Below are 49,018 nucleotides of genomic sequence, written 5' to 3'. Positions count from 1 at the left end.
GAGCTTGCTCGCGAACCTCGCCGGGCCCCATGGCATCAAGCGGTTCGCGAGCGAGCTCGCTCCTACAGGTACAGTTCACGGCTTGGCAGTGAACAACGCCCCCTCTTCGCCAGGCCGTAGCATGAGCGGCTCTTCGTAGGAGCGAGCTTGCTCGCGAACCTCGCCGGGTACCCGCGGCATCAGGCCGTTCGCGAGCGAGCTCGCTCCTAAAGGCACAGTTCAAGGCTTGGCAGTGAACAACGGCCGTTCTTCGCCAGGCCGCAGCATGAGCGGCTCTTCGTAGGAGCGAGCTTGCTCGCGAACCTCGCCGGGCCCCCATGGCATCAGGCGGTTCGCGAGCGAGCTCGCTCCTACAGGTACAGTTCAAGGCTTGGCAGTGAACAACGGCCGCTCTTCGCCGGGCCGCAGCATGAGCGGCTCTTCGTAGGAGCGAGCTTGCTCGCGAACCTCGCCGGGTACCCACGGCATCAAGCGGTTCGCGAGCGAGCTCGCTCCTACAGTTCAGGTCAGGGTTTGGCGTCGAATAGCAACTGTCCCGTCGCTGGATCGAAGGGAAGGGAGAAGTGCTCGTGGGCGATCTTCCACTGGCCCGCTTCGCGTCGCAGGCCGACCGTTACGCGCACCCAGGAGGCATTGTACTGGCCCTTTTCGTCGGTGCCGCCACAGTAGGCGAGGTAGTGCCCGAAGGCGCTCTCGCCGCCCCCCTCGAAGCTCAGCTGGTGCATCTCGAAGGTGGGCTCCTTGCACATCTGCGTACAGTCGCGCCAATGGCTGGCGTAGGCCTCGACGCCCTGGAATTGCAGTTGCTTCACCGCATCGAAGGCGAGGATGTCGCGGGTGTAGTGGCGGATGACGCCCTCCACATCCGAGGCACGGACGGATTTCAGCCAGCTCTCCAGCAGCGCGTGAAGCTCGGCGTGGGCGGCGTTCTTTTCAGCGGCAGTCATGGGGTTCTCCTCGTTCTGATGACGGATCAGGAACCGCAGCAGCTGTGCGGCGGCGCGGCTTGGTCGTAGTCGTCGTGGAAGCGCGTCCAGTTCATCCCCTTGCCCTGGTAGTCGGGCATGCCACCCCAGCCTTCGCCGCGCCCCAGCGGGGTGAGGTCGAGCAGGTGGTAGGTGAACAACGGCGCCTCCAGCCCGCGACCGTAGGTCGAGTAGCTGTGGAAGACCTGGTCGCCGTCGCGCAGGAACACGCTCATGCCCGGCTGCTCGCCGCGTACGTGGTAGTCCTGGCCGAGGCGCTCCAGCTCCGCCTTGTCACGATAGTTGTATTCCACCGGGGCGACCGATTCGTCGACGCTGACGTGGAAGTCATAGTTGAAGTCGCTGCCCAGCGACGAGTACCAGGGGAACTGCCAGCCCATGCGGGCGCGGAACGGCGCGATCTCCTCCAGCGGCGCGCGGGAGACCATGGCGAAGGTGGTGCCACGGGCATGCAGGTGTTCCAGCCGACCGATGTTGTCGATAAGGAAGGAGCAGCCTTCGCAGCCCAGCCCGGTGTCGCGGTGGAACATGAAGTGGTAGACGATCAGCTGCGGCCGCCCTTCGAACAGGTCGAGCAGACGCAGCGGACCGTGCGGGCCTTCGAAGCGATAGTCCTTGTCGATGCGCACCACCGGCAGTTCGCGGCGTTGGGCGCTGAGCGCGTCGCGGGCGTGGGTGGCGGCCTTTTCCTGCTCCAGCAGGCGAATGCGCGCCTGCCGCCAGGCGGCCGGGGAGACCACGCGAGGCATCTCTGGAAAAGCAGAACGCTGGTTAGCCAGTTTCATATCGCACGCTCCTGGGGACGCTCCGGGGAAAGCTCCCGCTGCTTGTGGGACCGGACGCGGCGCTTGCCGCGCAGGCGGGTGACGGCAAAGGCGCTGATGCCGCCGGCGGAAAGAACGCTGGTCACGGCCAGCGTCAGGGTCGATACACACAGAGGGCACATGGCTCGCCTCCTTCAGGTTGCGGCTTGCATCAGCCCTTCTCGGCCAGCACCTTGAGGTTGGCCAGGCCCGCCTCGAAGTCCTTGCCGACCATGCGGTCCACGTCGATGAACAGGTGCATGATCTTCGCCACGAAGGGCACCGGGCCGAACATCGCCCAGGTCACTTCGGTGCCGCCGTCACGCGGCACCAGGGTGAATTCGGCGGTGTTGCTGGCCTTGAACGGCTTGAGGAAATCCAGGGCGATGGTGGTGCGGCTGCCGGGGTCGTTCTCGACGATTTCCATCCGCCCGGCGCCCGCCTTGCCATTGCCTGACCAGGCATACACCGCACCGCGACCTTTCTCGGTACCCGAGAAGGTGCGCTGCATGCCCGGATCGAGTGCCTCGAAGGGCGACCACTGCTGCCACTGATGGAAGTCCTCGATGTAGCCCTGGACCTTCTCCGGCGGCGCCTGGATGCGCAGGGAGCGCTCCACGCGGAAGGTGCCCGGACGATTCGCCGCCAGCACCAGGATCACCACCACGGCCACGACTACAACCAACGCAATCCACTTGAGCATTCCGTCCTCCTGATGTCGCTTTCCCATGAATCGCCGCGGCTCAACGCCCGGCGAAGTAACGGTCCCAGTCGCGCACCGGGCGGACTTCCACCGCGCCCAGGCGGCCGCTGGGAATACGCTCGGCGATCTGCAGCGCCTCGTTGAGGTCGCGGGCGTCGATCAGCACGAAGCCGCCCAGGTATTCGCGGGTCTCGGCAAACGGCCCGTCGGTGATCGACAGCCCCGCCGCGCCATGGCGCAGCGTCGTCGCGGTCTCCACCGTTTCCAGCGCCTCCGAGGCGAGCACCCGGCCGGCGCGGCGCTGGTGTTCGTCGTTGGCGAAGCACTCGTCCATCAGACGGCGATACTCCCCATCCGACAGGCTGGAGAGCCGCTGGTCATCCACGTAGATCAGGCAGAGGTACTTCATGGTCGTCTCCGGCGCGCGCTGTGCTTGCAGTTACCTCATAGTCGAAGCGCGCGGGCAGGAATCGACAGCCGGGTGAAGATTTTTTCCCCGCAGGCTCCGGCAGTCCCTCGGACAGACGCGGCGAATCGCTCTGTAACAGTCATTTTCGCCGTTCGTCAGCGGCGCACCTGCGCTTTCAGATTCGTCTCAGAGAGTTCCGCGCATTCAGAAGAGAAGATGGCCGTGGGAAAAAACCCTGACCATGGAGCTCAAGAGAATGAAACTTCACGCAACCGCCCTGGCTGTCGCAGCGACCTTCGCTGTGCCGGGACTTGCCTTCGCCGCCAACACCATCAACTTCAGTGGTGAAGTGACCGACCAGACCTGCTCGGCCGTGGTCGATGGCAACACCGACCCGACCGTGATCCTCGACAGCGTCCCGGTCAGCGCCCTGAACGGCAGCGTCGGCCAGACCACCGGCGAGACCAGCTTCACCCTGCAGCTGACCGGTTGCGCCGCGCCCAGCGGTGCCGACGAGCATTTCACCACCCTGTTCCAGGCCACCAACGCCACTGCCTCGGGCAACCTGACCAACACCGCCACCAGCGGCGCCACCGGTGTGGCCCTGCAGCTGCTCGACGGCCCGGCCGGCAACCCGGTGAACCTGGCGGGCGGCGCGGCCGTGGCCGCCGGTGACATCGTTCTCGCCGACGGTGAAACCAGCGCCAGCTACGACTACGCGGTGCAGTACATCTCCGAAGCCACCACCGTGACCCCCGGTCCGGTTCTTGGCTCGGTGACCTACACCCTGCGCTACGAGTGATACCCCGCGGCACCTCCCCCCGGTGCCGCCTCCCCGCATTGCGCCGCGTCGTTCAGGGGTGATCGCACGCCGAACGACCCGGCAAGACAGGTGAACCGGATGAACGCCCTCCCACTGCGCCCGCTTCGCGCGGCGACGCTCGCGCTCGCCCTGCTGGCATCCTTCACCGCCACGCTCGCCCAGGCCAGCGTGGTGATCACCGGCACCCGTGTCATCTACCCCGGCGACGCCCGGGAAAAGACCGTGCAGCTGACCAACAAGGATGGCTTCCCCAACGTCATCCAGGCATGGATCGACGTCAACGATCCCGCCTCCGCGCCGGATACCGCCAAGGCCCCCTTCGTGGTGAACCCTTCGGTGTCGCGCATGGCGCCCGGCAGCGGCCAGACCCTGCGCATCCTCTACACCGGCTCCGGGCTGCCCCAGGACCGCGAGTCGCTGTTCCACCTCAACGTGCTGCAGATTCCACCGCGCAATGCCGCCAAGGCCGACCAGAACCAGATGCTGCTGATGCTGCGCAACCGCCTGAAGCTGTTCTACCGCCCGGCTGCCATTGCCGGCAGCCCGGAGCAGCTGCCCGAGAAGCTGCGCTTCTCTCTCGTACAGAGCGGCAGCGGCTGGAGCGTGAAGGTGGAGAACCCGACCGGCTACCACGCCTCCTTCGGCGGCGCGACGCTCAGCGTTGGCGAGCGTCAATGGAAGCTGCAGCCAGGCATGGTCGCGCCCATGGGCCAGGCCCAATGGCAGGCTGAAAAGCCTTCGGCACTGCCCGCCGGACCTGTGCGACTGTCCGCCCTGCTGATCAACGACTACGGCGCAAGAGTGGAACTTCGCCATGACCTGCCGCGTTGATTCCAGCCATGGACCGCTGCTGCCCTTCGCCCTCGGAACCCTCGCCATGGTGGTTGCGGGCCTGGCCCAGGGCGATGCGGACTACCGCTTCGACGACAGCCTGCTGATGGGATCGGGACTGGCCGGCGGCAGCCTGGAGCGCTTCAACCGCGCCGACCAGGTGGACCCTGGCAGTTACCACGTCGATCTCTACCTCAACGGCCAGTACGCCACCCGCGCCGAAGTGGAAATGCGCCAGCACGGCGAACGCGCCGAGCCCTGCTTCAGCGAGCGCTTCCTGCGCCAGAGCCTGGGCGCGCGCCCCGACCCGAAGGCCGGCAAGGACGACCAGGGCATCTGTCACTGGCTCAGCGAGCGCCTGCCCGAATCGACCTGGAATCTCGACACGGCGCGCCTGCGCCTGGACCTCTCGGTGCCTCAGGCGCTGCTCGACATCAAACCACGCGGCTATGTCAGCCCGGATGAGTGGGACGCTGGCAGCACCATGGGCTTCGTCAACTACGACGCCAACCTCTACCGTTCGAGCTTCGAAGGCTCCGGCAGCGGCGGTGACTCGGACTACGGCTACCTCGGCCTGAACGGCGGCGTGAACCTCGGCCTGTGGCGCCTGCGTCACCAGTCCAACTACACCTATTCCAGCTACGCGGGGAACACCCGCAGCGACTGGAACAGCATCCGCACCTACGCCCAGCGCGCACTGCCGGGAATACGCAGCGAACTGACCCTGGGCGACAGCTACACCGAGGGCAACCTGTTCGGCAGCATGGGCTACCGCGGCGTGCGCGTGGCCACCGACGACCGCATGCTGCCGGACTCGCAACGCCAGTACGCGCCGCAGGTGCGCGGTACCGCGAACACCAATGCGCGGGTGGTGATCAGCCAGAACGGCCGGAAGATCCATGAAACCACCGTGGCGCCCGGCCCCTTCGTCATCGACGACCTCTACGGCACCGCCTACGACGGCGACCTGGACGTGCAGGTAATCGAGGCCGACGGCAGCGTCTCGCGCTTCTCCGTGCCCTTCTCCGCCGTGCCCGAGTCCATGCGCCCCGGCCTGTCGCGCTACAGCGCCACGGTCGGCCAGGCGCGCCAGTACAGCGACGGCAACGACCTGTTCGGCGACCTGACCTACCAGCGCGGCCTGACCAACGCCCTCACCGCCAACCTCGGCGCGCGCGTCGCCGAGGACTACCTGGCCGTGCTCGGCGGCGGCGTGCTGGCCACGCCCTACGGCGCGTTCGGCATGAACACCACCTTCTCCAGCGCCACCGTGGAAAACAATCAGCGCAAACAAGGCTGGCGCGTCGGACTGAACTACAGCCGGACCTTCCAGCCGACCCAGACCACCCTGACCCTGGCCGGCTACCGCTACTCCACCGAAGGTTATCGCGACCTCGGCGATGCACTCTCCGCCCGCGATGCCAGCGACCACGGCGACACCTGGGATTCGAGCAGCTACAAGCAGCGCAACCAGTTCACCCTGCTGGTCAACCAGGGCCTGGGTCAGTACGGCAACCTCTACCTGTCCGGATCCACCGCCGACTACTACGACGGCAAGAGCCGCGACACCCAGTTGCAGCTCGGCTACTCCAATACCTGGCGCCAACTGAGCTACAACCTTTCCTACTCGCGCCAGCAGACCACCTGGTACCGCGACGTGAACGACGACTACGACCCGTCGCAGCCGCCGCAGTACAACTTGCAACACGGCAGCAACCGCAACAACACCCTGACATTGAGCCTTTCCATGCCGCTGGGCTCCACCAGTCGCGCGCCGAACCTCAGTGCCATGGCCTCGCGACGCTCCGGTGACAGCAGCGGCAGCACCTACCAGACCGGCCTCAACGGCACCCTGGGCGAGGACCGTACCCTGAGCTACGCCCTCTCCGCCGGGCGCGATAGCGAAGGCCAGGGCACCGACTTCAACGGCAGCGTGCAGCAGCAGACCTCGGTGGCCACGCTCAACGCCGGCTACGCCGAAAGCTCCAGCTACCGCCAGGTCAACGGCGGCCTGCGCGGCGCGGCGGTGCTGCACAGCGGCGGCCTGACCCTCGGGCCCTACGTCGGCGACACCTTCGCCCTGGTGGAAGCCAAGGGCGCCAGCGGCGCGGGTGTGCGCGGCGGCCAGGGTGCACGGGTGGACAGCAACGGCTATGCCGTGGTGCCGTCGCTCTCGCCCTACCGCTACAACCCCATCAGCCTCGACCCGCAAGGTATCGACGAAAACGCCGAGCTGGTGGAAACCGAACGCAAGATCGCGCCCTACGCCGGCGCCGCCGTGCGCGTCGAGTTCAAGACCCTCACCGGCCACCCCCTGCTGATCCAGGCCAAGCTGCCCGATGGCCAGCCGCTGCCGCTGGGCGCCGACGTGCTCGACGGCAATGGCGTGAACATCGGCATGGTCGGCCAGGGCGGGCAGGTCTATGCCCGCGCCGAAGGAGAGAAGGGGCGACTGCGCGTGCAGTGGGGCGAGCGCAAGGAAGACGCCTGCCAGCTTCCCTATGACCTCAAGGGCACCGACCTGGATCAGGTACTGGTGCGCCTGCAGGCCACCTGCCTTCCGGAGGCACCATGACCACTATCCTGCGCAGCCTGCCGCTGCTCGCCCTGCTGCTCGCACCGACGGCCTGGGCCACTTGCTACAAGGTGATCGCCATCGGCAGCGCTACCACCACCTCCAACACCTCGATCCGCCCTGGCGAGGGTGTGGCCGGGGCCTGGCCCGGCGATGGCGCTTGCGACACCTGCAATGGCTCACTCGGCCTGCCCAGCGTGATCAACGTCAGCGATGCCAGTTTCCAGCCCGACGGCAGCCTGATCGCCAGCGCCGTGTCACCCATCACCCAGTACGGCAACTCCGCCGGCTACGACGCCGAGCGCGTGTTTTTCCGCTGCGCACCGGGAGACGCGGTCTACGAGATGTTCTCCACCAACGCCGACGACCTCTACAGCGGCTGGTACCAGGGCGGCGACAGCGTGGGCAACTCCATCGGCCTGCAGTCCGCCTACCGCACCGCCTGGCCCAATGTGCTGCTGCGCCTGACCCACGTGGAAACCGGCCAGTACTTCACCGACGTCTGGCGCGAGCGTCAGCTCAGCGGGCTGGACATCGACTCGCGCGGTTTCCAGCTGGTCAAGGCGAAGAACCTCAGCGCAGTGCGCGCCGAACTCTTCAGGGCGCCGCTGGAGACCACCCAGGGTTATTCGCCCAATACGAAGTCGCAGCTGTATGGCCGCACCCAGCCCGCCGGCTACATCGCCATCAAGGGGCCGGGTCTGAACTACCCCACCGTCGGCCAGAGCCACTACGCCAACTACAGCGGCTGGCATTACAACTGGCCGGGCGCCATCGGCCTGTACGGCGACGTGACACTCAAGCGCTACCCGACCTGCGCGGTCACCAATGTCACGCCGCACGTGGTGTTCCCGTCGATCTCCATCGGCGAGATCAACGCCGGGGCCAACCGCGAGATGCCCTTCCAGGTCGACTTCAAATGCCAGAGCGGCGTGCTCAGCAGCACCACCCCCAGCACCAGCCAATCCGGCACCAGTGGCACCGCACTGGGCATCAAGGTCTCCGCCGGCGCGCTGGCCGCCTCCTCCGGGCTCGGGTTGGTCAATGCCAGCGGCGGACTGTCCTACCTGGTCTCCGACCGCTACGGCGAACCGGGTATGGCCCAGGGCGTCGGCATCCGCCTGCTGCGCAACGGCAGCACGATGAACCTGCTGGCCAACGAGGACTCCGCCAACGGCAGCAACGCCGAAGCGCGTGGCTGGTACCCGGTCATCGGTAACGCCTCGAACAAGACCGGTGAAGTGGGCGGGATCTCCCAGTACAGCGAGACGTTCCGCGCCCGCCTGGAAAAGCTCAGCCTCGGCAGCATGCCCACCGTCACTCCTGGCCGCGTGGAAGCCACCGCGCAGGTGGTGATCCGTGTGCAGTAAACGGCTGCTGGGACTCCTGCTCGGCCTGGGACTATTCGCCAGCGCACAGGTGCAGGCCGGCGTCACCGCCGAACGTACACGGGTGATCTTCGACGCAGGCCAGCACGAGGCTTCGCTGGCACTGGTGAACCAGAACAGCTACCCGGTCATCGTGCAGACCTGGATCGACAACGGCGACCTCGACGCCGCTCCACAGACCGCGCAGGCGCCGATCATGCCTCTGCCCCCGGTATTCCGCCTGAACCCCGGCCAGCAGCGCAGCCTGCGCCTGCTGCATACCGGGGAAAAACTCCCCACGGACCGTGAGTCGCTGTACTGGCTCAACCTCTACGAGATTCCGCCGCAATCCAACGAGCCCTTGGCCGAAGGGCAGTCGCGCCTGACCGTCACCCTGCGCACCCAGATGAAGGTCATCTATCGGCCGCGCGCCCTGATGAAAGAGGCCGAGGAAGCTCCAGGCAAACTGGTCTTCCGCAGGGCCGGCCAGGCTGTGCAGGTGGAAAACCCCACCGCCTACTTCATTACCCTGGCCGGCGCCGAAGTACGCCAGGGCAACAGCGGTTCGCCGCTGCCGGCCGACCTGTTGCCGCCATTTTCGCAGCGCGTGCTGGAGCCCAAACAGGCCTTGCCGGCAGGTGCTGGGGAGGTGCGCTACCTGTGGATCGACGATGGCGGGAACAGCCAGCAGGGCGAGGCCGAGCTGCGCTGAGAGAGAGGCACCCGTCCGTGCCGGCTGGCGCCATCGTTTGTTCTTCTGCACCGAACAGTCCCCTCTCCCGCTTGCGGGAGAGGGTTAGGGTGAGGGGCTCTTGATCTGGCAGGAGCGGAGCCTCAGGAAGAGGACAGTTGGCCTACCATGGACTTCAGCATCGGGGCAGTTCGCGAGCAAGCTCGCTCCTACAGGCGCATCCTGGGCCCGGCTTACTGGAACAGATTGGCCATCACACAGAACGTAAGCAGCGCCTGGTCGGTGTCCACGTCCAGCTTGCGCATGGCGGAGATTTTCTGCGCACTCACCGTCTTCACGCTGCGGTTCAGCAGCAGCGCGATGTCACGCACGCTCATCCCCGAAACGAAGTGTCGCAGCACTTCGTATTCCTTTACCGACAGACTGGCGATGCGCCCTTCCACATCGTCCCCGCTGGCCAGCACACTGCTCGAGGACTGCATGCCCGGTCCGCGGTAGATGCGATCTTGCGACAGCGCCTTGAGCGCCACCAGGATCTCGTTGAGATCACCATTCTTCAGGATCACCCCCGACACGCCCAGGTCGTACAGGCTGGATAGGATCAGCGGGTTGGACAGCATGGTGAGGATCAGGATGCGCGTGTCAGGGAAGTTGCGCAGGAGGAACTCGATCAGCTTGATGCCGTCGCCATAGGTCTGGTCGCCCGGCATGTTGTAGTCGGTGATAACGATGGCCGGGCGCTGTTCGCGGTACAGGGCCACCAGTTCGCTGGAGTTGTGCGCCTCGCCGATCACCTCGAAGCGATCATCCCGTTCGATCACCTCACGAACGCCCATCAGGACGATGGGATGGTCGTCCGCTAGTGCCACTCTGACTTTTTCCATGAGTTTTCTTGTGTCCCAACGTTTGCGATCGTCGGCCGGCCACAGGGCACGACCACTATTCCAGAGTAGCCCCGGTTACCGGACAGGCTCTCAGAGGCTGGCCAGGGCCGCCTCGATTCGTCCCATCAGCGCGTTCACCGCCGCGGACAGTTCCGGCCCGGCGGGCTGCGCGATCAGCGCTTGCTCCACCGCACCGCAGGCATCACTCAGACCATGGGCCTGGACCACCGCAAGCGCGCCCCGCAGGCGGTGCACCTGCTGACGGACGGTCGGCAGGTCGCTGACCTGCAGGGCATCAGTCACGCCCTGCATATCCTGACGCATGGTACGCAGGAACAGCTCGCGCATCTTCTCCGAGACCTGAATGCGGTCCTGTACTGGCGCCTGGGATTGCTCTTCGCTCTCCGCTGGCTCGGCCGCCGCATGACCACAGACCTTGAGCAGCCCGTCATGCAGCGTGCGCAGGCTCATCGGCTTGACCAGCCAGGCGTTCATGCCCACCGCCATGCAACGCTCGCCCTCCTCGCGCAACGCATTGGCGGTGACGCCGATGATCGGCAGCCAGCTGTCGTGGCGGCGCAACTCGCCGACCAGCTCGTAGCCATTCATCACCGGCATGTTCACATCGGTCAGCAGTGCGTCAAAAGCGCCGGGCGCCCAACGCTGCATGGCTTCGCGACCATTGCTGGTGAGCGTGACGCGACAGCCCAGCTCCTCCAGTTGCTCCTTGAGCAGGGCCTGGTTGATCGGGTTGTCCTCGGCCACCAGCACCCGCAGGCCAAGCTTGCCCAGGCGAGTGACACGGGGCGCGTGCCGCGCCTCGGCACTGCCTCCCTGCTGCGCCAGGCGCAAGGCCTGGGCGATGGCGGAAAGGTGGTAGAGGCTGACTTCCCAGCCCTGGCTGGACGCCTGCGGCTGCACGCTGGCCTCGGCCAGCGCGCGCACGCGCGGCCCGCTCCACAGTGGCTCGTGGCCGGTATCGAGCAGGTCCAGCAGCACCGCGCCAGACGGTGTATCGCTCGGCAGCTCCTCCTGGACCAGCGCCGAGCCCCCCCAGCAGTCGACCCAGGCGGCCAGGTTCTGCGCCAGCTCCTTCACCGGCGCCCGCACGTAAACCGGCTGCGGCAACAGCGGCCCGCCATCGGCCAGCGGCTGGGCGCGCTCCAGCACCGGCAGCGCCAGGGTGAAGGTGAAGCTGCTGCCCAGCCCGGTTTCGCTCACCACGCGCAGCTGTCCGCCCATCAATTGGCTCAGCCGCGCGCAGATCGACAAGCCCAGGCCGGTGCCGCTGACCGTGTGTTCATGGCCGTGGGCCTGGTAGAAGGGCTCGAACAGGCGTTGCTGCTGCGCGTCGGACATGCCGATGCCGGTATCGGTCACCTGCCACTGCAGGGCCGTCTCGCCCGACTCGCCGGCGACGATGCGCAAGCGCAGCACCACCCGACCGATGTCGGTGAACTTCAGCGCGTTGCTCAGCAGGTTGGCGAGAATCTGTCGGATGCGCGCGGCATCGCCGCGCACCAGCCCGGGAACGTTCGCATCGATGCAGGCGTAGAGCTGCAGCTCCTTGCCCTCGGCCACGCCGGCGTACCCGGCAACCACCTCCTCGGCCAATTCCAGCGGGTTGAACTCCATCTCCTCCAGGGCCATCTGCCCGGCCTCGATCTTGGACACGTCGAGGATGTCGCTGATCAACTGCAACAGAGTCGAGGAGGAGCGCTGGATAGTGGCGAGATAATCGCGTTGCTGGCCGGTCAGCTCGGTCAGCCCGAGCAGTTCCAGAGTACCCAGCACGCCATAGAGCGGTGTGCGGATTTCGTGACTCATGGTGGCGAGGAACACCGATTTCGCCTCGCTGGCGGCGTCCGCCGAGAGCTTGGCGTCGGCCAGCATCTGCTGCGCCTGCTTGTGCGCGCTGATGTCATTGAAGGCGCAGAGCACCACGTTCTCCCCTTGGTAGCGGGTCGGGGCGAAACTGGCGTGCAGGGCGCGTCCTTCCACTTCGAAGACCAGCTCGCCACTGCCCTCGCCGACTCTTCCGCTGAGGTCCCAGTCGCGGCTGATACGGCTGATGGCCTCGCCGTCGCCCAGCCACTGCGCGGCCAGGCGGTTCTGCATCACCACCTGGTGGCTGCCGTGGCGCAGTACGCAGAGCGCCACGGGCGCAGTCTGGATCACCGCGCGGCTGAACGCGTCGCTCTCGACTATCTCCAGGTGTGCGCGGCGCGCCGGCCTGATCACCCTGCGCGAGTACCAGCGGATGGCGAACCAACCCCCGGCCAGGCTGCCGAGGATCAACGCCAGCCCGCCGATGAACTGCCACTTGGCATAGCGGAAGAAGCTGGCGTAGCCCAGCCGATAGAGCGCAGTCCAGCCCCCGTTGAATTCGCTGCGGACCTTGAACACCAGGCCGTCGGCGCTGAAGTTCAGGCCATCCTGGAAATCCTTCTCGCCGCCGGGAAAATCGATCAGCACCTGGCCGCCCGGCGAGATCAGCTCCAGTTCGTCGAACACCGGTCGGTCGAGAATCTGCTCCATGTCGTTGATACGCCCCAGGTCCAGCAGCGACACGGCAACGACACGGCGATCGAGGTCCGATTCCCACCACAGCGCATCGGGCAGGTCGAGGCTGACGTAGGCCAGCAGCTCGCGGGTAACGCCGCCGGTATAAGGCTGTGCCTGCGCCCAGTGCACCTGGATGTCGCTGCGCTTGGGCGAACGCTCTTCCAGCGCCTCGCGCACGCGATCGATCACCGTCAGGTAGTTGCCCCGGGTCAGCGGCCGCTGACCACGGAAGTTGCCGATCGAGGGCACCGCGAGGCTGGTGGGGCCGTGCAGATCGAGCACCAGCACCTGCGGTGAAGGGAAGGACGAGGCACTCCAGTAGCTGCTGTAGAAATTTGCCAGCATCACCCCGAAGGAAAATGTGCCGGGCCGCTCCCCCGGGCCGATCTGACGCACCTGCTGCGCGAGGGTGAAGGACATGGCGAAGGAGAACTCGCGTCCCTCGTGGATCTCCATGCCGTTTTCGCGGATCAGCATGCGCCGCTGCAACGGGATCACGTCCAGGTCCTGGCGCTGCGTGGATTCGTCACTCTGCTGGGCGATACGGTTGAGGAAGGCCTCGTGCTCGTGGATGTCCCCCACCAGCCGGGTGAAGTGGAAGTGCACCTTGTCCCGCTCTTCCTGCACCACCCGGCCCAAGGCCCAGTAGCAGGCGCCCACCAGCATCAGGGCGAGGGAAACGGCGCACAGCAGCACGACGTTCAGGCGCAGCGACGTGCTGGCCAGTTTACGAATCGAGCCGTGGTCATGTTCCTTCATGCATAGCATCCGGTGTCGCGGAAAGTGGCGGCGGAGGGCCCGCCGGATACCAGCAGACTGTAGATGTGAGTACGGGATAAGGCGACCCGACGACCGTTGGCAGGCCGACGATCGCCCTGGCATCGGCGATATGTCTGCCGTGGATCAATGAGCCATGGCAGAGCGTTCCTGGAGCAACTGGCGGGTGAATACCGCCGGCGGCACCGCCTCGGAAAACAGGAAACCCTGGGCGCAATCGCAGCGCAGGCGGCGCAGCAGCGCCAGCTCTTCCGGGTGTTCGACGCCCTCGGCGATCACCTCCAGCCCCAACTGCCGGCCGAGCTTGACGATGCTCTCCAGCGCCGCCGCCAGCCCATCGTCATCCACGCAGCCATGCACCAGCGCGCGATCGATCTTCAGCTCGGTGAATGGCGTCGAGACCAGGTTGTACAGGGAACTGTAGCCCTGGCCGAAATCGTCCTGCGCAAGGCCGAAGCCCTTCATGCGCAGGCGGCAAGTGCCGGCATAGTAGTTGGCCGGGGTCGCCGTGCTGCTGCATTCGAGCAGTTCGAAGACGATGTGCGCCGGCACCCCGCCACGGGCGGCGACGAAGGTGGCGAGGCGGTCGGGCAGTTCGGGATTGTCCAGCAGGTGGGTCGGAAGGTTCACCGCCACCGACAGGTGAAAACCCAGTTGGCCCCAGTCGGCCTGGGCCTGCAACGCCTGATCGAGCACCGTCCAGAGCAGCGCCTCGTCGAGCCCGGCGGCGGTCAGGGCATCCATGAAACTGCCCGGCTGCAACACGCCGTGGCTAGGGTGTTCCCAGCGCACCAGCGCCTCCGCGGCGACGATGCGACCATCGATCAGCGAAGCCTTGGGCTGGAACCAGGCGCAGAACTGTCGCTGCGCCAGGGCCTGCTCCAACTCTTCCCGGGTCGGCGGAGTGATGGCCGGCGCAAGGTACTGCTCAGCACGCTCCAGGCGTGAGACGAGCTTCTCCAGCAGACGCCGAACGACCGGTGCGCGGGCCGGCTTGGCGATCTGTTCGAGCACAGTGATGCCATGGGCGCGGGCCACCATGCAGGCACTGCCCATCAGCGAGCGCGACGCCGAGCTCATGATCGCCAGCAGTGGCGGATGGCTCAGCGCAGCCAGTCGCTGGATCAGCTGCACGCCGTCCAGGCCGGGCATCATCAGGTCGCTGACCACCAGGTCGAAGCGCTCCTGCTCCAGCCAGCGCAACGCTTCGGCGCCGTCCTCGGCGGCACGCAGGTGTCGCACGCCCTGTTCACGGAACAGATTGAGCAGGTACTCCCGCTGGAAAGGCTGATCTTCGACGATCAGGATTCGCTGATGTCGCACGGCTGCACCTCCGCGGGCAGGCTGGTCAGGCATTGGCGCAGAGTGCGCAGGTCCACCGGCTTGAGCAGGCAGAGGTTCATGCCAGCGGCGAGGCAACGTTCGTTTTCCTCGTGCATGGCGTTGGCGGTGGCGCCGATGATCGGCCCGCGATAGCCACGCAGGCGCAGCGCGCGGGCCAGTTCGTAGCCATTGAGATGGGGCATATTGACGTCCGTGAGCACCACGTCGAAGGCATCCGGCTGCCAGCGCGTGAGGGCCTGCCGGCCATCGACAGCGAGCTCGACCGTGCAGCCGAGGGTTTCCAGCTGGTCGCGCAGGATCAGCTGGTTGATCGGGTTGTCCTCCACCAGCAGTACATGCAGGCCGAGGCCGATATCCGGCAGCGTCTCGGCCAGGCGCGACGCCTCGCCGCTGGTGCAGCCCTGCGCGGCCGCCAGGGCACGGCGCAAGCCCTCGAAGTTATAGCGGCCCACATGCCAGTCGCAGCCTTCCTGGCGCGGCTGCTCGCCGCCCAGGTCGGTCACCAGCACCCGGCAGCCGCGCCAGGAAGGCTGCGGCTTGCGGTCGTGGGGATTGAAGCGAAGGTCCACCAGCACGCTGGAGGCGTCGTCCTCGATTGGCTGGTCCGCCGTCGCCACCTGCGCCCGTGCACCCCAGCGGGTAATCCAGCCGCAGAGGCTCTCGGCGAGCTCGCGGATGGGCGCATGCACCCACACCATCGAGTTGGCCAACCGAAGGTCGCCGCTGCTCTGGCGGTCCACGCACTGCAGGGGCAGGCTGAGAGAGAAGCTGCTGCCCAGGCCAACGTCGCTGACCACGCGCAACTGCCCGCCCATCAGCTCCGTGAGCCGCTTGCAGATCGACAGGCCGAGCCCCGTGCCGCCGGCCATGCGCGTGTTGCCGGAGACCTGGTAGAAGGCATCGAAGAGATGTGCCTGCTGATCCTCGGGGATGCCGATGCCGGTGTCGGCCACCTGCCAGTGCAGGATATCCAGCCAGTCTTCACCAGGCTCGGCACGTACGCGCAGGACGATGCGCCCACTGTCGGTGAACTTCACCGCATTGCTCAGCAGGTTGTTGAGGATCTGGCGTATGCGCGTAGCGTCGCCCAGCACCCGCTCGGGCATCTGCGAGTCACAGCAGGCATAGATCTGCAGGCCCTTGGCGCGGGCGGCGGCGGCGTATGCCTGGACGCTGTCGAGGGTCAGCTCCAGCGGCGAGAACTCCACCGGGTCCAGACCCAGTTGGCCGACCTCGATCTTCGACACGTCAAGCACGTCGCTGATCAGTTGCAGGAGGGTCGACGACGAGCGCTGGATGGCGCGCAGGTAGCCGGACTGCTGGTGGTCCAGCGCCGTGCGGCCGAGCAGCTCCAGGGTACCGAGCACGCCGTAGAGCGGTGTGCGGATTTCATGGCTCATGGTCGCCAGGAACAGCGTCTTGGCTTCGTTGGCGGTGTCAGACAGGCGCTTGGCTTCGGCCAGCGCAGCCTCGGTCTGCTTGCGCGCACTGATGTCGCTGAAGGCGCAGCACAGCACTTCCTCACCCTTGTAGCGGGTCGGTGTGTAGCTCAGGTAGAGGTGCCGCCCAGTGTGGGTTTCCACCTCCTCCGAACCACCCTCCTCGCCACTGTTGAAGCCCCGCTCCAGCCAGCCGTGGCTCCAGTAGCGGCGCTCGTCGCCACTGCCCAGCCATTGCTGGGCGAGACGGTTTTCCAGCACCACCTCGGCGTCGTTGCGGCGCAGCACGCAGAGCGCCACCGGCGCGGTCTGGATCATCGCGCGGTGGAAGCCTTCGTTCTCTACCAATGCATTCAGGCGATGCTGCGCCGGGCCGATCAGGCGCCGGTTGATGCGCCGGCACATGGCCCACACCAGCAGCGAGCAACCCAGCAGGAATGCCAGCGAGGCGAGCACCCGCGGCCACATCGGCACCAGCAGTTCGGAGAGGTTGAAGTAATAGATCAGCGACCAATCGGAACTGCCCAGGTGCTTGAGCAGCGCCAGGTGACTGGGCAGCACGCCGGGGCCGCTGAAGGCGAAGTTGTCGCCCTCCCACAGGTCGCTGAACTGCAGGCCGAGCTGCGGCGTGACCGCGCTGCCGAGGATGGTCCGGTGATCACGGTCCAGCAGCAGGAAGCGCCCGGCCTCGGGCACGCCGAAGGCCGCAGCGAGATCGGCGCCGAACAGTTCGAGCCCCAGCCAGCCGTTGTCGCGCTCGCTGGTGACGCGGGTGAACAGGTATTGCCGCGTCTGCGGGTCGGTCGGGTCCGCGAGCCAGCGGACCTGCCGCTCCTCCTTCGGCGTACCGGGCTGTCCCAGTGCTTCGAGCACCGATGGCGGCACCACGGCATTGAGCGCTGGCGCCCCGTAGAGCCGGGTCACCGTGCGATTCGGGGCGGGCGAGACATAGATCAGGTTCAGCCGCTTGGCTTCCATCTCCGACAGGTCGCGCCCGGACAGCGCCAGGCTCCAGCTGGAACCGGGCTCGCCCAGGGTGACGAAAACCTGCTCGTGGGGCGGCACCGGCACGCTCAGCTGACGCCACTGCACCAGCGGCTCGCGGGCCTTCCAGGTCACGCCACGGCTGATGTGCTCCAGCAACGACTCGCGCTGGCCAAGGTAATCCTGGGCCTCATACATGGCCGCATTCATCTGCCGGCGCAACTGCGACACTTCACTGTTGAAGCTTGCGGCGAGGAACAGGCTCAAGGTGAAGAACAGGCAGGCGATCACCACCCAGGCCAACAGACGAAGGAGCTTTCGGGCTGCCTTCGGGGTGGAAAAGGACGAATCCTGGCGACGAAGGAACTGCTTGAGTTTCATGCCCGCCAGCCTGGCGAAAAGCAGGCCAGGCTGACATCAGACAAATCTAAAAAGTGTGGAAGTGCGGGTTACCGCCCGTCTCCACCGGAAGCAAAAACAAATGCATATGCCAGGCATATGCTAGAGTGTAAAAACAGGTTTCCCAATCCGCACCCCCGGAGGTACCCATGCCCACAACGACCGTCTCGCTGTTCCGCAATGGCAAGAATCAGGCAGTCCGTATCCCCAGGGACATGGAATTCAGAGGCGTCACCGAGCTGGTGATGACTCGTGAGGGCGATACCCTCACGCTGCGTCCGTCGCGACCGACCTGGAGCAGCCTGGCAGCCCTGAAGCCTATCGACGCCGACATACTGGGTGATCGGCCCGCCGTGATCGAACCCGGCCGGATCGACTTCAGCGAAAACGAGGAGTGACCCTTGGCCTCTCCCGTTACTTACATGCTGGATACCAATATCTGCTCGTTCATTATGCGCAAGAACCCGCCGCAGGTGCTGCAGCGCCTGCAAGAGGCCGCAGAGGCCGGCAATCGGCTGGTAATTTCGGCTATCACCTATGCGGAGCTTCGCTATGGCGCGGCATCCCCGAAAGCGCCGAAGGCAGTGACGGCATGGATCGATGCGCTGTTACAGCGCCTGGATGCGGTGCTGCCCTGGGATATCGACGCCGTTGATGCTTCGGCGAAACTCATGCGGCAATTGCTCGATGCGGGAACGCCCATCGGTGCGAACGATACGGGCATTGCAGGCCAAGCCCTGGCAGCCGAATGCATCATCGTGACCAACAACACCCGCGAGTTTCGACGAGTGCCGGGGCTGATCGTCGAGGATTGGTGCAACGACACACTGGCCTGACAGGCCATCGAAAGGCGCGCCAGCAATCCCCTGGCGCGTCTCGTCACATCAGGAAAGATCCAGCAACCCGCTCGCCCGTTGCACCCGTCGCTCCGTCGCCGCTTCCAGCACTTGCCAGCCACGCCCGGCGCTGGCCAGGGTGAACCACTTCCGCGCGCGAGTGATGCCGGTGTAGACCAGCTCGCGGGTGAGGATGGGGTTGAGGCTGTCGGGTAGCAGCAGCGCGGCGTGGGTGAATTCCGAGCCCTGGGATTTGTGCACGGTCATGGCGAACACCGTTTCCACCGCCTGCAGGCGGCTCGGCAGGATCCAGCGGATGGCGTCGGTACCGTCGCCCGCCGGGAAGGCCACGCGCGCCACCCAGCGTACCGAGCCGTCGTCGGCCGTCTGCGGCAGCGCCAGGGTGATACCGATGTCACCGTTCATCAGACCCAGGCCGTAGTCGTTACGGGTGACCAGTACCGGGCGGCCGGCGAACCAGCCGTTCGACGAGGGAATCAGCCCCTCGCGTTGCAGCAGATCGCCGATCAGGGTGTTCAACCCTTCCACGCCCCAGGGCCCGCGACGCAAGGCACAGAGCAACTGGAACTGGCCGTGGGCTTGCAGCACCTGCCTTGCCCATCCATCCAGCGCCGGCTGGTCGGCGTTGTCCGCCGGGCGCGCGCCGCTGACCACGCGCAGGTAGTGGGCGTAACCGACCGGGCCGAACAGGTCGCCACCACGCCCGCCGTCGATTACCAGATCGCGCAGGCTACGGGTTTCCTGGGCATCCACGGCAATGCGCGCGAGGTCCTCGTGCTGCGCCTTCCACACCTGGCGCAGGGCCGGGATATCGCCGGCGTTGACCGCTTCGGCCAGTTGGCCGATACCACTGTCGGCGCTGAAGCGGTGGCTGTGACGGAGCATGGCCACGGCCTGATCGAGGTCGCTGCCCGACGTGTCCAGCAATTCAGGGTTGATCTGTTCGCCGGTCACCGCCTCCAGCCAGTCGCGGGTGGCCGGGCGGTAGTGGCCTTCGCGGGCACGGCTGCAAAGCTCGCCGAGCACAGCGCCAGCTTCCACCGAAGCCAGCTGGTCCTTGTCGCCCAGCAGGATCAGCCGCGCGCGCGGCGGCAACGCGGCGAGCAGCGAGGCCATCATTTCCAGGTCGACCATCGAGGCTTCGTCCACCACCAGCAGCTCCAGCGCCAGCGGGTTGCCGGCGTGGTGGCGGAACTGACGGCTGTCCGGCCGGCTGCCGAGCAGGCGGTGCAGCGTGGTCACCTCGGTGGGGATCGCCTCGCGCGCGGCCTCGCCGTTGGCCAGCCCTGCGAGATCAAGGCGCTGCACAGCACCAGCGATGGACTCGTTCAGGCGCGCGGCGGCCTTGCCGGTGGGCGCGGCAAGACGGATGCGCAGCGCGCGACCGCCCTCCCCCAGCGCCAGGCTTTGCAGCAGGGCGAGCAGCTTGACCACGGTGGTGGTCTTGCCGGTGCCGGGGCCGCCGGTGACGATGCCAAAGGCGTTGCCGGCGACCAGCGCGCAGGCAAGCTTCTGCCAGTCAGCCGGCGCACCGGCTTTCTTCGGGAACAGTGCATCCAGCGCCTGGCGCAACTGGGCAGGTGGCAACGCGGCGCGCAGCGCATCGCCCTGTTGCAGACGCTGGTCGATACCGGCGCGCACTTCGCGTTCGTACTGCCAGTAGCGACGCAGGTACAGGCGGCGGCCGGAGAGCACCAGCGGCGTATCGCCGGGGCCGTCGCCGACCAGGCGCGGATCGTTCAGCACGGCGCGCCAGGCATCGAGATCGAAGCCGTCCAGCAGCACGCCGGGCAGTTCCGGGGCGTCCTTGGCGGAGTCGCCTTCGGGGGGCAGTGACAAGGCGAAACGGCTGTCGGCCAGGGTCGCTTCCAGGTCGAGGCAGACATGCCCGCGGCCGAGCTGATGGCTGGCCAGGGCGGCGGCGAGGATCAGCAGCGGGTTGGCGTCCGGCGCGCGCTCGACGAGGAAGATCGCGAAGGCCCGGTCCAGCTCGCGCAGCCAGCCGCGCTCGGCCCAGCGGCCGATCAGTTCGAGCATCTGGGTGGTGCTCTTCATGCCGGCACCTCCGCGCGGAACAGGCGGTCCAGCTCGTCCATCAGCACCTTCGGCGGGCGCTCCAGGTACATGCCCTGGGTTGCCGAGGAACTGCCGCGCAGGAACAGGTACATCGCGCCTCCGATGTGGCGGTCGTAGTCGTAGTCGGGCAGGCGCGCCTGCAGCAGCCGGTGCAGGGCGAACAGGTAGAGCGCGTACTGCAGGTCGTAGCGGTGTTCCAGCAAGGCCTCGCGCAGAGCTTGAGGGGTGTAGGCCTCGTCGTCGGCGCCCAGCCAGTTGGATTTGTAGTCCGCCACGTAGTAACGGCCTTCGTGCTCGAACACCAGGTCGATGAAGCCCTTGAGCATGCCGTTGAGCAGGTTCGCCTGCAGCGTCGGCCGCGCAGCGCCGCCCAGGGTGTGACGGATCACGGCGGCGTCGAGGCGTTGGGTGTCGACATGGCGGGTGGAAAACCAGAACTCCATTTCCTTCTGGAAAGTGGCCAGCCCGGCGAGGCTGACCGGCGCCGCATCCGGCACGCGGAAAGCCGTGCGCAGGTACTGCCCGAGCCAGCCGGTGAGGGGCTCGATCCACTCCTCCCAACCGCGCAGAGCACAGCGCCGGGCGATCTGGTCACGCAGCTGTTCTTCATCGACGTGGAAGTTTTCGTCAGCGGCCCACTCCAGCAAGCCATGGAGGAAACTGCCGGGGTTCGCGCCGCGCGGGAAAGCATGCAGGCTGAAGGGTGCCGGCACGGCCTCCAGCTCGCGGTGTTCTTCCAGGCTGCTCTCGCGCAGCAAGTCTTCGCCGGCGCTGATGGGCTCATCGGCGGCCGGCGCGGGAGCGATTTCGCTATCGTCCTCGGTGGCGCTCTGGGCAGTCAGGTTCGCCAGCGCGGAATAGCTGGCGATCCACCATTTTTCCGCCACCCGGCGACGCGGTTCGCGGGCGGCGCCCAGTTCACCGGCCGGTATGCCGACGAACAACTCGCTGCCAACTTCCGGCGCCGGCTCCAGGGCGATTTCCACCGTGCCTGCCTGCAATTCGCCCAGGCGCGCGGACACGTCCTCGACGCTCAGCGCGTTACCGCCGCCGAGCAGGTAGCCCATGGCGCCCTTGTGCAGCTCGGGGTTCTTGCTGTTGCTCATCACCAGCGGTGCCATGCCCAGCCAGACGGCGTGGCGCGCGCGAGTCAGCGCCACGTAGAGCAGACGCATGTCCTCGCTCAGGCGCTCGTCGTTGGCGAGCTGGAAGGCCGCCTTGGCCAGCTCCTTGTCGCGGGACAGCTCCACCACCCGCGACTCGCCGGACTGGAAGCTCGGCGGCGTGCCGCTCTTGCCGTCCAGCTCGCGCCAGGTGCAGATGAACGGCAGCAGCACCAGCGGGTATTCCAGGCCCTTGGACTTGTGGATGGTCACCACCTTGATCAGGTCGGCGTCGCTTTCCAGGCGGAGGATTTCCTCGCTGGAGGGGCTCTCCAGTTGTTCGGCCAGCACCCGCAGCAACGCGTGCTCGCCATCCACTTCCACCGCCTCGCGCTGCAGCCATTCGGCCAGGTGCAGCAGGTTGGTCAGGCTGCGTTCGCCGTCGGTCTCACGCAACAGGCGCGCCGGCAGGGCAAAGTCGGCGAGCAGGCGGCGCAGCATCGGCAGCACGCCCTGCTGCTGCCAGAGCACGCGGTAATCGCGGAAGCGCAGCACCATGTCTTCCCAGAAGCGTTCGTCCTGGTTCAGCCGCTCCAGCGTCGCCCAGTCCAGCGCCAGGCTGCGGGTGGCCAGGGCGATGCGCAGCGCGCCGTCGTCGCCGGGGTCGGCACAGGCGCGCAGCCAATGCAGCAGGTCGACGGCCTCGGGGCTGTCGAATACCGAGTCGCGGTCGGACAGGTAGACGCTGGCGAGCCGGCGCCTGGCCAGTTCGCCGCGGATGGCCTCGGCCTCGCTGCGGCCGCGCACAAGGATGGCGATGTCCGCCGGGCGTAGCGCGCGCCATTGCCCCTGGGCATCACGGAAGCCGCTCTGCGCTGAACTCAGCCAGCGCTGGATGGCGCTGGCGCTGCGTGCGGCCATCTCCTGGCGGTACAGGGTTGAGCCACAGACCTGACCTTCGCTATCCAGTTGCCAGAAGGTCATGGCCGGCGCTTCGCCACCTTCGAGCAGCAGCGTTTCGCCACGCCCACGCGCGCCGACTTCGAGGAAGGGCACGGGGTTTTCCTGCCCTTCCACGGCGAAGCGGAAGGCCGCGCGCGGATGGTTTTCGGCAAACCGGAAGCAACGGTTGGCCGCGTTGACCATCGCCAGCGTGGAGCGGTAGTTGGTGCCCAGCGTGTAGTGCCGCCCGGCGGTCGCCGCACGGGCGCGCAGGTAGGTATGGATATCGGCGCCACGGAAGGCGTAGATCGCCTGCTTGGGGTCGCCGATCATGAACAGACCGAGGTTCCGCGGGTTCTCGGCGATGCGGTAGACGCGCTCGAAGATGCGGTACTGCAGCGGGTCGGTGTCCTGGAATTCGTCGATCAGCGCGATCGGGAACTGCTCGCGGATGCGCTCGGCCAGGCGTTCGCCGCCGCTGCCAGCCAGCGCACGGTCGAGGCGCACCAGCAGGTCGTCGAAGCCCAGCTCGGCGCGCTTCTGCTTCTCCACTTCCAGGTTATGTCGGACTTCGCCCAGGGCATGCAGCAGCAGTTGCGGGGCGATCTCCGGGCGCTGTTCGGCGCGCTCGACCCAGGCGTCGATGGCCTGCAGTGCGGGGTGCTGAGGCACTACGGCCTTGGCCTTCACCTTGATCCGCGTCTGACCGAATTTGGCCAGGTTGTCCGGCGCATCGGCGCCTTCGCTCCAGGCATCCAGCGCCTCGATCCAGCCGGCGAACACGGCGTCGTCATCCTTGCCGCGATAGCTGTTGCCGTTGAGGTCACCGCGCAGGTTGCGCAGCAGCTCGGCGACACCCTCACGATCCGCCGCCCAGGCTTCACGAGCGCGGCTCTCGGCGGCCGCGAGTTCGTCGTAGAACTGACCGGTGGCTTCCAGCAGTTCGCTGAGCGAAGCCGGGGCAGCCAGCGGTTGATCGGCATAGCGGAAACCGGCTTCCTGCGCCGCCAGTAGCGGCTGCAGGGCGCGGGCCAGCGCTTCGGGGCCGGCGTAGCAATGGCGCACGGCGTTGGCCGCAGCCACGCCCAACGGGTAGAAATTGCGCCGCCAGTAGTCGCGCACGGCTTCGGCGAGCAGCTCGCTCTGGTCGGCGGCCAGGTCCTGGGTGAACAGGCTGCCGCTGTCGAAGGCGTGCTCGCGCAGCATGCGATAGCACCAGCTGTGGATGGTGGACACGGCGGCTTCGTCCATCCATTCGGCGGCCAGCCGCAGCAGGCGCGCGCAGCCGGGCCAGCGCTCGGCGGCGTAGCTGTCGCGCAGCGCCACCAGCAGACCGTCGTGCTGCTGCTCGGGTTCGGCGAAGCAGCGCGCAGCCTCGCCCAGGCGCGCGCGGATACGCTCGCGCAGTTCCTGGGTCGCGGCTTCGGTGAAGGTCACCACGAGGATTTCCGGTGGGCTCAGCGGCCGTCCGAACGCAGCCTGCTCACCGCCGTGGTCGAGCACCAGACGCACGTAGAGCAAGGCGATGGTGAAGGTCTTGCCGGTACCGGCGCTGGCCTCGATCAGCCGGCTGCCGTGCAGCGGGAATTCGAGAGGTTTGAGCTCGACTGCGCTCATTCTTCCACCTCCTTGCGCTGCAGGATCGCGAACAGCGGCCCGTACAAGGCTTCGGCCCAGGCGCCGAATTCGTCGCTGGCGTTGAGCGCAGCGAAGTCCGGGTAGACCCGCGCCAGCGCTGCCGACGCGGCCACCTCGCCGCTCAGGTTGAAGCCGCCGTCATAGCGCTTGGCGGCTTCGCGGGCGGCACGCGCTTCGTCATCTCCTGCGGCCAGCCAGGCGAATGCGGCCTTGCACGCCACCGGCAGTGGACGGCTCATGCCCAGGAACCAGGCGTCCATCAACGCATCCAGTTCGGCGCGCGCCTGCTCGGCGGGCAGCGGCGGGAGCTCCAGGGTACCGGTCAGGCCCACCAATATGCTGGTCACTGGCTCGCCGCACAGCTGCAGCGCCAGGTGGCGCACCCACGGGCGCACCAGCCCGTGCCATTTGTAGCCCTTGCCTTCATGAAGCTTGCCGCTGACCAGTTGCAGGCTGGCGAGCTGACCATCGGCGTTGCGACGCAGGCCGCCGAGCCAGTCCGCCAGTTCGATGCCGGCGTGTTCGTGGTTGAGCTCGCGCTGTTCGTCTTCCACCTGCAACCAGTGCTCCAGCTGTTCGCGGTAGCGCGCCAGCAGGTCGTGCAGCGGCGCCACCAGCGCCTGGGCGGAGAAGTCACCGAAAGCCGCCAGCGGCAGCCGACCTTCGCGGCGCAGGCGTTCGACCTGACCGGTCAGCTGCGCCGCCAGTTGATCGGCCTGCCAGTGCTGCTCGACCCAGGGTCGCAGACGCTCGCAGAGTTCGAACTGCAATTGCCAGACGTCCAGACCATTCAACTCGAAGGGCTCTTCGTCCTGGCCGGTCAGTTGCTCCTCGGCAAAGCGCACCTTCAGGCGCTGGAGGAAGAACGCGCCCACCGGATTGGCCAGGAAGTCCGAGAGCACGCGCAGGCCAATAGGCGCGTCGAGTACGGGCGGCGACAACGGCGCGTCGTTCGGCTCGTCGTCATGCTCGCGGTGCACGTCACGCCACTCGCGCGCGTAGGTGTAAAGGCCGTCGATACCCTGCACCGAGGGTGCATCGAAATAGGCGCGGCTGAACGGCTGCAACGGATGCTCCAGAGTCAGCCCGTGCAACAGGTCGCCGCCGTCGGCGCGGTGCCAACCGGCAACGAGGTGGTCGCGCAACTGGCCGACCAGCACCGATGGCGGGCGCTCGCTGTTGTCGCGGATGCTCCGGCCGACCCAGCTGACGTAGAGCTGGCGGCGCGCCGAGAGCAGCGCCTCGAGCAGCAGGTAGCGGTCATCCTCGCGGCGCGAACGGTCGCCGGGGCGGTAGTCGTTGCGCATCAGGTCGAAGTCCAGCGGCGATTGCGGGCGCGGGTAGTCGCCGTCGTTCATCCCCAGTAGGCAGACCAGCTGGAAGGGAATCGCGCGCATTGGCATCAAGGTGCAGAAGCTCACCGCACCGGCAAGGAAGCGCTGGTTCAGGCCGCCGGCATCCAGCCCGCTGAGCCACGCCTCACGCACCACCGAGAGCGGCAGCAGGTCGCTGAAGCCGGCGTGACCACAGGTTTCCAGCCAGCCTTCGAGCAGGCTCAGCAGTTGCTGGCGCAGTAGTTCGTCGTGGTCATCGGTGACCTGGAAGAAGTCTTCCAGCAGGCGGCGCAGGCGCTGCGCCCAGGTCTCCGGATCGGCTTCCTCGGCGAGCAGCTCGCAGGCATTTTCCAGCGCGCCAAGCAGACCGGCCAACGGCCCCAGCGCGGCGGCGTCCAGCCCGCCGATTTCCGCATAGGGCTGAATGCCCTGGAAGGCTTCGCCCTCGCCCACGGCAAAGCCCAGCAGCATGCGCCGCAGGCCGAAGCGCCAGCTGTTGGCCTCGGCGGCAGCGGGCAGGCCCAGGCGTTCGCGCTGCTGGCCGTCGAGGCCCCAGCGCACGCCGGCGCCATCGATCCAGCGGCGCAGCAGCGGCAGGTCGGCGTCGGCCAGGCCAAAGCGTGCGCGCACGGCGGCGACGTCCAGCAGGTCAAGGATTTCACTGACCGCAAAGCGACTGTCGGGCAGTCGCAGCAGGTGCTCCAGCGCCACCAGCAGAGGCTCGCGGCCGCGCTGGCCCTGGTCGGCCAGGGTGTAGGGGATGAAGCGTTTGTCGTCGCGCGACAGCTGGCCGAACACGGCTTCGATGTGCGGCGCGTAGGGGTTGATGTCCGGGACCATGACGATCACGTCGCGCGGGCGCAGCGTGGGGTCGGCATCGAAGCGCGCAAGCAGTTGGTCGTGGAGGACTTCCACTTCACGCTGGGCGCTGTGGGCGACATGGAAGCGCACCGAGTCATCGGCCTGCGGGTCGACCGCCGGCCAGTGTTCGCGGGTCTCATTGATCGGTCGCAGCTCGAGGATGTCGTCCTGCAACTGGCCGAGCAGGCTGCCCGGCTCCACGTCGCTGAACAGGTCGATGCGCCCGTTGCTCACCGCGCCCAGGCGTGCGCGGTAGCTGTCCGGGTCGTCGTACTGGTCGAGCAGGTTGATGTAGTCGCGCCCCTGCTTGCCCCAGGCGGCCAGCAACGGCTGGGCGTACTGGTGCTGCTGGTCGTCGCTGAGCAGCTCCGGTGTGCCGGCGCGGCGGCGCTGGCGGCGGTATTCGTGGCGCAGCAAGTCCTTGTCGGCAACGATGTCGGCCCAGTGGTGGCGGCAGGGGTTGTGCACGCAGAGCAGCACCTGGGCGTGGCGCGCCAGCACGGCGAGGGCTTCCACCGTCTGCGCGGGCATGGCGGAGATGCCGAACACCACCACGCGGCGCGGCAGATTCGGCAACGGATTGTCGGCAGTCTTCAGCTTCTCGATGAAGCGTCCGTGCACGCCGGCACGGCTGGTGGCCAGCCCCTCGGGACCGACATCATCGAGCAGCGCGCGCCACAGCGCGGCCTGCCAGCGGTTGTCGGCATCCAGCTGCTTCACGGTGCCGTTGGCCAGGCGCAGCTGATCAACACTGCGGCTCCAGTCCTCCAGCCAGTCGGCGCGGTAGACCTGGTACTGGTCGAACAGGTCGGCGAGGCGCTCGGCCAGTTGGTGGCGCTTGCGCAGGTCGGCGTCGTCGGCGAGGAAGCGCTGCAGGGTGGCGAACTCGTCGCGCGCCAGCAGGGTCGGCAGCAGGCGCATCAGGCGCCAGGTCAGCGGGCCCTTGTCGAGCACCGAGACTTCGGGGATTTCATCGCGGCCCAGCGCACCACGGTAGGCGCGCCAGAGAAATTGTGCAGGCAATTGCACGTCCAGCGCGGCCGTGACGCCGCAGCCGCCGTCCTCGACGTCGCGCCCCAGCGCCAGCTTCAGCCACTGGGCGATGCCATTGCTCTGCACCAGGATGACTTCGTTTTCCAGCGGCGCCAGCGGATGCAGGCTCATCCACTGCACCAGCAGGTCGCGCAGCGCTTCCGGATGGTTGCCGTGGATCACCATCAGGCCGGGGGTCAGTCGCTGCTCGCTCATTGGGTCTCCTGGGTCGGGCGGGCAGCCATTGCCCGCGTCGTACGACAGGCATTTCACCAAAAGCGAACACAACGGGATAGTTTTTTACAGGTACGCCGGACGCCTCAGTGGGATTCTTCGGATGCCATGGCGAGCGTCCAGGCTTGGCGAATGTCCTTGATCATGACTTCGCGCAGCGCTTCGCGACGACGGAACTCACTGCGCCGCTGGCTTTTCACTTCGGCGATATCGCGCTCGGGCTCCCGCTCGGGCAGGCGATACCAATGGCGCTCGTGACGGACCCCGCTGAGTTCCAGCCAGAACGCGTCGTAACTGGACTTCAGCTTGTGCGAGCAGGTATGTGCGGCATCGCTGACTCCCTGAATGTGCAGCCCGCTCATGCACTCAGCGAACGCGTACAGGGCGCTGATCAACAGGTTCTTCGGGCGCAACCCGTGCATTTCCTTGCCCAGCCACTTGACCAGCCCTTCTTCCAGGTCGGAACGCGGGCCTTGCAGGCCGCCAATCATGATTGTCTGGCGGCCCAGACAAAAACTCAGGGAGTACAACCGCTCGCCAGCGGCATCGCGCAGGAACAGGCCGACCTCACCTTCCTTGGCAAATACCGAGGGTTCCAGAGATAGATAAAGCTGTTCACCGCCCTTGAGCGCTATCTCGCACAGGGCAACGCGCTGATAGCCGAGCAGGCGCCGCTTCCAGGGACCGGGCAACTGGCCCAGGCACGCGTAGTGTTCGATCAATGCGCGCAGACGACGAGGGATACTCCAGTATCGGCAGAGGTATTTCCTGCGGTAACGCTGGGCGACCACCAACTGGTCGTTGTAAGGCACGTCCAGCATCGGGCACTGCCGACGCTGGCGAGTCCAGCGCCAGTGCAGATGGGGGGCGACGATCATGGCCAGCAGGTTCTGGCCGGACTTACGAAGCGAGCGCAATGGCATGAGGGAGCATCAGGCAGGAGGTAGGCCAACGGTATGCGCACCTGCTTTGGGTACGCTTAAGAACTCGGGACCGAGCACTGTGCCGATACCCCCTGGCCACGGCTGTAGGACCAAGCGACAAGTACTCAGCGAATAATCCGAATATGTCGCCCACTCAATCGCACCGATTCGAGCCCCGCCAACCGCTATGCTCATCTGCACACTGTGTGTTTCACCCAAGGAGGATGTGATGGGCAAGACGAAGAAAAAAGCGAAGAACCCGGCCCCCGAACAGACCGGGAAGATGAAGAACAAGGACTACGAGGAACACCTGCGCAAGCTTTCTGTGGAGCTGGTCAAGCTGCAGGAGTGGGTGGTGCACAAGGGCCTGAAGGTCTGCATCGTCTTCGAGGGCCGCGATGGCGCCGGCAAGGGTGGCACCATCAAGGCGCTCACCGAGCGCGTCAGCCCGCGGGTATTCCGCGTGGTGGCGCTGCCCGCTCCCACCGAGCGGGAGAAATCCCAGCTCTACGCCCAGCGCTACATCAAGCACCTGCCCTCGGCCGGTGAGGTGGTGATCTTCGACCGCAGCTGGTACAACCGCGCCGGCGTCGAGCGGGTGATGGGCTTCTGCACCGAGGAACAGGCCGACAAGTTCCTCGCGGTGACCCCGTTGTTCGAGCGCATGCTCACCGAGTCGGGAATCATCCTGCTGAAATTCTGGCTGGAGGTCAGCCCGGAGGAACAGGCGCGACGGCTGGAAGACCGCATTACCGACGGCCGCAAGATCTGGAAGCTCTCGCCGATGGACGTGAAGTCCTACACCCGCTGGGACGAATACACCCGCGCCCGCGACCTGATGTTCGCCGCCACCGACTCGCCCTGGGCGCCCTGGTTCGTCGCGCGCTCCGAAGACAAGAAGCGCGTACGCCTGAACGTCATCAGCCACATTCTCAAGCACGTACCCTACAAGTCGGTGCCGCGCGAGGAAGTGAAGCTGCCCAAGCGCGGCAAGATCGGTAAGTACCAGAGCCCCGACTACCCCTTCCACTACATCGACGAAGCCTTCTGAGGCCTGCCGGGGCCGGCGCGTGCCGGCCCTGGATCGTTCGGACCTGATGGCTTGCCTGAGAACGCTCTAGCGAAGTTGTTTCCGTAGGAGCGGACTCCGTCCGCGATAGATCCGAATCGCGCCGGACACCGTCGCGGACAGAGTCCGCTCCTACATGAGATATCCTGCCGGCCCGCCCTCTCCCCCAGGGGAGGGCTGGGGTCAGGGGGGATGAATGGGTACGGACTCCCCAGAAAAAGACAGTTGCTCCTACCTTATGTCCGCCTCAGGCAATGGCTCTCAGGTAACTCTCGACCTCACCGCAGAGCCACCCGGCAAATGCCGCGACCTTGCCCTGGGTCGCCTCGCGCTCGGGCCACACCAGCCAGTAGGGAAAGCCGTAGGGCACGCGCAGATCGCTCAGCGCCACCAGCTCGCCGCTTTGCAGCGCTCCGGCCACCAGGCTGCGGCGCTCCAGGCCAATGCCCTGGCCCATGCGGATCGCCTCGATGCTCAGGTTGGAGTCGTTCACCACGAATGCTGCCGGCTCGTGCGGCACGGCCACGCCAGCCGCCTGGCACCAACCGAGCCAGGATTCGAAGCCGGTGACGCGCGGGCAACGGAGGATTTCCTCGGGGCTGCGCGGTAACTGGCCGCCGTTGAAGCCCGGCGCAGCGACCACCACCACTTCATCGTCGAACAGACGCTGCTGCGCCAATCCCTCCCAATGCCCCTGGCCGATGCGCACGGCCACGTCGGCCAGGCCCTGGCGCAGGTCCATCACTTCCAGGCTGGCCAACAGGCGCAGGCGGTACTGTGGATAAGCCGCGCGGAACGCCGGCAGGCGCGGCAGCAGCCACTTCTGGCCAAAGGACGGGGTGAGCGCCACCACCAGTTCGTCCTCGCCGGGGCGCGCCTTGGCCAGGCGGGTTGCCTCCGCGATATCGCGCAACGCGCCGCGAATCTGCAGGGCATAGAGGCGGCCCTCCTCGCTCAGGCGTAATCCCCTGCCTTCGCGCTGCAGCAGGGTGATTCCCAGCAGGCTCTCCAATTGACGTACCTGCTGGCTGATGGCCGAGTGCGTGACGTGCAGTTCGCTGGCGGCCAGGGTCACGCTGCCGAGCCGGGCAACGGCCTCGAAACTGCGCAGGGCGGAGAGCGGCGGCAATGCGCTCATGTAAGTTTTCCTAACCGAATCGGTCACTAATAGTCGCTATTTCCTGGCGAGCAAAGCCGCTAGATTCATGGCCATCGCGCGGACAACCGCGCCAGCCACCATGCAATTTCCACTAACAGGATGTGCCCATGCAACAGAAGCTTCCGCACCTGATCGGCATGCTCGATTCGCCCTACGTGCGCCGCGTCGCCATCACCCTGCGCCTGCTCGGCATCGAGTTCAGCCACCAGTCGCTATCGGTGTTCCGCACCTACGAGGAGTTCCGCGGGATCAACCCGGTGGTCAAGGCGCCCACCCTGGTAATGGGCGACGGCGAGGTGCTGATGGATTCCACCCTGATCATCGACTGCCTCGAACACCTGGCCGGACGCAGCCTGATGCCCACCGAGCCGGCCGCGCGGGTACGTGCCACGCGCCTGCTGGGCCTGGCCCTGGCGGTCATGGAAAAAGCGGTGCAGCGCTACTACGAGCAACAGCGGCCGGAGGACAAGCAACTGGCCAGTTGGCAGGAGCGGGTTGACCAGCAGTTGCACGCCGCCCTGGCACAACTGGAAAGCGAGCTGCGCGAAATGTCGTTGGACGCCGACGCGCCGCTGGACCAGGCCGGCCTGAGCATCGCCGTGGCCTGGACCTTCGTGCAGTTGCTGCACTCCGAGGACATTCCGGCGGACAGCTACCCAGCGGTGTGCGATTGGGCGCAGCAGGCCGAGGCGCTGGCAGTGTTCAAGGCCTTCCCGCCGGTTTGATCTCTCACCGGGTGTAGGAGCGGACTCCGTCCGCGATCGGCTGAAGCACATGCCGGTTCCATCAACGGAGCGACCGGCAAGACATCGCGGACGGAGTCCGCTCCTGGGTACCTTGACGCTCAATCCTTCGGCAATTCCTCGTGCTGCTGCCGGGTGAAGCGCAGCAGGCCGAAGCAAATGCAGAAGCCGCAGAGCGCCAATCCAGCGGCGGCCAGGAAGATCGATGCGTAACCATGGCGGGCGGCGACCAGGCCCATCAGTGGGCCGGCGATGCCCATCGCCAGGTCGAAGAACAGCGCGTAAGCGCCCAGCCCCGCGCTTCGACTGCTGGCCGGGATGCGCAACACCGCCTCGACGCCCAGCGACGGATAGACCAGCGACAGGCCGCAACCGGTGAGCGCGGCGCCCAGCAGCGCAAACCCCGGCCCCGGCGCCTGCCACAGCAGCAGTAGGCCGAAGACCTCCACACCGAGGCAGACCACCGCGACGGCAAAGCCGCCGAAACGATTGACCATGCCGGAAAAAATCAGCCGCGCGCCGACGAAGCAGACGCCGAACGCGGTCAGGCACCACGCCGGGTTCGCCCAGCCCTGGCTGCCGTAATAGAGGGTGATGAAGGTCGCCAGGGTGCCGAAGCCGATGGAACCGAGCATCACGCACATCCCGTAGGGCAGTACGCGACCAAGCACCGCGTAGAAGGCCATGCGCGTACCCGCAATGGTCGGCACCTCCGCGCGGCCGCGGGCCGCCAGCCAGCCCAGCGCGGTGAGCGCCAGGATGCTCACGCCCAGGCTCCACAGGCCCAGCGAGGCCGACATGATCACTCCCAGTGGCGCACCGATGGCGATGCCGCCGTAGCTGACGATGCCGTTCCAGGAAATCACCTTGGCGGTGTTCTGCGTGCCCACCAATGCAATGCCCCAACTCGCCGTGCCGATCCCCAGCAGCCCCTGCGCCAGGCCGAACAAAACGCGGCTGCCGAGCAGCAGAGCCAGGCTCAGCCAGGTCACGGACTCGAAGCTGGTGGAAGCCAGCACCAGCACACCGCCGATGCCCAGCACGCCGAGGCCATGGAGCACGGCGCGCTTCGCTCCGTAGGTATCGGCCACATGAGCGGCCAGCGGCCGGGACACCAGGGTGGCGATGTACTGCAGGCCGATCACCACGCCGGCAATCACCGTGGAATAGCCCAGGCCTTCATGGACGAAACCGGGCAGCACCGGCAGCAGCAGGCCGATGCTCAGGAACAGGACGAAGGTAAAGAAGACGGTCGCGAGGATGCGCAGGGTGACGGAGGCGGTTCGCTGCTCGGACGAGCTCATGGACGGGCCTGATGGTGGGTGGCGGAGCGTGCACGGGGACGATTGAAAGCAGGCTATCTATTTCCGCCCCGATTGCCAATCCGAACCTTGCTCGCCGGCCGATGCTCCTATAGTTGTTCCATTGCCGCGCGCCGTGGCGGCGCGCTCCACGTCAACCCAGGAGATCGTCATGGATACCAGCCAGCACAGCCTGAGCGCCCTGTTCAAGCAACTGGGCCTGCCCGACGGGCGCAAGGACATCGATGCCTTCCTCGGCAGCCACCGCCTCGCCGAGGGCCAGAAACTGCCAGATGCGCCGTTCTGGAACGCCGCCCAGTCGCAGTTCCTGCGCGAGGCGCTGCAGCAGGATTCGGACTGGACCGAGGAAGCCGACGAACTGGCGGTGCGGCTGTCCGACTGACCCACAACACCCCAGCTGCAACCTGCGGCAGCTCTACTTCAGATAAGAGCGCAGCACGCCCATGACCTGCTCCAGGTCTTCGTGGCGCTGCTCCGCCGTGCGGTCCTCGGCGCCCAGGTGATCGCGCAGATGGCCTTCGAGCACCTCGGCCATCAGGCCGTTCACCGCGCCACGGATGGCGGCGATCTGCTGGAGGATCGCCGCGCATTCGCTGCCCGCCTCCAGCGCCCGCTCAAGCGCCTCGCTCTGGCCTTTGATGCGCCGCACCCGGGTCAGCAGCTTCTTCTGGTCCTTGATGGTATGTCCCACGTCAAAACTCCAAAGGTATACTGGGGTATAGTATCCAGACTGATTCTACGGACCATCATCATGCAGCACGCCGCCCACCCGCAAGACGGTCGCCACGACCACCAGTTCCACGAAGGCAACCCCCTGGCCGAACGCAACACCTTGCGCGCCGCGCTGCTGACGGTGGTGATGATGGTGGTGGAGATCGCCGGCGGCTGGATCTTCAACTCCATGGCGCTGCTCGCGGATGGCTGGCACATGAGCTCCCACGCCCTGGCGCTGGGCCTGGCGTTCTTCGCCTACGTGGCGGCGCGGCGCTTCAAGGGCGATGCGCGCTTCGCCTTCGGCACCTTCAAGATCGAGGTTCTCGCCAGCTACACCAGCGCCATCCTGCTGCTGGGCGTGGCGGCGCTGATGATGTTCGAGTCCGTCGCACGGCTGCTCTCCCCTTCGCCGATCCATTACCAGCAGGCCATCGCCATTGCGGTCATCGGCCTGCTGGTGAACCTCGCCTGCGCCTGGCTGCTGCGCGGCGAGCACCACCACCACGACCACGGACATGATCACGGTCATGACCATCATCACGGCCACGACCATGGCCACGACCTGAACCTGCGCGCCGCCTACCTGCACGTATTGGCCGACGCGGCCACCTCGGTGGCCGCGATCATCGCTCTGATCGGCGGCCTGATCTGGGGCGCTGCCTGGCTCGACCCGCTGATGGGCATGGTCGGCGCGGTACTGGTGGCCGCCTGGTCGGTCGGCCTGCTCAAGCAGAGCGGCCGGGTACTGCTGGACGCGGAGATGAACGACCCGGTGGTGGAGGAAATTCGCGAGGTGGTCGCCGAGCTGCCGTACCCGGCGCGCATCACCGACCTGCACCTGTGGCGCGTGGGCAAGTCGCGCTACGCCTGCATCCTCAGCCTCGCCAGCAGCGGCGAGCTGACGCCCGAACTGGTGCGCCAGCGCCTGCAGGTCCACGAGGAACTGGCGCATATCACGGTAGAGATCAACCCGCTCCCCACCTGAGAGCGATCCATGAAAGACCGGAAGTCGTGGCGGCTTTGACGGCCGCCACGCCGCTGCGGCCTAATGCGCAGCCTGTCGAACCCGGTCGCCTGCCCGCATGTCCAGCTCCCGCTTCTCCACCGCCCAGCAACGCGCCAGCATCCTGCACCTGCCCGCCGGCCCCTGGACGACGGTGCTCGACTGCCTGTGCGCGCGCTTCCCGGCGATCAGCCGCGACACCTGGCTGGACCGAATGGCGCGCGGCAAGGTGCTGGACAATGACGGTCAACCCATCGGCCCCGAGCACCCGTATCGCGAAGCACTGCGCATCCATTACTTCCGCGAGGTGGCGCAGGAAGCGCCAATTCCCTTCCAGGAAAGCATCCTGTATGCCGACGAACACCTGGTAGTGGCGGACAAACCGCACTTCCTGCCGGTGACGCCGGCAGGCCAGTACGTCGAGGAAACCCTCCTCGCCCGCCTCTCCAAGCGCCTGGGCAACCCGCAGTTGGTGCCGCTGCACCGCATCGACCGGCTCACCGCCGGCCTGGTGCTGTTCTCCGCCAACCCGGACAACCGCGACGCCTACCAGGCGCTCTTCCGCGAGCGACGTATCGACAAGATGTACGAGGCCATCGCGCCAGCGCTGCCGCAACGGGAGTTCCCACTGGTGCATCGCTCGCGGATGGTCGAGGGTGATCCCTACATCCGCATGCAGGAAGTGGACGGTGAGCCCAACAGCGAAACACACATCGAGGTCCTGGAGAAACGCGGCGACCTGTGGCGCTATGGCCTGCACCCGGTATCCGGTAAACGTCACCAGTTGCGCGTGCACATGTCGGGCCTGGGCGCGGCGCTGTGCTTCGATCCGCTCTATCCGACGCTGCCGCCGCGCGGCGAGCGTCCGCCGGAAGACTTCGCCAAGCCGCTGAAGCTGCTGGCCCGGCAACTGGAGTTCATCGATCCGATCACTGGCGAGGCACGGCATTTCAGGAGCCAACTGGAGCTCTCCTGGCCTTCCATCAATTTCATCGATGGTCACCCTTAAGGCGATCCATTTCCGTCGATAGTGGCCCCGATGTTTTCATAGCTCCACCCCAAGGAGAGAAAGCATCGGGAGCCCGATCATGAGCTACAGCGCCAAGTCCTTTTCCGCCCTCGTCAACGCCCTGCGCGCCGATGGCATCACCCGCCCCGAACAGATGGCCCGCCAGCCCTTCCGCAATGCCCAGGGCTTCTGGTCCGCGGTGGCAAAGAAATGAACCTCGTGCGGCGACTCCCGCCTGCGCTGCGCATGGATGCGGTGATCGTTCTCTACGCACTGGCGGCGGCCTGGCTGGTGTTTTCCGGCCTGTAAGATCAGGCTCGTCTTCGCCGGCAGCCAGACCGGCGGGATGTTCGCGAGCAAGCTCGCTCCTACAGAGAGCTTGCCGAGGTAACATCCCACTGCAGGAGCGAGCTTGCTCGCGAACCCTGCGCCAACGAAAAAGGACAGCCGCGGCTGTCCTTTTTCGTGTCCCACGCGGCCCTGCCGCGCTCCATCCTCACTTCTTCAGGCAAGTGCTCATGAACGCCTTGCGTTCATCACCCTTGAGCGCCTTCTTGGTCGCATCGGCATTGCAGGACTTCATCTTCTCCTGCTGCGGCGTCATTGCCTTGCTGTCGCTGCCGGCTTTCAGGCAGGTGCTCATGAACGCCTTGCGTTCATCGCCCTTGAGCGCCTTGGTGGTAGCGTCGGCATTGCAGGTTTTCATCTTTTCCTGCTGCGCGGTCTGCGCGGCGGTGGCGGCAAAGCCTTGCGCCGAAAACAGCAGAGCCAGGACGAGCAGCGGAATCCGAACGGTGGTCATGGAGTGGTCTCCCAGGATGGAATTGCCACCCTCAGCGTAGCTTGCAGCCCAGCATTCGCGAGGGCTGCGACGCGATGCAGCGGCTCATCTCAGCAAGTCCGTGATGGCTTCCACGGCGTACACGGCAAATCTGGTTATATATAAATTCGAATTGATAATTTTTTGAAATATGAAAAATGCCGCAGTATGGCGTCGCCACCCATTCGGTACGCCAGGAACCTGCCATGTCGCTGTTGACCCTTCCCAATGCCCGCGAGCAAACCAAGTCGGTCCGCGCCACGGTGCTGGTGTTCAAGGACCCGCGCTCGCAGGAGCTGCTCAACCGCATCGAGCGCCTGGCGCCCAGTGAGGCCAACGCGCTGATCATCGGCGAGACCGGCACCGGCAAGGAGCTGGTGGCGCGACATATCCACAAGCTCAGCCGCCGCAGCGGCGCGCCCTTCGTCGCGGTGAACTGCGGAGCCTTCTCCGAGACCCTGGTCGAGAGCGAGTTGTTCGGCCACGAAAAAGGCGCCTACACCGGCGCCACCAGCAGCAAGGCCGGCTGGTTCGAGTCGGCCAACGGCGGCACCCTGTTCCTCGACGAGATCGGCGACCTCCCGCTGAACATGCAGGTCAAGCTGCTGCGCGTGCTGCAGGAGCGCGAAGTCGTGCGCCTGGGCTCGCGCACGCCGGTGCCGATCAACGTGCGGGTAGTCGCCGCGACCAACGTCAACCTGGCTGACGCCGTGGTAGCCGGGCATTTCCGTGAGGACCTGTTCTACCGCCTGCACGTCGCCACCATCCGCCTGCCGCCACTGCGCGAGCGTCCCGGCGACATCCTGCCGCTGGCCGAATTCTTCCTCGAGGAGCACTGCCAGCGCCTAGGCTACAACCGCGCATCCCTGAGCCCCGAGGCCGAGCGCAAGCTGCTGGGCCACACATGGCCGGGCAACATCCGCGAGCTGGAGAACGCCATCCACCACGCCCTGCTGGTGTGCCGCAACCAGCAGGTACAGCCGGGCGACCTGCAACTCGCCGAGCTGCCGTCCGCTCCTCGCCACGACTCGCTGCGCCACGAAGCCTTCCCCCACGCCCTGGCGCCCCGCGTCGAAGCCACGCTCGAGCAGGCGCTGCTGGAACTGTTCGAAAGCAACAAGCCCGACCTCTACGAGCACGTCGAGGAAGTACTGTTCCGCACTGCCTACCACTTCTGCCATGGCAACCAGCTACAGACCGGCCGTCTGCTGGGCATCAGCCGCAATATCGTCCGCGCGCGTCTGGAAAAGATCGGCGAACTGAACCTCAGCCGCACCGGCTGAGGTAAGTTCAGCCCGCGCCAGCAGTGGGCTGAAACCGTCCGTCGGCGATCCCCGCCCGGCCTCCCCCCGCGCAAGGTTATAATCCGCGCCGTTTTTGCAGCCGGCACGCCAGTGCAACCTGAGCGTCTACACTGCCAGGATGACGTCCAGGCAGGACGTCGATTGCCAGCAAACGGCCCATCGTCATCAACTTCTAGTCATCATCTTCAAGCCATCAGCTTTTTGTCATCAGGAATGATCGTGACCAAAGACGAACTGCGCGCGGAACTGGAGCGCCAGGAGCAACGTTTCAAGGATGAGCAGGGCGGCGAAGTAACCCTTTATGCCGCACAGCCCGAACCCGGCAAGAAACCCTGGCGCAAGCGACCCAGCGTGCAGGACAAGGCCTTCGACCGGGAACTGGAAAGAATCGAAGAAGAACGACTGAAAAAGGATCAGGAAGCCGCTTCCCTTTAAATCGCAGGTACGGCCCCAGGCTGAAAGACTCACCCGAAACTGCTGTGGGAAAGTCTCGATGCGATGGGCGAGCAGTGCTCCGTGGGGGAGCCGCCAGTTGGCCTGCAAACACTCATCCGATGGGCCGGCGGCCCGCGTGGAAGCATTGCAAACTTTTTCCACCCTGCCTGAAAGCGCCGTGCGACGAGGCGTCGCGCAAATTGGAGAAACCGTTTCAGGCTAAATACGGTGCTCCAAGCTTCTGGCATAATCGCCGCCCCGTCTCCGACCGGTCATAGAATTTTCATGTTCGATCTCTTCAGCGGACTCGATCTCTGGGTGGGTATCAGCCTGGTGCTGGCACTCACATTCGTCCTGGCGTTCGAGTTCATCAACGGCTTCCACGACACCGCCAACGCGGTGGCCACGGTCATCTACACCAAGGCCATGTCCCCGTACCGCGCGGTGATCCTCTCCGGCATCTTCAACTTCCTCGGCGTGTTGCTCGGTGGCGTTGGCGTTGCCTACGCGATCGTCCACCTGCTGCCAGTGGAGCTGCTGATCAACGTGAACACCGGCCACGGTCTGGCCATGGTGTTCTCGCTGCTCGCCGCGGCCATCACCTGGAACCTGGGCACCTGGTACTTCGGCATTCCCGCCTCCAGCTCGCACACCCTGATCGGCTCGATCCTCGGCGTGGGCCTGGCCAATGCGCTGATCACCGGCGTACCGGTGGCCGACGGGATCAACTGGGGCAAGGCCATCGACATCGGCCTGTCGCTGATCTTCTCGCCGCTGGCCGGCTTCCTCGTCGCCGGCGCCCTGCTGATCGGCCTGAAGTGGCTGTACCCGCTGTCGAAGATGCACAAGACCCCGGAAACCCGCCGCGACGTCGACGAGAAGAAGCACCCGCCGTTCTGGAACCGTCTGGTGCTGGTGATCTCGGCCATGACCGTGAGCTTCGTGCACGGCTCCAACGACGGTCAGAAAGGTATCGGCCTGATCATGCTGGTGCTGATCGGCATCGTCCCGGCGAAGTTCGTCCTCGACCTGAACAGCACCACCTACCAGATCGAGCGTACCCGCGACGCCGCCATCCACCTGCAGCAGTTCTACAACCGCCACTCCGACACCCTCGGCGAGATGCTCGCCCTGGGCAAGGCCAGCGAAGCGGACCTGCCGGACCTGTACCGCTGCGAGCCGAAGCAGACCGAGGCGACCCTCAAGGGCCTGCTGAGCGACCTGCACGGCGTCTCCAGCTACAACGACCTGAACGACGACGAGCGCGTGCAGGTACGCCGCTACCTGCTGTGCCTGGATGACACCGCGAAGAAGGTCGGCAAGCTGTCCGAGCTGCCATCGCGCGAGAAGGCGGACCTTGAGAAGCTGCGCAAGGACCTGACCAGCACCACCGAATACGCGCCCTTCTGGGTGATCATCGCGGTGGCCCTGGCCCTGGGCATCGGCACCATGGTCGGCTGGAAGCGCGTGGTGCTCACCGTCGGCGAGAAGATCGGCAAGCAGGGCATGACCTATGCCCAGGGCATCGCCGCCCAGCTGACCGCGACCGCCGCCATCGGCATGGCCAACATCTACAGCCTGCCGGTCTCCACGACACACGTCCTGTCCTCGGGCGTAGCGGGCACCATGGTGGCGAACCGTAGCGGCCTGCAAGGCAGCACGATCCGCAACATCCTCATGGCCTGGGTGCTGACCCTGCCCGTGTCGATCGCGCTGGCCGCCGGGCTGTTCTGGCTATCCTCGCGCTTCATCGGCTGATCCCGCGCTGCGCACCACGAAAAACGCCTGCATCCGCAGGCGTTTTTCATTTCCGGGCGATCAAAGATTGATCGCCTGCCGCGGCAGACGAATGACGAAACGTGCGCCGCCCTTGAAGTTATCCACAGACAGGCTGCCGCCCATGTTGCGGATCAGGTCATGGCTCACCGACAGCCCAAGGCCGGTGCCCTTGCCGATCGGCTTGGTGGTGAAGAACGCCTCGAAGATGCGCTCCATCACCGCCGGGTCGATGCCGCCGGCATTGTCACGCACGTGCAGTTCCACCCAGCCGGAGTCCGCGCACGGTTCCTGTGACACGCCAACCCAGCGCGCGCCCTCCCCCCCACGCCCGAGCAGCGCATCACGGGCGTTGGCCAGCAGGTTGATCAGCACCTGTTCCAGTTGGTCGGCATAGCCACGTACCACCACCCGATGTGCCGGTGGCCGGCATTCCAGGGTGATGCCCTGCTGCGTCAGGCTTTCGCCCAGCAGTGCGACAGCGCCTTCGCAGGCATCGTAGGGATCGAAGGGCGCGGCCTCCAGTTCCGACTTGCGGCTAAACACGCCCATGTGGCTGATCACCCGCGAGAGCCGGTCAATCTGCGCGTCGGCACGCTCCAGCTTCTCCTTCAGGTACTCCGGCTCGCCCAGCTTCTGCCGGGCGTTGTAGAGGGACATGCGCATGACGTGCAGCGGCTGCTTCATCTCATGGGCCATGCCGCTGACCATCTCGCCCAGGCTGGCCATCTTCGCGCCCTGCGCCAGTTGCTGCTGAGCGTGGCGCACGGCAGTGTTGTCACGGCCCACGGCCTGGACTTCCACCAACTGTCCCTGGGCATCCAGCAACGGACGGTCCGACCAGATCAGCCACAGGTTGCGCTGGCCGGGCAGGCAGAAACGCAGTTCCCAGGAGTCGTCCGCGGTGCTCTTGCCGCCGCCCACCAGGCGTGCGCGCAGGGCACTGCAATCCTGTTCGGAGAGCCACTCGTCCAACCGCCGGCCGAGTAGCGCGTTCACCGGCTCGCCCAGCACCTGGGCAAAGGTATGGTTGATGAAGGTAAGTTGCAGGTCCGGGTCGTAGCGACAGATCAGCGCCGGCGAGTCCTCCACCAGCACGCGGTAACGCTCCTCGCTCTCGGCGATCTGCAGCGCGGCAAGGTGCTGCTCGGTGACGTCCAGCCAGAGGCCGACGGCCTCCTGCGGGATGCCCTGGATGTCGCGCAACAGCTTGGCCTCGTCGTACAGCCAGTGCCATTCACCGGCGCTGTCGCGCAGGCGATATTCGGTACGCACACGGCCTTCGCGCAGCAGTTCGCGCCCACGGTCGAGGAAGGTTTCCAGGTCCTCGGGGTGCACCCGCTCGGCCAGCGCCTGCCAGTTCTGGCCCTGCAGATCGAGGCCGAGCAGGTTGCCGGCGCTTTCGCTGTAGAACTCGGGGATCAGGTGCCCCTCCTCCACGCGCTGCACATAGATCACCACCGGCGCGCTGTCGATCAGGTTGCGCAGCCGCGCGTGGGCCGCCAATGCCTGCTCCTCCTGCGACTTGCCTTCGCTGATGTCCAGCAGCACACCATCCATCAACTGATCGCCCGCGCGGGCCTGTCGTCGGCCCTGCAGACGCAGCCAGCGGCGCGTCTGGGTGGAAGCCGTCCCGCGCAGGCGCAGGTCCTGGACCAGTCGGCCACCCGGTTGCAGGTTGCGCAGGCGCAGGTTGAGCTCGTCGGCGTCAGCCGGATGCAGTTGGCTGAGCAGCTCGGTCAATGCCAGTTGCAGCTGCCCGGCGGGCAACCCCAGGCTGGCGGCAACGGCGGGCGACAGCTCGAACACGCCCTCGTCGACCCGCAGCCGCCACCAGCCACCGCCGACCATGTCCTGCAGCAGGCTCAGGCGCCGGCTGCTGTCGCGCAGGTTGTGCAGCTCGGTGCGCTCGTGCACGAGGTTGGTGAGGATTTCCGCCAGGTATTGCCAATCGCTCGGCGCCAGCCCTGGCCAACTGCCGCCATGCTCCATGGGCTCGGCGAGCAGCCCGGCCAGCCGCCCGCCGCGCACGGGTGCCGGGATCAGGTAGAGCTGGGCGCAGCACAAGGTGCGCAGCAGCTCCGAGGGGCTGTCGTCCGCGCCCAGCAGGCAGGCGCCGCTGGCCGCGCGCAGCTCGTCACCGGGCACCGCCAGGCCTTCGCGCAACAGGCTGTCGAAACCAGGCTGCACGTAGCAGGCAAAGACTCGCAGGCTCTGATCCGGCGCCTCCAGCAACAGGGCCATGCTGCGCATGTGGAAGTTGCTGCAGAAGGCTTCCAGCACTTCGCCGACGGCCTCGCCGAGACGACGTTGCGAGCTGTGGCGCAGGCGCGCCAACAGCAGTTTGCTGAGATTCAGGCATTGCAGCTTGTGCTGCTGGCTGTCGGACTGCCAGTTCAGGTCGGAGATATCCATGCCCAGCAGCAGGCAGTGCTCGTTGGCCTGGAGGGCGGCCTGGAAGCGGCAGACCAGCGGCAGGTCGCCCGTACTGCGCAGCACCAGATCTAGCCGTTCGCCGCCGCGCAGGCTGGAAACCTGCATGCCGCCGGGAACACGACGGTCCAGGTAGTCCCCCAGCCCCGGCAGTTCACCATTGCCCGGCGTCGGCGGCAGCAGCCGGTGAGCCAGGCTGCCGCCGCGGGCGATGACGCGATCGCGGCTGTCCAGTTCCAGCCACAGGTCCCAGTGGCCGGTCACCACGGGCTCAGCCAGCTCTTCCGCGGGCAGCGACGGGCGCCGACGCGCGGCCAGCGGCCGACTCGGCACCGGAACATCGTTCAACTCATGCTGGCCGCGAGGCCTGGAGCGCCAGAAATCGAACATCAGCGCCTCAGAGCAGGACGCTGGCTGTGCCGCTCAGCACGTCAGGCAGGCGCGGCACGGTGCCGATCCCCGGCAGGGTCAGCAACGGGACGATAGGCGTGGTGGCATAGGGGTAGCTGACGCACACCCGCACGCGGGTGTATTGCCGCCCGGAGATGGTTTCCGTCACCGGGGTATCCATGAACTGCCCGCTGTAACAGCCGTTGCGCCAGTTAGTCGGCATCCAGCTCAGGCGCTGGGTAACGGCATTATCCACGGCCGTCTTCAAGGCGGCACTGTAGCCGCCCGCCGCCTGGGGATTCACCGAAACAGCCACCCGGGCCCCTGCCGCTGCCGCGTCGTTGAACGCCTGCAGCATCAGCAGCGGCACGCAATAACCGAGCAGACCATAGAGAACGGCAAAGAACAGGACGAATACCGCGGCGAACTCGATAGCCACCGCACCTCGCTGCGTGCCGCGCCCTCCGACTCCGTTCATGCGCAATACTCCCACAACTTGCAACTTGAATGATCGTTCAACTTATCGGCACGGCAGAACTTTACTGAAGATACTCGCCGTCGGATAAATTCCATTACCGAGCAATACTAGGCGCTCTTCAGGGATTCGCCCTCATGGTTTGCCGCAATAACGTTACGAGCCAAATTCGTTTTCACCTGGCCGCAATTGCAATATGGCGCCGGAATACCAAATACCCTAAAACTCTACTTGCCCGCCTCCAATGCGCCGACCGGGATAAGGATATTCTCGATGCTGTTCAAACTCTGCCTGCTGGGTTGGTGCGCGGTGTGTGCGTATCAGGACCTCATGCGGCTGCGTGTCAGCAACTGGCTGACCCTGGGCGGGGCATTGCTGGCCCTGCTGTTCCTGCTGTTCAAAGGCCACACGCTGACCGGCTACGTGCCGCTGGCAGCCGCGCTGGCCGCGCTACTGGCGGCACTGCTCACCGTGCCGGGCTACTGGTTGGGCAAGCTGGGCGCCGCCGACGTGAAACTGCTGGTCGCCATCGGGCTCGCCAGCGACCCGCTGACGGTGCTGTACACACTCGCGCTGGCTTGCCTGTTCTGCGTGGCCCTGATGTTCGCCAGCAAACTTTTGATTGATTCGGACAAAGTACCGGCTAATTGCAAATCGAAATTAGCACGGCTGCAACCGTCAAAGTTCAAGTCATTTCCCTTCATCTTCACGCTATTCGCCGGTCTTCTGACGACCCTGTCGCTCCTCAATTAAAAATGATTCCGACAATTGGCAGAATCCGAACTTAACGACTATATGCTAAGAGTTAATACCACCTGTCGCCTGATGGGACGATCCGACTACGGTTATTGAACAGTCGGACGATAAAAATAATGGAAGTATTCTTTCAAGGAGCGTGCAGTCATGGAAAAAACGGCCAATCGCCGTTTCAGCGTGCTGGTCATCGATGACGAGCCTCAGGTCACCACCGAGCTGTCCGAGTTGCTGGAGAACAGCGGCTATCGCTGCGCGATCAGCGACAGCAAGGACAGCGCCCTGCAGAAATTCCGCGACGATGCCTCGATCGGCCTGGTGATCTGCGACCTGGGCCTGGGACGCGACAACGGCATCCGCGTGGTCGAGGCGCTCAAGGACGTGGCCGGCTCCACGCGGTTCTTCGAGACCATCATCCTCACCGGCCAGCAGGGCAGCCAGGAGGTGATCGAAGCCATGCGCGTGGGTGTCGCCGATTACTACCAGAAGCCGGTGGCGCCGATGGACCTGCTCAAGGGTCTGGAGCGCCTGGAGGCCCGTCTGCACGAGCGCATCCGCAGCCAGCTCAGCCTGAGCCATGTGAACCAGCGCCTGGAGTACCTCGCCGAGTCGCTCAACTCGATCTCGCGGGATATCCACAAGATCAAGTACGAAGTGCACGGCGGCGGTGGTGGCCAGCCCACCAGCAGCAGCGTGCTCAAGCAGGAGCAGCCTGAGGTCCCGGCCAGCGTCGCAACGAGCAACGCCGAGCAGATGACGCCGGTGGTCAACAACCCGCTGTTCAACAAGCTCTCGCCGCGCCAGCAGGCGGTGGCGCGCCTGGTGAGCAAGGGACTGACCAACTACCAGATCGCCTACGACCTGGGGATCACCGAGAACACCGTGAAGCTCTATGTCTCCCAGGTGCTGCGGCTGATGCATATGCACAACCGCACCCAGCTCGCCCTCGCCATCTCCCCCAGCGCCTCCCAGAGCAGCGCGGTGCACTGAGCCCTGCGCGGTTCCTGGCGACCTTCAGATCAGCAGCTCCGCGCCGCCGGTCTGGAGGTCGATGAGGCGCACGTCGAGGATGCCGGTCTGGATGCCCAGTAGCTTGAGCAGCGGGTCGATCAATGCATTGCCCAACAATCCCACCACGTTACTCAATGCGCCCGTCAGCAAAGTACCGATTCCCAGCGCGGAATTGATCAGCGTGCTCGAAACACTGTTGACCAGTTGCCCCAGCGGGCAGAGCAGCCATCCCACCAACGGAAGGTCGCAAGTCAGGCTGGGAGGCAAGGTGACAGTGACCTTGAGATTCTTCGCCATATCCGCAACACCAGCAGCGAGCGACGCACCCAGCGGGCTTTGCACGCGCTTGGCGACGCTAGGCAGATCAGCGGGACTTGTCACATTGAACACCAACTGCTGCTCACCGCCGGCCGCGAAAGATGTCGCCTGATTTCCATTGCTCAGGGTGACCAGTTTTAACTTGTCATCGGCCCCGGGAAACAGGTCAACACTGGCGCTCAAGGTCAGATTGGCGATTCCGGGCTTGGCCTGGATATCGACCTCCACCGGTTTTCCTACCCCACCACATTTGATGCTCTCCAGCGCTGCAGTGCCCTTGGCGACGTCGACTTGCAGCAATACGTCGGTTGTAACCAGCTTCAGATTCAGCAAGTCGACATGCACGGCAGCCTTGAGACTTATCTGAGTCGACGTGGCCTGCGTCCGCCAAGTGCCATCGCTGTTCTTGCCGGGATAGCCGATGGCAATCTGTGGCGGCGAAATGACCGTGAGGCTGAGCGTCTGAGTTGCCAAACCAGGAATGGAAAGCGTCTGTGCCGGTACCGCGACCGCGTTGCTTTTGTTCGCCACCAGCGCCGTAGCCATCAGCAGGTCCAGCATATTGACCCCGGCACTGAGCGCCGTATCACGCACGCTGTCCGGCGCCACCACAGTGAGAATCTGCCCCAGAGTCAGGTTCGCCGTCGGCACATTGATCGTTGCCAGCGCGGTGCGCAGCAGTGCCGTATTCACACCGGCCAGCTGTGAGGAGTCTGCCGCATTGACCATGGCCTGGAGCAGCTGCGCGGCGGTGACATTGGCGCCCAGCAGGCTGTCGATCTTGCCCAGTTCCAGGTTCACTCCCGCTGCCTTGAGCTGCTGGCTCAGTGCGAGCAGCGAGACATTCGCGCCAGCGATGCCCTGGTAGGTGACCACGTCCAGATTGAGGTTGGTGCCAAGCAAGCCGCCGAGTAGCGCGTTGAGCAGAGGCGAGTTGCTCGAGTCCAGGCTCAGCACGCCGCTGCCGGCGGAAATTCCGGCCATCGCCGAGCGTCGCGCCACCGCCTGGGCGCTGATCACCGTGGTGCTCGAGGCCCCGCTGAACAGGCTGGCGACATTGAGCACCAGGCTCGACGGCACGCTATGGGTAGCCTGCACGCGAATGGAATCGGCCAGGTTGCCGCCGGCGCTGAAGACTCGCCTGGACTCGGCGCCGCCATACCCGGCATCGAGACTGACAGTGCCCAGCGTGCCCACCAAGGTATCGCCGGTGCCGGGCACGAAGCCATTCTTCGCCGCGCTGGCGGTGACGAAGGCCTGGATGTCACCCGCCAGTTGCGAGCCGCACATGCCGCCCTGGGTGGCCGCCTCCAGCGCCGCCATGTCCGCCACGCGCTGCAGTTTTCGCTGTTCGAAGTACAGGCGCCCGGTGTCGATCACCAGGGCCAGGCAAATCAATGCCAGCAGCAGCGTTCCCGCCGCCATGACGCCGATTGCGCCTCGCTGCCGTTCACGTCCCATGGCAGCCTCCGGAAGGGATCAGTTCTTGTCGGTGCTGAAGCTGTTGTCGTCCAGCAGATACTCGGGAATCTCGCGGGTATAGCTCTTCAGGTAGCGCTGGTAGGCACGGTCGCGCTCGGCCGGCGTGGCGCTCTGCCGATGGGGCGAGGCGGCCTTGCCGCTGCTCTGCAGATCCAGCCAGGTCAGCACTTCCTGCTGGTCACGAGCGGTGGTACCGGCTTCGGTGTGAGTGCTCTCCACCGCCTGAGCCAGCATCGGCGTCGCCAGCAGTGCGCCGGCCAGAATCCATGTCTTCATCCTTCCCTCCCCGCCCGCCTCAGCGGGCCTTGACCAGCAGCTTGGCGTCGCGCGCTACCGCCGGAGTCGACTCGACCAGCGCGGGGTGCGCGTCCTCTGCCGGATCGTCCACGTAACTCACGCTTTCGGCCTGCAGCGCCGGCTGGCTGGCCGGACCGGCGGGGCTGACCGGGCGCAGGTCCTTTGCCTGGTCCTGGGCCGCGCGGACCTGGTCGGCGGACAGCCCGACGCTCTGGATCAACCGGCTGGCCTCGCTGTTCTCACCCTGGATGAACATGACGCTGAGCAGGTTGGTGGCCGGCAGCTTGTCGTGCTCGTTCAGCTCCATGGCGGTGATGAACTCGAAACGCGCCTTCTCCATCTCGCCGCGACGCATCAGGACGTAGCCCAGGTCGTTGCGCAGGGCACTGTCGGTGGGTTGCAGGCGCGCCGCTTCACGCAGCTCGCGCTCGGCTTCCACGGTGTTGCCGCCACGCATGGCGATCTGTCCCAGGCCATGGTGGGCCTCGGCGGACTTGCAGGTGCCCAGCAGCCCTTCGTAGACGATGCGCGCCTTGGGATCGCCGATGCGACGCAGGGCCAGCGCCTTGCTTTCGCGTACTTCCAGCGAGTTCGGCGGCAGGGTTTCCAGGTTGGCCAGGGCGGCGTGGGCACGGCCGTTGTCGAGCATCTCGCGAGCCAGGTTGAGCTGCAGCTCCACCGCCTGGCCGAGCTTCTCGTCGCAGGTCTGTCCGACGTTCGGCCCGCCACCCAGGCTGTCGAGGTTGGCGCAGCCACCGAGGGTCAGGCCCAGCAGGCCGATCAAGCAGGCGTTTCTCATCCCATTCTCCCCATGGCCTTGGTGATCGCGAGGAATCCGGGCCCGGCGAGGATGATCAGCAGCGCCGGGAACAGCAGCGTCATCATCACCAGGCTCATCTTCGCCGACATCTTGCTGACCTTTTCCTGCAGGCCAGTCAGGCGGCGGTCCTCGAACAGGTTTTTGAGCGTCAGCAGCGAACCGCGCGCGCTGCCGCCCTGGCGCACCATCTGGCGCAACACGTTGCAGCAGTCGCTGAGCTCCCCCACCGCCAGGCGCTTGCTCAGCAGTTCCAGCTCGTCGGCCAGGTCCAGGCCGCTTTCGGCGTGAGCCAACACGCCATCGAGCTCTTCCACCAGCACCGGGACGATGTTCCGCCCTTCCCGGCAGACCACGCGCAGGCTCTGCTCCACGGTGAGGCCGGAGTCGAAGAGGATGCGGATCAGCTGGATGAACAGGATCACCTCGTCGGCCAGGCGTTGCCGACGCTGGCCGGCGAAATAGGCCAGCACCCGCTTGGGCAGCAGGAAGCCGATGCCGGCGGCGAAGGACAGCGGCAACAACGGCGATGTATGGGCGTGCCCCGGCGTGGCCAGGACCGCCAGTACAATGGTCACGAACAGTATGGGAACGAGGAAGATCGACACCAGGTAAATGCGGCGCGGCGTACTGCCGGACCAGCCGGCCTGGTTGAGCAGCAACCGGACCTCTTCGTCACGTAGTTGCAGGCGTTTGCCCAGGCCGCTGTCGCTCATCCGATCGAACGCTTGCGCCACGCGCTGACCGGCGCCGCGCGGCAGCGAATCGCCGCCCAGTCGCTGCTGGATCAGACGCTGCTCGCGGCCGGCGGCGCGGCTCTGGGAAAGCCACAGGAGGATCGCCGCCAGGGCCAGGATCACCACCATCAATCCGTACATCAGGGGCATGCCGGCCTCCTCAGACGCTCTTGAGCATGCGCCAGAGCGTATAGCACCCCAGCACCTGCAATCCCAGGGAAGTCAGCAGCATCAGGCGGCCGCCATGGTCGTGCCACATGTTCATCAGGTAGCCCGGATTGCTGAACAGGATGTAGGCCCCCAGGCTCACCGGCAGCAGCGCCAGCACCAGGGCACTCATGCGGGTTTCACCGGTCATGGCGCGCAGCTGA

At 66.0% G+C, this 49,018-nt stretch carries 42 protein-coding genes (1 of these 42 only partly in view); 18 read left to right on the top strand and 24 right to left on the bottom strand.

Going from position 1 to position 49,018, the window contains the following annotated elements; translation table 11 throughout:
- Window positions 1-506: 506 nt before the first annotated feature.
- The 5 genes from ACNFH5_RS07190 to ACNFH5_RS07170 are packed head-to-tail and all read right to left on the bottom strand — an operon-like array spanning window position 507 to window position 2,901.
- Window positions 507-947, bottom strand: coding sequence for a YybH family protein (locus ACNFH5_RS07190; protein WP_416744946.1), 441 nt, complete (start codon window positions 945-947; stop codon window positions 507-509).
- Between the two features lie 26 nt (window positions 948-973).
- Window positions 974-1,735 carry a DUF899 domain-containing protein gene (locus tag ACNFH5_RS07185; protein WP_416744972.1) on the bottom strand — a complete coding sequence of 254 codons (762 nt, stop codon included), beginning with the start codon at window positions 1,733-1,735 and terminating at the stop codon, window positions 974-976.
- 32 nt (window positions 1,736-1,767) lie between these two features.
- Entirely contained in the window at window positions 1,768-1,932 is a 165-nt protein-coding gene (locus tag ACNFH5_RS07180) for a hypothetical protein (protein ID WP_416744945.1), read from the bottom strand.
- Window positions 1,933-1,961: 29 nt separating this feature from the next.
- The gene (locus ACNFH5_RS07175; protein ID WP_416744944.1) at window positions 1,962-2,492 is read right to left on the bottom strand and encodes an SRPBCC family protein; all 531 of its coding nucleotides are present in this window, start codon (window positions 2,490-2,492) and stop codon (window positions 1,962-1,964) included.
- A 40-nt stretch (window positions 2,493-2,532) separates the two neighbouring features.
- On the bottom strand, window positions 2,533-2,901 hold the full coding sequence (locus tag ACNFH5_RS07170) for a YciI family protein (RefSeq protein ID WP_416744943.1): 369 nt from the start codon (window positions 2,899-2,901) through the stop codon (window positions 2,533-2,535).
- A 256-nt stretch (window positions 2,902-3,157) separates the two neighbouring features.
- Here ACNFH5_RS07170 and ACNFH5_RS07165 point away from each other — a divergent pair, with 256 nt between their 5' ends.
- The 5 genes from ACNFH5_RS07165 (at window position 3,158) to ACNFH5_RS07145 (ending at window position 9,209) form a co-directional block, all read left to right on the top strand.
- Window positions 3,158-3,703 (top strand): fimbrial protein, encoded by a 546-nt coding sequence (locus ACNFH5_RS07165; RefSeq protein ID WP_416744942.1) that lies wholly within the window; start codon window positions 3,158-3,160, stop codon window positions 3,701-3,703.
- 99 nt (window positions 3,704-3,802) lie between these two features.
- Complete coding sequence (locus ACNFH5_RS07160) at window positions 3,803-4,555, top strand: molecular chaperone (protein WP_416744941.1); 753 nt, start codon at window positions 3,803-3,805, stop codon at window positions 4,553-4,555.
- Window positions 4,539-7,130: a fimbria/pilus outer membrane usher protein gene (locus tag ACNFH5_RS07155; RefSeq protein ID WP_416744940.1), complete on the top strand. Its 2,592-nt coding sequence runs from the start codon at window positions 4,539-4,541 to the stop codon at window positions 7,128-7,130. Before ACNFH5_RS07160 ends, ACNFH5_RS07155 begins: the two co-directional genes overlap by 17 nt.
- Entirely contained in the window at window positions 7,127-8,500 is a 1,374-nt protein-coding gene (locus ACNFH5_RS07150; protein WP_416744939.1) for a fimbrial protein, read from the top strand. Before ACNFH5_RS07155 ends, ACNFH5_RS07150 begins: the two co-directional genes overlap by 4 nt.
- A complete protein-coding gene (locus tag ACNFH5_RS07145; protein ID WP_416744938.1) occupies window positions 8,490-9,209 on the top strand; it encodes a molecular chaperone in 720 nt (239 codons plus the stop codon). Before ACNFH5_RS07150 ends, ACNFH5_RS07145 begins: the two co-directional genes overlap by 11 nt.
- A gap of 212 nt (window positions 9,210-9,421) precedes the next feature.
- On the opposite strand, the gene ACNFH5_RS07140 is transcribed toward ACNFH5_RS07145, so the two are convergent.
- From ACNFH5_RS07140 to ACNFH5_RS07125, 4 genes are all read right to left on the bottom strand, one after another.
- Window positions 9,422-10,072 (bottom strand): response regulator, encoded by a 651-nt coding sequence (locus ACNFH5_RS07140; RefSeq protein WP_416744937.1) that lies wholly within the window; start codon window positions 10,070-10,072, stop codon window positions 9,422-9,424.
- A gap of 90 nt (window positions 10,073-10,162) precedes the next feature.
- Window positions 10,163-13,396, bottom strand: a complete 3,234-nt coding sequence (locus ACNFH5_RS07135; protein ID WP_416744936.1) for an ATP-binding protein — start codon at window positions 13,394-13,396, stop codon at window positions 10,163-10,165.
- 144 nt (window positions 13,397-13,540) lie between these two features.
- Complete coding sequence (locus tag ACNFH5_RS07130) at window positions 13,541-14,737, bottom strand: EAL domain-containing protein (protein WP_416744935.1); 1,197 nt, start codon at window positions 14,735-14,737, stop codon at window positions 13,541-13,543.
- Window positions 14,716-17,562, bottom strand: a complete 2,847-nt coding sequence (locus tag ACNFH5_RS07125; RefSeq protein WP_416744934.1) for an ATP-binding protein — start codon at window positions 17,560-17,562, stop codon at window positions 14,716-14,718. The genes ACNFH5_RS07130 and ACNFH5_RS07125 overlap by 22 nt, the downstream gene beginning before the upstream one ends.
- Before the next feature lie 167 nt (window positions 17,563-17,729).
- Between ACNFH5_RS07125 and vapB the strand changes: the two genes are divergently transcribed.
- Both vapB and ACNFH5_RS07115 read left to right on the top strand, forming a co-directional pair.
- Window positions 17,730-17,978, top strand: a complete 249-nt coding sequence (vapB, locus tag ACNFH5_RS07120) for a type II toxin-antitoxin system VapB family antitoxin (RefSeq protein ID WP_416744933.1) — start codon at window positions 17,730-17,732, stop codon at window positions 17,976-17,978.
- A 24-nt stretch (window positions 17,979-18,002) separates the two neighbouring features.
- Entirely contained in the window at window positions 18,003-18,416 is a 414-nt protein-coding gene (locus ACNFH5_RS07115; protein WP_416744932.1) for a type II toxin-antitoxin system VapC family toxin, read from the top strand.
- Between the two features lie 48 nt (window positions 18,417-18,464).
- Here the strand turns inward: ACNFH5_RS07115 and recD are convergent, their stop codons facing one another.
- The 4 genes from recD to ACNFH5_RS07095 form a co-directional block, all read right to left on the bottom strand.
- Window positions 18,465-20,492 carry an exodeoxyribonuclease V subunit alpha gene (gene recD / locus ACNFH5_RS07110; RefSeq protein WP_416744931.1) on the bottom strand — a complete coding sequence of 676 codons (2,028 nt, stop codon included), beginning with the start codon at window positions 20,490-20,492 and terminating at the stop codon, window positions 18,465-18,467.
- The gene (gene recB / locus ACNFH5_RS07105; protein ID WP_416744930.1) at window positions 20,489-24,175 is read right to left on the bottom strand and encodes an exodeoxyribonuclease V subunit beta; all 3,687 of its coding nucleotides are present in this window, start codon (window positions 24,173-24,175) and stop codon (window positions 20,489-20,491) included. Before recB ends, recD begins: the two co-directional genes overlap by 4 nt.
- Entirely contained in the window at window positions 24,172-27,639 is a 3,468-nt protein-coding gene (gene recC / locus ACNFH5_RS07100; RefSeq protein ID WP_416744929.1) for an exodeoxyribonuclease V subunit gamma, read from the bottom strand. Before recC ends, recB begins: the two co-directional genes overlap by 4 nt.
- A gap of 104 nt (window positions 27,640-27,743) precedes the next feature.
- On the bottom strand, window positions 27,744-28,580 hold the full coding sequence (locus ACNFH5_RS07095) for a DUF535 family protein (RefSeq protein WP_416744928.1): 837 nt from the start codon (window positions 28,578-28,580) through the stop codon (window positions 27,744-27,746).
- Between the two features lie 229 nt (window positions 28,581-28,809).
- On the opposite strand from ACNFH5_RS07095, the gene ppk2 reads away from it, so the two are divergent.
- Window positions 28,810-29,631 carry a polyphosphate kinase 2 gene (gene ppk2 / locus ACNFH5_RS07090; protein WP_416744927.1) on the top strand — a complete coding sequence of 274 codons (822 nt, stop codon included), beginning with the start codon at window positions 28,810-28,812 and terminating at the stop codon, window positions 29,629-29,631.
- A gap of 265 nt (window positions 29,632-29,896) precedes the next feature.
- Here ppk2 and ACNFH5_RS07085 read toward each other — a convergent pair whose 3' ends face one another.
- Window positions 29,897-30,787 (bottom strand): LysR substrate-binding domain-containing protein, encoded by an 891-nt coding sequence (locus ACNFH5_RS07085; protein WP_416744926.1) that lies wholly within the window; start codon window positions 30,785-30,787, stop codon window positions 29,897-29,899.
- 128 nt (window positions 30,788-30,915) lie between these two features.
- Between ACNFH5_RS07085 and ACNFH5_RS07080 the strand changes: the two genes are divergently transcribed.
- On the top strand, window positions 30,916-31,533 hold the full coding sequence (locus tag ACNFH5_RS07080) for a glutathione S-transferase family protein (RefSeq protein ID WP_416744925.1): 618 nt from the start codon (window positions 30,916-30,918) through the stop codon (window positions 31,531-31,533).
- A gap of 119 nt (window positions 31,534-31,652) precedes the next feature.
- Here ACNFH5_RS07080 and ACNFH5_RS07075 read toward each other — a convergent pair whose 3' ends face one another.
- Complete coding sequence (locus ACNFH5_RS07075; protein WP_416744924.1) at window positions 31,653-32,855, bottom strand: MFS transporter; 1,203 nt, start codon at window positions 32,853-32,855, stop codon at window positions 31,653-31,655.
- Between the two features lie 169 nt (window positions 32,856-33,024).
- Between ACNFH5_RS07075 and ACNFH5_RS07070 the strand changes: the two genes are divergently transcribed.
- Window positions 33,025-33,255: a DUF2789 domain-containing protein gene (locus ACNFH5_RS07070; RefSeq protein ID WP_416744923.1), complete on the top strand. Its 231-nt coding sequence runs from the start codon at window positions 33,025-33,027 to the stop codon at window positions 33,253-33,255.
- A gap of 33 nt (window positions 33,256-33,288) precedes the next feature.
- Here the strand turns inward: ACNFH5_RS07070 and ACNFH5_RS07065 are convergent, their stop codons facing one another.
- Window positions 33,289-33,564 carry a metal/formaldehyde-sensitive transcriptional repressor gene (locus tag ACNFH5_RS07065; protein ID WP_138521445.1) on the bottom strand — a complete coding sequence of 92 codons (276 nt, stop codon included), beginning with the start codon at window positions 33,562-33,564 and terminating at the stop codon, window positions 33,289-33,291.
- Between the two features lie 60 nt (window positions 33,565-33,624).
- On the opposite strand from ACNFH5_RS07065, the gene dmeF reads away from it, so the two are divergent.
- The 3 genes from dmeF to ACNFH5_RS07050 all read left to right on the top strand — a co-directional run bounded on the left by dmeF (window position 33,625) and on the right by ACNFH5_RS07050 (window position 35,813).
- Window positions 33,625-34,572 (top strand): CDF family Co(II)/Ni(II) efflux transporter DmeF, encoded by a 948-nt coding sequence (dmeF, locus tag ACNFH5_RS07060; protein WP_416744922.1) that lies wholly within the window; start codon window positions 33,625-33,627, stop codon window positions 34,570-34,572.
- 97 nt (window positions 34,573-34,669) lie between these two features.
- Complete coding sequence (locus ACNFH5_RS07055; RefSeq protein ID WP_416744921.1) at window positions 34,670-35,599, top strand: pseudouridine synthase; 930 nt, start codon at window positions 34,670-34,672, stop codon at window positions 35,597-35,599.
- A 79-nt stretch (window positions 35,600-35,678) separates the two neighbouring features.
- A complete protein-coding gene (locus ACNFH5_RS07050; protein ID WP_017519380.1) occupies window positions 35,679-35,813 on the top strand; it encodes a hypothetical protein in 135 nt (44 codons plus the stop codon).
- A gap of 282 nt (window positions 35,814-36,095) precedes the next feature.
- On the opposite strand, the gene ACNFH5_RS07045 is transcribed toward ACNFH5_RS07050, so the two are convergent.
- Complete coding sequence (locus ACNFH5_RS07045) at window positions 36,096-36,401, bottom strand: PsiF family protein (RefSeq protein ID WP_416744920.1); 306 nt, start codon at window positions 36,399-36,401, stop codon at window positions 36,096-36,098.
- Window positions 36,402-36,625: 224 nt separating this feature from the next.
- On the opposite strand from ACNFH5_RS07045, the gene ACNFH5_RS07040 reads away from it, so the two are divergent.
- The 3 genes from ACNFH5_RS07040 to ACNFH5_RS07030 all read left to right on the top strand — a co-directional run bounded on the left by ACNFH5_RS07040 (window position 36,626) and on the right by ACNFH5_RS07030 (window position 39,916).
- Window positions 36,626-37,702, top strand: coding sequence for a sigma-54 interaction domain-containing protein (locus ACNFH5_RS07040; RefSeq protein WP_192431506.1), 1,077 nt, complete (start codon window positions 36,626-36,628; stop codon window positions 37,700-37,702).
- A gap of 240 nt (window positions 37,703-37,942) precedes the next feature.
- A complete protein-coding gene (locus ACNFH5_RS07035; RefSeq protein ID WP_413351632.1) occupies window positions 37,943-38,158 on the top strand; it encodes a hypothetical protein in 216 nt (71 codons plus the stop codon).
- A gap of 285 nt (window positions 38,159-38,443) precedes the next feature.
- Window positions 38,444-39,916: an inorganic phosphate transporter gene (locus tag ACNFH5_RS07030; RefSeq protein ID WP_416744919.1), complete on the top strand. Its 1,473-nt coding sequence runs from the start codon at window positions 38,444-38,446 to the stop codon at window positions 39,914-39,916.
- Window positions 39,917-39,976: 60 nt separating this feature from the next.
- Here ACNFH5_RS07030 and ACNFH5_RS07025 read toward each other — a convergent pair whose 3' ends face one another.
- Together ACNFH5_RS07025 and ACNFH5_RS07020 are read right to left on the bottom strand one after the other, a co-directional pair.
- Window positions 39,977-42,757: a PAS domain-containing sensor histidine kinase gene (locus ACNFH5_RS07025; RefSeq protein ID WP_416744918.1), complete on the bottom strand. Its 2,781-nt coding sequence runs from the start codon at window positions 42,755-42,757 to the stop codon at window positions 39,977-39,979.
- 7 nt (window positions 42,758-42,764) lie between these two features.
- A complete protein-coding gene (locus ACNFH5_RS07020) occupies window positions 42,765-43,235 on the bottom strand; it encodes a TadE/TadG family type IV pilus assembly protein (RefSeq protein WP_416744916.1) in 471 nt (156 codons plus the stop codon).
- 270 nt (window positions 43,236-43,505) lie between these two features.
- On the opposite strand from ACNFH5_RS07020, the gene ACNFH5_RS07015 reads away from it, so the two are divergent.
- Together ACNFH5_RS07015 and ACNFH5_RS07010 are read left to right on the top strand one after the other, a co-directional pair.
- Window positions 43,506-43,985, top strand: coding sequence for a prepilin peptidase (locus tag ACNFH5_RS07015; protein WP_416744915.1), 480 nt, complete (start codon window positions 43,506-43,508; stop codon window positions 43,983-43,985).
- A 150-nt stretch (window positions 43,986-44,135) separates the two neighbouring features.
- On the top strand, window positions 44,136-44,975 hold the full coding sequence (locus ACNFH5_RS07010) for a response regulator transcription factor (RefSeq protein WP_416744914.1): 840 nt from the start codon (window positions 44,136-44,138) through the stop codon (window positions 44,973-44,975).
- Window positions 44,976-44,999: 24 nt separating this feature from the next.
- On the opposite strand, the gene ACNFH5_RS07005 is transcribed toward ACNFH5_RS07010, so the two are convergent.
- The 5 genes in view from ACNFH5_RS07005 to ACNFH5_RS06985 are tightly spaced (at most 19 nt apart) and all read right to left on the bottom strand, a layout consistent with a single transcriptional unit that may run on beyond the window.
- Window positions 45,000-46,775 carry a pilus assembly protein TadG-related protein gene (locus tag ACNFH5_RS07005; RefSeq protein WP_416744913.1) on the bottom strand — a complete coding sequence of 592 codons (1,776 nt, stop codon included), beginning with the start codon at window positions 46,773-46,775 and terminating at the stop codon, window positions 45,000-45,002.
- 18 nt (window positions 46,776-46,793) lie between these two features.
- Window positions 46,794-47,072: a DUF3613 domain-containing protein gene (locus ACNFH5_RS07000; protein ID WP_416744912.1), complete on the bottom strand. Its 279-nt coding sequence runs from the start codon at window positions 47,070-47,072 to the stop codon at window positions 46,794-46,796.
- Between the two features lie 19 nt (window positions 47,073-47,091).
- Window positions 47,092-47,892: a tetratricopeptide repeat protein gene (locus tag ACNFH5_RS06995; protein ID WP_416744911.1), complete on the bottom strand. Its 801-nt coding sequence runs from the start codon at window positions 47,890-47,892 to the stop codon at window positions 47,092-47,094.
- Window positions 47,889-48,797 carry a type II secretion system F family protein gene (locus ACNFH5_RS06990; RefSeq protein ID WP_416744910.1) on the bottom strand — a complete coding sequence of 303 codons (909 nt, stop codon included), beginning with the start codon at window positions 48,795-48,797 and terminating at the stop codon, window positions 47,889-47,891. The genes ACNFH5_RS06995 and ACNFH5_RS06990 overlap by 4 nt, the downstream gene beginning before the upstream one ends.
- A 10-nt stretch (window positions 48,798-48,807) precedes the next feature.
- Window positions 48,808-49,018 carry the 3' portion of a type II secretion system F family protein gene (locus tag ACNFH5_RS06985; RefSeq protein WP_416744909.1) on the bottom strand. 677 nt of this gene lie beyond the right edge of the window, so only the last 211 of its 888 coding nucleotides appear in the window; its start codon lies off the right edge, out of view — the gene reads right to left on this strand; it ends in the stop codon at window positions 48,808-48,810.

The sequence above is a fragment of the Pseudomonas sp. NY15435 genome (assembly GCF_048068295.1).
Classification (GTDB): Bacteria; Pseudomonadota; Gammaproteobacteria; order Pseudomonadales; family Pseudomonadaceae; genus Pseudomonas.
The sequence above is the reverse complement of the archived record's forward strand: the minus strand, read 5'-3'. Positions and strand labels throughout refer to the sequence as shown.

Excerpts from the sequence above, each read along its gene's own strand:
- ACNFH5_RS07190 (WP_416744946.1), bottom strand. The coding sequence starts at position 947 with ATGACTGCCGCTGAAAAGAACGCCGCCCACGCCGAGCTTCACGCGCTG.
- ACNFH5_RS07185 (WP_416744972.1), bottom strand. The coding sequence starts at position 1,735 with ATGCCTCGCGTGGTCTCCCCGGCCGCCTGGCGGCAGGCGCGCATTCGC.
- ACNFH5_RS07180 (WP_416744945.1), bottom strand. The coding sequence starts at position 1,932 with ATGTGCCCTCTGTGTGTATCGACCCTGACGCTGGCCGTGACCAGCGTT.
- ACNFH5_RS07175 (WP_416744944.1), bottom strand. The coding sequence starts at position 2,492 with ATGCTCAAGTGGATTGCGTTGGTTGTAGTCGTGGCCGTGGTGGTGATC.
- ACNFH5_RS07170 (WP_416744943.1), bottom strand. The coding sequence starts at position 2,901 with ATGAAGTACCTCTGCCTGATCTACGTGGATGACCAGCGGCTCTCCAGC.
- ACNFH5_RS07165 (WP_416744942.1), top strand. The coding sequence starts at position 3,158 with ATGAAACTTCACGCAACCGCCCTGGCTGTCGCAGCGACCTTCGCTGTG.
- ACNFH5_RS07160 (WP_416744941.1), top strand. The coding sequence starts at position 3,803 with ATGAACGCCCTCCCACTGCGCCCGCTTCGCGCGGCGACGCTCGCGCTC.
- ACNFH5_RS07155 (WP_416744940.1), top strand. The coding sequence starts at position 4,539 with ATGACCTGCCGCGTTGATTCCAGCCATGGACCGCTGCTGCCCTTCGCC.
- ACNFH5_RS07150 (WP_416744939.1), top strand. The coding sequence starts at position 7,127 with ATGACCACTATCCTGCGCAGCCTGCCGCTGCTCGCCCTGCTGCTCGCA.
- ACNFH5_RS07140 (WP_416744937.1), bottom strand. The coding sequence starts at position 10,072 with ATGGAAAAAGTCAGAGTGGCACTAGCGGACGACCATCCCATCGTCCTG.
- ACNFH5_RS07135 (WP_416744936.1), bottom strand. The coding sequence starts at position 13,396 with ATGAAGGAACATGACCACGGCTCGATTCGTAAACTGGCCAGCACGTCG.
- ACNFH5_RS07125 (WP_416744934.1), bottom strand. The coding sequence starts at position 17,562 with ATGAAACTCAAGCAGTTCCTTCGTCGCCAGGATTCGTCCTTTTCCACC.
- vapB (WP_416744933.1), top strand. The coding sequence starts at position 17,730 with ATGCCCACAACGACCGTCTCGCTGTTCCGCAATGGCAAGAATCAGGCA.
- ACNFH5_RS07115 (WP_416744932.1), top strand. The coding sequence starts at position 18,003 with ATGCTGGATACCAATATCTGCTCGTTCATTATGCGCAAGAACCCGCCG.
- recD (WP_416744931.1), bottom strand. The coding sequence starts at position 20,492 with ATGAAGAGCACCACCCAGATGCTCGAACTGATCGGCCGCTGGGCCGAG.
- recB (WP_416744930.1), bottom strand. The coding sequence starts at position 24,175 with ATGAGCGCAGTCGAGCTCAAACCTCTCGAATTCCCGCTGCACGGCAGC.
- recC (WP_416744929.1), bottom strand. The coding sequence starts at position 27,639 with ATGAGCGAGCAGCGACTGACCCCCGGCCTGATGGTGATCCACGGCAAC.
- ACNFH5_RS07095 (WP_416744928.1), bottom strand. The coding sequence starts at position 28,580 with ATGCCATTGCGCTCGCTTCGTAAGTCCGGCCAGAACCTGCTGGCCATG.
- ppk2 (WP_416744927.1), top strand. The coding sequence starts at position 28,810 with ATGGGCAAGACGAAGAAAAAAGCGAAGAACCCGGCCCCCGAACAGACC.
- ACNFH5_RS07085 (WP_416744926.1), bottom strand. The coding sequence starts at position 30,787 with ATGAGCGCATTGCCGCCGCTCTCCGCCCTGCGCAGTTTCGAGGCCGTT.
- ACNFH5_RS07080 (WP_416744925.1), top strand. The coding sequence starts at position 30,916 with ATGCAACAGAAGCTTCCGCACCTGATCGGCATGCTCGATTCGCCCTAC.
- ACNFH5_RS07075 (WP_416744924.1), bottom strand. The coding sequence starts at position 32,855 with ATGAGCTCGTCCGAGCAGCGAACCGCCTCCGTCACCCTGCGCATCCTC.
- ACNFH5_RS07070 (WP_416744923.1), top strand. The coding sequence starts at position 33,025 with ATGGATACCAGCCAGCACAGCCTGAGCGCCCTGTTCAAGCAACTGGGC.
- dmeF (WP_416744922.1), top strand. The coding sequence starts at position 33,625 with ATGCAGCACGCCGCCCACCCGCAAGACGGTCGCCACGACCACCAGTTC.
- ACNFH5_RS07055 (WP_416744921.1), top strand. The coding sequence starts at position 34,670 with ATGTCCAGCTCCCGCTTCTCCACCGCCCAGCAACGCGCCAGCATCCTG.
- ACNFH5_RS07050 (WP_017519380.1), top strand. The coding sequence starts at position 35,679 with ATGAGCTACAGCGCCAAGTCCTTTTCCGCCCTCGTCAACGCCCTGCGC.
- ACNFH5_RS07045 (WP_416744920.1), bottom strand. The coding sequence starts at position 36,401 with ATGACCACCGTTCGGATTCCGCTGCTCGTCCTGGCTCTGCTGTTTTCG.
- ACNFH5_RS07040 (WP_192431506.1), top strand. The coding sequence starts at position 36,626 with ATGTCGCTGTTGACCCTTCCCAATGCCCGCGAGCAAACCAAGTCGGTC.
- ACNFH5_RS07030 (WP_416744919.1), top strand. The coding sequence starts at position 38,444 with ATGTTCGATCTCTTCAGCGGACTCGATCTCTGGGTGGGTATCAGCCTG.
- ACNFH5_RS07025 (WP_416744918.1), bottom strand. The coding sequence starts at position 42,757 with ATGTTCGATTTCTGGCGCTCCAGGCCTCGCGGCCAGCATGAGTTGAAC.
- ACNFH5_RS07020 (WP_416744916.1), bottom strand. The coding sequence starts at position 43,235 with ATGAACGGAGTCGGAGGGCGCGGCACGCAGCGAGGTGCGGTGGCTATC.
- ACNFH5_RS07015 (WP_416744915.1), top strand. The coding sequence starts at position 43,506 with ATGCTGTTCAAACTCTGCCTGCTGGGTTGGTGCGCGGTGTGTGCGTAT.
- ACNFH5_RS07010 (WP_416744914.1), top strand. The coding sequence starts at position 44,136 with ATGGAAAAAACGGCCAATCGCCGTTTCAGCGTGCTGGTCATCGATGAC.
- ACNFH5_RS07005 (WP_416744913.1), bottom strand. The coding sequence starts at position 46,775 with ATGGGACGTGAACGGCAGCGAGGCGCAATCGGCGTCATGGCGGCGGGA.
- ACNFH5_RS07000 (WP_416744912.1), bottom strand. The coding sequence starts at position 47,072 with ATGAAGACATGGATTCTGGCCGGCGCACTGCTGGCGACGCCGATGCTG.
- ACNFH5_RS06995 (WP_416744911.1), bottom strand. The coding sequence starts at position 47,892 with ATGAGAAACGCCTGCTTGATCGGCCTGCTGGGCCTGACCCTCGGTGGC.
- ACNFH5_RS06990 (WP_416744910.1), bottom strand. The coding sequence starts at position 48,797 with ATGCCCCTGATGTACGGATTGATGGTGGTGATCCTGGCCCTGGCGGCG.